We start from the raw sequence: 53,945 nt of genomic DNA on the forward strand, positions 1-53,945 counted from the left end.
GTCCCGCCCACGCGCTGCGCTCGCCGCCTGGTCATTTCGCTCGCTGCGCTTGCGACGCTGGTTCCGGTGTGGGGTCTGGCTGGCGTCTTGGGCTTTTCGGCTCGCTGCGCTCGCGACTCAGCCCCACCCACGCGCTGCGCTCACGACCCCGGCCCCGGTGTCGGGTCCGGCTCGCGTCTTGGGCGTCTCGGCTCGCTGCGCTCGCGATTCAGCCCCGCCCACGCGCTGCGCTTGCGACCTGGTCATTGCGCCTGCTGCGCTCACGACCCGCCTACCCCGCCCGCTGCGCTCGGGCCCCGGCCACCCCGCCCGCTGCGCCCGCGACCCGCGCCCCCATTGGCCCACCCCGCTTGCCAAGCCACCACCACCGCCGCCCCGGAGGTGTTCCCTACGCGCTGCCCGTGGCCAGTTGGGGGGTGCGGGGGATTCGGGCGGTGAGGGCGAGGGGTGGGGTGTTGGGGTGGGTGGGGCGTGGGGGGAGGGCGGCGAGGCCGGTGCGGTTGGGGCCGGCGGTGGCGAGTTCGGCGCGGATGCGGACTTCCATCAGGGCGCCGGCGGGTGCGGCCAGGGCCTTGGCGAGGAGTTCGCAGGCGGCTTCGGTGCGGCCCTCGGCGCGTTCGACGACGGCGAGGGCGTAGAGGGCGTAGGCGCCGACCGGGGTGAGCCCCGTGGTGCCGGTCAGCCGCAGGGCCTGCCAGGCGCCGTCGCGGGCCTCGGCGATGCGGCCCTGGGTGGTCGCGGCCATCGAGAGTGCGGCCAGGAACCAGGCGGCCAGCGTGCCCTGGCCGGTGGAGCGGGCCAGGCGCAGGCCCTCGGCGGCGTGCGTTTCGGCCTCCACGGCCCGCCCGGACAGCGCGCCGGCGACCGCGAGCGGCATCAGTGCCGCGGCCAGGGCGCCGCGCGCGCCGTGCGTGCGCAGGACCGCGGCCTCGTCGAGGAGGACCTCGTACGCGGCCTGGTCGGTGGCCGCCGCGTGCACCGCCAGCGGGGTGACCTCCCACAGTGCGATGCCCAGGCCGTACAGCCGGGCCCGGGTAGCCGGCGCCACCATCGCGGGGGAGACGCCGTCGGCGCCGAGGGCGGCCACGACGGTGCGCAGCGGGTCGTCGGCGGCCAGCGGGAGGGCGGACAGGGCGGCGCGGGCCTGGGTCGTCCGGGCCCGGTCACCCGCCTCCCAGGCGGCGCCGGTCGCGGCGAGCAGGAGCGCGGCGCGACCGTGCGCCGCCTCCAGGAGCAGCGCTCCCGCTTCCGAGCGATGCCCCTCGGCATGCCGCAGCGCGGCGCGGAGCCGGATCGCGGTGCCGGACGAGTGCGCCGAGGAGCCCTCGTCGGCGACGCCGTCCAGGTCGGTCGCGTCGGCGGTGTCCAGCAGGGTGCGCGCGCGGGCCGGGAAGCCGGCCTCCCACGCGGCGTACGCGGCGGCCACGTACCGGCGGCGGGCGACCGGGCGGTCCGAGGTCAGCCGGGCGGCCTGCTCCCAGGTCGCGGCGGCGGCACCCGCGCCGAGTTCGCGGCGGGTACGGCCGGCGCCGGCCTCCAGGGCGGCGGCGAGGTCGGCGTCCGGGCCGGTGGCGAGCGCGGCCAGGTGCCACGGTCGCCGGTAGGCCAGGGCCCCGCTCGCGGCGTAGACCAGTGCCCCGTGCAGCGAGCGGCGCTCCGCCGGGGTGAGCGAGCGGCGTACCTCTTCGCGCGCCGCCGCGTTTCGAAAGCGCACCCGATGTTCGGCGGCGTCGACCAGACCGGCCCGCAGCACCGCGAGCCGAGCACTCCGTCCGATCCCGATGCGGCGACCGGCGACGGCCAACTGGTCCAGGTCGGCGGCCGGTTCGAGCGCGGCCAAGGCGAGCAGGCGGCGAGCGTCCTCCGGCAGCGCCGCGAACGACACGTCCCCACCGGCGACCGCCGCACCGGACCCCGCCCGACGCGCCCCGGCCTCGGCGGCGGTACCGCGCCCACCGTCCCGGCCGCTGCCTTGGTCGTCGTGCCGGCTGTTGTGCGGGTTGCCGTTGCGGTTGTCGTTCCGGTCGTTGCTCCGGTCGTCGCTCGCGTCGTTGGTCCCGTTGCCGCTTTGCTCGTGGTCGCGCCCGTTGCTTTGGCCGGTCTCCGAGGACGGCGGAACCCGCCCGGCTTCGACGGGCCGGTCCGCGCCCGGGACGGGGCCGGCGCTCGCGCCGCTGCCGCTTTCCCGGCTTTCGGCACCCCAGAACACGTCGGTTCCGGCGGCCCGCCCGGGCGACATCGGCCGCTCGGCAGGCGACCCGTTCGATGTGCCCGACTCACCCGGGGCGGCGACCGACTCCGGGTCGCCCTCCCGCTCGGCGCCGTCGGGTGTGGTGCCGGCTGCGAACGTTCCCGTGTCGGACGTGTGTTCGAGTGCCGAGGGCTGGTCCGTGGTCGCGGTGCATCGCGCGTGGTTCGGGTCGAGGTCGTCCCGGTCGGGAGTCGCCTCGCTCGGCGTCGCGACGTTCGTCGCCGGCTCGTCGAGGTCGGCGGCGACGGTGTCCGCGCCGGCCGCGTCGTCGACCGACGATGCCGCGTCCGCCGTGCCCTCGCTCCCGCCCTCCGTCGGCTTCGGCGCCCCGCTCGCGCCTTCGCGGGTGGCGCGCAGGACGGCGATCGGGAGGCCCTCGGCGCGGCCGGCGATGTAGGAGACGACCGCCGCGGAGGCCGCGTCGAGCCAGTGGGTGTCGTCGACGAGGAGCAGGACGGGCTGTTCGCGGGCGGCGATCAGGATCAGTGAGCAGGCCGCCGCGGCCACCACGCCGCGGTCGGCCGCGCCCGGCGCCAGGCCGAGTGCGGTGCGCAGGGCCTGGGCCCGGGTGTGCGGGAGGCGGCCGATTCTGGGGTGCAGGCCGGCGAGGAGTTGGCGGAGCCCGGTATAGGGGAGGGCGCCGCCGCCGCGCGGGCCGGCCGTCCGCAGGACGGTCATCCCCTTCGCTTCCCACATCGCCTCGGCCAGGAGCGTCGTCTTGCCCGTCCCCGCGGCCCCGCGCAGCACGACCGCTCCGCCGTCACCGGCGCGCGTCCGCTGCAGCAGTGCCGTGACGGCGGCCAGTTCGTCGTTCCTTCCGTGAAGCACGGAAACTCTCCTCGCATCTCGCTCACACCCCCGCGGTGTGGGCGGCGGCCCCGCCGGATCCGGCCGGACCGCCGCACTATGAGCCTGAGCTTGCCCGTTCCCGGTCAACACATGTTCAACATTCACTCAACGTGTGAAGTCCGGACCAAGTAATTACGGACATGTGACACCGACATCGGGCCGACGTCACGCCCGCATCCGGCTGAATATCCGTCAGCCTTTCGGCTGAACTTCCGCCGGAGGTCGCCGCCGGTCGGCCGAAGGCGGCCTCAAGCTCTGTCCGAATGTCCGTCAGTCCTTGTACTCCGGCCGCCGCTTGTCCTTGCGGGCCCGAATGGCCTCCTCGAAGTTCTGCGTCGTCAGGCGCACGTACAACTGGGCGTGCCCCTCGTGGTCCATGTGCGAGTGCATGCTGCCGGCCTCCATGCCGGACCACAGCAACCGTTTGGTCACTTCCACCCCCACTCGACTGAACCCGATGATCCGCTCGGCGAGTTCGTACGCGTCGTCGAGCAACTTCTCGCCCGACACCACGCGCGACACCAGTCCGATCCGCTCGGCCTCGGTCGCGTCCACGTCCCGTCCGGACAACATGATCTCGAATGCCCGAGACGACCCGATCGCCCGGGGGAGCAAATAGCTGATTCCGAGCTCGCTCGCGGTGAGTCCGTTGTTGATGCCGGCTGCCCGAAAGTAGGCCGTGTCGGCGGCGATTCGGATGTCGGTGGCGGTGGCGAGACAGAAGCCGCCGCCGATCGCGGGGCCGTTGATGGCGCCGATCACCGGTTGATGCATCCGGCGCAGCCCCAGGATCACGTCGTCCAGGATCTCCATCGAGCGACGGGCGATGCTGGTTCGGGTCAACCCCTTGATGCCGGGGATCCGGCCGGAATTCTCCAGATCCGCACCGGAGCAGAAGCCCCTCCCCGCGCCGGTCAATATGACGACACGCGTATCGTTGTCGGCGCTCACGGCTTCCAGCGCCTCACGAAAGGGGACCATGACGTCGAAAGCCATGGCGTTCATGCGGTCCGGTCGATTGAGGGTGATGAGCGTGATGTGCGGGCGGGGTTTGTCGACGAGTACGAAGGACATGGGGGCGTCATCCTCGGCATGATTGAGGGGCGAAGGGCTTCGAGTCGCACGGCGTCGGACCGGGCAACCGGGGAACGAATGGGTGCAAATGCCGTTCCAGTGGCACTGATCGGGGCGAATCGCCCGATCGTCGACCGGGCGGCCGGCCGCGAGCCGGCCGACGCGAAACGTGCGGCGTCGGGCGGCCGGTTCGGGGCGCGTGCCTGGTCCGCGGTGCGCACCTGGTTCGGGACCCGTACGTGGTTCGGGACACGCAAGCCATTCTTGACCAAGTCAATGAAACCGCTCAAGGCCGACCCCCGGCTCTTCGACGCCTTCGCGGGCGACTACGACCGCTATGCGGGACTGTGCGACCCCCTCGGCGAGTGGCTGGCCGGGCTCGAATTGACCGGCGGCCGTGCGCTGGACGCCGGTTGCGGCTCCGGCCGGCACGCGTTGGCCCTGGCCGGCTCCTATGTCGAGGTGCTGGCGGCGGACGTGAGCGCGCCGCTGATCGAGGTCGCGCGGGTCCGACGTCCGCACGAGCGCGTCCGCTACCGGGTCGCCTCGCTCACCGACGTGCACGACGGCGAGGGCTTCGACCTGGTGCTGAGCATGGGCACCCTGCACCATCTCCCGGACCTGGGCGCGGCGTTGACACACCTGAAATCGCTGGTGCGACCCGGTGGCGAGATCGTCCTGGTCGACAACGTGGCCACCGTGCCGGGTGCGACACGCCGGCAGTACATCGCCGGCGCCGCGCGCGAACTGGCCCGCGACCTGCGGGGCATGCGTGCCCGGGACGCCTGGTGGTTGTACCGCTTCCGCACCGGCGCGGCCTGGCTGGACCACCTGATGTCGGATCACTATCTGACCCGCGGGCAGTACCGGGACCGCTACGGTGAGGTCTTCCCGGGCGCGGACTTCGTCGACCTGTCCTTCGCCACCGCGATGCGTTGGCGCCGCACCGACGATACGACGACCGCCTAGGAGGTCGGCGCGTGCACGAGCAGGGCATCCGGAACACGACCACGCCGTTGCGGGTCGACCTGGGCGTGGTGGCCTATCCGACGGCGCAGGTCGAGATGGACCGTTGGGTCGCCGAGCGGCAGCAGGGGTCGGCTCCCGACCGGCTGTTCCTGCTCACCCACCCGCCGGTGATCACGTACAGCGCACGCACCCCGGTCACCGACCTCCCGGATCCGGCGTCGCCGATCCCGCTGGTCGAGGTGGACCGCGGCGGCCACGCGACCTATCACGGACCCGGCCAACTGATCGGCTACCTGGTGGTGCACGTGCGGGCGCTCGGGCCCGGCGATCTGGTGCGGCGGGTGGAGAACGGCCTGCTCGCCGCGCTGGACACACTCGGCTTCCCGGCGATCCGGCGGGAGACCCCGGCGGGCGCGTCGAGCCTGGTGGGCATCTGGACTCCGGACCACCGCAAGCTCGCGTCCATCGGGATGCGGATCCGACGCGGCGTCAGCAGCCACGGCTTCGCGCTCAACATCGACCCCGACCTGAGCGCCTTCACCACGTTCACCGCGTGTGCCCTCCCGGACACCACGATGACGTCCCTGGCCGAACTCGCCGCCGAAACCGGCCGGGCGACACCGACCGAGTCGGCGGTCCGCGACGCGGTGGCCGAGGCGCTGGGCGAGGAACTCACCCGACGGTAGGAACTCGCTCGTCGGCCGCCCATCCGGTCGGGGCGGACGTGCCGCGAGGTCAGCCGGCCGGGACGCCGGTGACGTCCCACAGGTGGTGGATCGGGTCGTGGATGAAGTAGCGCGCGAAGGACTCGACGGTGAAGACCATGCCGTCGCTGCGGTTGCCGGTACGGGCCCACTGCTCCTCGGTCACCGCCGCGAACGCGTCGGCCAGCGTGGCACCGGCCGCCACCAGGTCGACCGCGACCGCCGCCGGGTCCTGCTCGGCATAGCGGGACTCGACCGCCGTCGTGTCCTGGTCCCAGTTGGCGAAGTCCGGGGCGTCCCGGGTCAACATCAGCCGCAGGCGCTCGTCGAAGAGCACGAACACGTCGCGGACATGGCACGCGTACTCGGTCGGCGACCAGGTGTCCGGATTCGGCCGGATGCGCAGTTCCTCGCCACCGGAGACGAGCAACTCGTGCCACGCGGCGGCGTTGGCACGGGTCAGGGCGGGGACCCGGGTACGCGGGACGGCCGGGGTGTCCAGGCCGCAGTCGGGACAGGCCGACTCGACGACCCACGTCCAGCTCTTGGTCTCGGGAGTGATCATGTGCCGAGAATGGCCCAACCGACCCCGCTCGAACAAGGCGGCGGCAACGGCGCCCACGCCGCGCACCCGGGCGGGATCGGGGCGTCCGCCCGGGACCGATGCGTGCCGAATGGGCACAACCCCCCCTCGGCCGGCCCCCGGCACGCCCTACGATCGGGGCATGTTCGTGATCACGTTGACCTACACCGCCCCCATCGAGGACGTCGATGCGCTCATGCCCGAACACCTGGAGTGGCTCGACCGCCACTATGCGGCCGGCGCGTTGGTGGCCTCCGGTCGTCGGGTGCCGCGGACCGGCGGAGTGATCCTGGCGCGCGCCGCGGATCGGGACGCGCTCGACGCGCTGTTGGCGGAGGATCCGTTCCGACGCGAGGGCGTGGCGGCGTACGACGTTGTCGAATTCGCGCCCACCAGGACCGCTCCCGGACTCGAAGGGCTGCTCCCGGTGGTCTGAAGTGCCGTCAATAGCCGTTCATTTCCAGCACATTTGATGGCGATTACTCACCAATTCAGACAACAAACGAGTACAGGCTTCCGCATTCACGCCTTCGGGTGATTTCGTGTTGAGGACACACCCGGTTCGAGCGATGGGGGTCCTCCACTTGCCGGGGCGCGCATTCCGCGCCGAGTCCCCCCGACCGCAGTACCCATTGCCCGCTCGGCGCCATACCCGTACACCGGATAGCACGGCACAGCTTGCGACAGGACGTGTGGGGGAGGCGCTGACCGATGCGCGTGCGAGACACCCGGTTGCCGGGGTGGCCTGCGGAATTGTTCGTCCCCGAACTGCCGGTGGCCACGGCTCGGTTGCGTCGACGCGTCGCCGATTCGGTCCGCCCCGACGGCGCGGTGCGCGGTCCGTGTCGAAGCCGGGTGCTCGAATCGGCACTGTTGTTGCGCCTTCTGGAGCGCACCGGCATAGAGGCCGATCACCATCGTCGGGTGGCCGGATTCCTCACCGATCGCCTGGAGAGTGCCGAACCCCTCGATCGATTGCTGGCAACGATTGCTTCAGGCCATGTCGGCGAGCCCTCCGAGCAGGATGCGGGCGATGTGCTCGACCGCTTTTTGCAACGCGCGCCGGCGTTTCTCAACGTGCGCAAGCGGGTCATGCTGGAGACCGTCCTGGCCCTGCTGGGCCCACCGCGCCGGGCCGCCCGACGGCCCTTCGACGCGGGAGCGTTCGACACCGGCAACCTGCACCCGTGGGCGCACGTGCAGACCGTCGCGCTCAAGGTCGCGCTGGCCGACCTCACCGGCCACGCGGACGAGATCACCCCGGCCGAACTGCGCCTGCTCCTGGACACCCAGCAGGGTTCGGGGGTCTGGGAAGGCAACCTCCTGGTGCACCTGCTGGTGCTGCACGCCCTCGCCGACCGCCCGCACCTGGACGCGCTGCTCGTCAACGGCGTGGCCAAGGCGCTGGCCCACCAACGCGTGGACGGCGGGGTGCCGTTCGTGACCGACACGGACACGTGGTGTGCGGTCACCGCGGGCATCGCGCTGGACGCCTCCGGTGCCCCGTACGAGGTCCGCCGGCGGATCGGCGACCACCTCGCGGCGGGCCAACGACCGGACGGCGGCTGGTCGTACACCGACGCGGCGGTACTCGCCGACGTGGACGACACCTCGGTGGCGATCGAGTTCCTGCACACGACGGACCCGGTGCGCTACCGGCGCACCATCGACCTCGGCCTCCGCGCCCTGTGGTCCTACCAGGGCCCGGACGGCGGATTCCCCACGTACATCACCGGCGCGCCCTCGGAGGCGTGCATGACCGCCGCCGCCGTCAACGCGCTGAGCGTACGCTCGTCGCGACACGTGCAACGGATCACCGCCGGACGCCGGTTCCTGGCCGCCGCGCAGCGCCCCGACGGCACGTTCGAGCCGGACTGGAGCCGCAGCCGCTTCCACGCGATCTTCCGCGGTTTGCTGGCCATCGACGCGTGCGGCCCGGACGCCTACCGGGCCACCGTCAAGCGGGCCCTCGGCGCCATCCGCGAGGGGCAGAACCCGGACGGCGGCTGGGGCCAACAACCCGGCGACCCCAGCGACGCGATCAGCACCGCGTACGCCCTGATCGCGCTGTGTCGGCAAAGCGACCCGCGCCCGGTGGCGCGCGGCGTCGAGCACCTGCTGGGCGCGCAACGCGGCGACGGCGGGATCGAGTCGGTGCCGGACATGCTCGGCACCAGACCGTTCCTGTACGTGATCCCGTGCCTGGCCGACCACTTCACCCTGCTGGCCCTGGGTCACCTCGGCAATCGACTGGCCCTGCGATCGCACCGCCGTCCGGGCAGCCCGTGCGGCCCGGGCCGGTCGGCAGCACACCCCACGACTCTGCGCGCCCCCGCACCCGGCACCGCCGGATCGCGCGGCGGGGGCAGGAACACTCCGACGCAGACCGGCGAAAGGAGCCCGGCGTGAGCACACCCACCGTCGTCGACCTCCCGATCAGCTTCCATCTGCCGAAGCTCGCGAACCTCCTGCCGATGACGTTCCATCCGGAAACCGACCGGCTGATGCGCGAATCCCGCTGGTGGGCACACCGCCATCTGGGCTTCGCGTATGCCGGCGACGCGGCTCGGATCGACAAGAACGTGGACGGCACGCTGCTGGTGGCGCTGTCCGTGCCACACGCCGACTACGAACTCGCCCTGACCACCGCCAAGGTGATGAACTACCTGATCGGCATCGAGAACAGCCTGGTCGACAAGGCCGGGCTGGGCGGCAGTTCGTTCGCCACCCGCAACGTCTTCGGCCGCTTCATGTCCGACCTGCTCGGCTGGGGGGACGGCTCGACCCCTCTGCGGGAGGACTTCTCCTGGCTGCGCGAGCGCATGCCGCCCGCCCGCTGGATCCGCTTCGTCTCCTACATGGAGGACTTCGCGCACGGCTTCACCACCGAGTTGGAGAGCTGGCGCGACGCCGGCATATCCGACTACGACACCTACATGGACGACCGTCGGCACAGCCTGGGCGTGCGCTGGTTGTTCGGCTTCGCCGAGGAGGGCGTCCCGGGGGTCGCACTGTCCCAGGAGGCGTTTCGCACCGCCGAGATGGTGGCCCTGCACGACACCGCGATAGACGGATACACGCTGATCAACGACCTGGTCTCGTATCGCAAGGAACTGGTCATGGACGACCGGGTGAACCTGGTCTACTACCTCGGCGAGGCCGAGGGGCTGGACCTCGAAGGCGCGATGAACAAGATCTGCGGGCTGATCGACGCCACCGAACGCAAGTTCCTCGACCTGTGCGATCGCATCATGGCCGGGCCGCACGGCGGCGAACCGGGGATGCGGGCCTACCTCGACGAGGTGGGCCACGTGATGACCTCCAACCTGTGGTGGGCCACCGTCAGCAAGCGCTACGAACCCGCCGGACTGGGCTGGGACGGCTCGACCGCCGGCACCATGACCTTCCACCGGGACCGCGCCGTGTTCGTCCCGGATCCCCAGCCGGGCGGCTGAGCGGCATCCGGCCCGAACCCCGCCCGACGTCCGCCGCCTCACCCTTCGATCCGGCCGCCGACACGCACCGGGCCCTGTCTGTCCGCCGGACCGGGCCCGGTGCGCGTCGGCGGATTTTGCCCGAACCTGACGCAACGTCAAGGGGTCTTCGGGGCCGCTTTAATCATTCGCTCATGTAGCACGTCCATGCTGCCTACATGGACTTTCCGCGTTGTGGCACCCCGCGTCCTGCGGTTCGATCCGGCTCGCACCCCGCTCGGAGGGCGCGACCGCCCGTCGCACCCGGGCGAAATCGGCGGGCCCGCGGCGAGGTGATCGCCGCTTTCGGGGCAGGCGCCTGGTGATGGCCATCTCCTTCGGCACCCACGACAAGCGGGCCCGGGACCTCCGCCCGACGATCGCTCCGGCACCGGCATCGGCACCGGCACCGGCACCGACCGACGCGCGCGGCACCGGTCGCCGGCCGCATCTGCACCGGGTCGACCTGATGCGCGACATCGCCTTCGTGTGCGTGATCGTGGTGCACGTCATCGGCGTCACCTACCCGTTCCCGGGCGAGGGCCCGGCCTTCACCCAGCTCGTCCTGCACTCGACGCGCGCGGTGTTCTTCTTCGTCAGCACGTTCGTGCTCTTCCACAGCGCCTACGGCCGCCCACTGCGGGTCGGGGCCTTTCTCGGCAAGCGGTTCAAGCTCCTGGGCGTGCCGTATCTGCTGTGGTCCACCGCCTATTGGGTGCTGGGCGACCACGTGCGGATCCGACAGGACCTGCCCGGCGCACTGGGCGATCTGCGCGGCGGCATCGTCTGGGGCGGATCCTGGTACCACCTGTACTTCCTGCTCGTGTCGCTCCAGATCGCCGTACTGCTCCCGCTCCTGGTCAAGCTCGTCCGGGCCTGCGCCGGTCGCCACGTGTTGCTCCTCGCGATCGCCGGACTCGGGCAACTCGCGGCGTTGGTGGTGCTGTTCCATCCCACGCCGCTGAGCGGGCCGCTGGAGTGGTATCGCGTCCACGGCGGCATGCTGCTGCCCACCTACGGCTTCTTCGTGCTGGCCGGCGCGCTCGCCGCGGTGCACCTGGACGCCTTCCACGCCTGGGTCCTGGGGCACACCAGGACCATCGCGGTCGGCACGCTCGCGACGCTCGCGCTGACCTACGCGTGGTACCGGCACACCGTGGCCGCGGGCCGGGACACCGCGACCGCCTCGATCGCCACCCAGCCGGCGAGCCTGCTGTGGGGGCCGGTCGCGGTGCTCGCGCTGTACGCCGTCGCCGGCCGCTGGGAACGAGCCCGGACGCCGATCCCGAGTCGGCCCGCCGCCGCGCGCGGCGCGCAACTGGCCTTCGGGGTCTACCTGGTGCACCCGATGATCCTGCGACTGCTCGAACTGAACGGATTCGCCGCCGCGTTGCCCTGGTCGCCCGCCGTCGACACCGCCGTCCTGGCGGCCGTGGTCACCGTCGCGGCCGCCGGCTTCGCCTGGCTGGTCGCGCGGACCCCGCTGAGCCCGTGGCTGATCGGCCGCGAACGGGCGCCGGGCCGGCGGTCGGCCCGATCCGCCCGATCCACCCGGGGGTCCGGGCCCGCGCCGGCGGCTCAGCAGACGGGCAGCAGGTCCTTCGCCGAGCCGGTGGTCTCCAACCACGCCTCGGGCGCGTAGCCGGTGCCCTGGCCGGTGGTCACGAGCACCCACTGATCGCTCTTGCCACCACGCCAGCCGTAGATGTTGGTGCCCTTGGCCCGGCAGGTCGCGGTCAGTTTGGTGCCCGCGCTCACCTCGGCGACGGTCTTGCCCTTGCCCGGCTTCTCCCGTATCTCCAGGCCGATCGACTGGCGCGCGATGACCGCCATCTTGGCCGTCGAGGTGGGCGTGGGCACCGAGGAGCCACTCGTGCGCGCGGACGGATTCGCCGATCCGGACGCGTTGGGCAGCGCGGTCGCGGCGGCCGACTTCTTGCCGTTGTCGCTCCCGCCGGAGGACAACAACCACCAGGCCAGGAGCACGATCGCCCCGATGATCACCGCCCCGATCACCAGACCGTTCCCGGCCTTCGGTGGGCGCGGACCACCCGCGCTCGCCGCCCTGCGGGCGAGCGTCATTCGACGCCAATCGAATCGGGACGATCCCGCAGACGGCATGGTGACTCCTTCACACGGACGTGCGGTGGTACGGGGGAGGAACTCGGTGCGCGCTACTCGGTACTCGATTCTTCCGTGTACCGACCCGCCACGGTAAAACGATCCGGAATCGCCGCGCCGTATGATTCCCGGCCACATGTCGGACCGGACCCCTATGGTCGGCGCATGAGCACTGCGTTGCCACGGATCAGCGACGACGAACGACGAGCGCGTTTGGGCATTCGGCATCGCCTGGCGCCCGGCGCGCGAGCCGCGAACGCGGAGGACGCGGCCCGGGCCGTGCTCCTGCTGCACGCCACCGACCCCGCCACGGTCTACCTGTCCCTGTGCGCGCGCCTGGCCGAGGCGTCGTCGACCGAGGTCGAACGGGCGCTCTACGACGACAAGTCGCTGGTCCGGATGCCCGGCATGCGGCGCACCGTCTACGTGGTCCCGCGCGAGATCGTGCACGTGGTCCAGCGCTCCAGCACCGACGCGGTCGCGATCACGCAGCGCCGGGTGATGCTCCAGTTCCTGGCGTCGGGTGGCTACGACCAGGCGTGGCTGGACGAGGTCGAGGAGGCCACCGTGGCCGCGCTGACCGGGCTGGGCGAGGCGACGGCGATGCAACTGGGCGAGGTGGTACCGAAGTTGCGCACCCAGATCCGGGTGGCGATCGGCAAGCCGTACGAGGCGAACCAGGGCGTGTCCACGCGGCTGTTGTTCACCCTCTCCTGCGAGGGCAGGATCGTCCGGGCCCGGCCGCAGGGGTCGTGGTTGTCCAGCCGATTCCGCTACGCCATCGCACCGTCGTTGCCGGAGATCGGGAAGACCGAGGCCAAGGCCGAACTGGTGCGCGGCTGGCTGGCCGCGTTCGGCCCCGGGACGGTGGACGACCTCAAGTGGTGGACCGGCTGGACGATGACCGACACCCGACACGCGCTCGCGGCGGTGCGCGCGGTGGAGGTCGCACTGGACGACGGAAGCGTCGGCTACGTACTGCCCGGCGACGAGGAGCCGGGGCCGACACCGGAGCCGTGGGCGGCGTTGTTGCCGGCGCTGGACGCCACGCCGATGGGTTGGAAGGCACGGGACTGGTACATCACGCCCGAGCTGCGCGAGCGCCTGTTCGACCGGATGGGCAACATCGGCCCGACCGTGTGGTGGAACGGCCGGGTCGTGGGCGGATGGGCCACCCGGGCGGACGGAGAGCTGGTCTGGCAGGCACTGGTCGCCGACCTCCCGCCGGAGGCGACCAAGGCGATCGAGGCCGAAGTCGCCCGCCACGCCGCATGGTTGGCGGGCACCTGCGTGACACCCCGCTTCCGCGTCCCGCTGGACCGCGAACTGACCGCGTAGGCGTGCCGCCGGGCCGGGTTCAGGCCCGGCCGGCCGTCGCCGCCGGCTCGATGCCGGGGCGTACCGGGCGCGGCGCGGTCGTGTAGACGATCAGCAGCAGGTCGGGGTCGCCGGGGAAGGACAGGCTCTCGTAGGCGGTGTCCAGCACGCTGCCGTCGGCGGGCCGCAGGCGCTTGCTGCCATGCGTCTTCTCGGCCACCTGGTGGGCGTCCCACAACGGCCGGAAGCGCGGGTTGCCGGCCGTCAACTCCTCGACGAGGGCGGCCATTCGCGCATCCGCGGCGTGCCGCGCGGCGTCCAGACGCAGGAACGCGACCGTATCGGCGGCGACCCGTTCCCAATCCGGATAGAAGCGCCCCGCGTCCGGCGACAGGAAGGTGTGCCGCGCCATGTTGCGCTCGTGCGGCGCCATCGCGCTCAACCCCATCACCGCGTCGGCCGCCGCGTTCCAGGCCGCCACGTCCATGCACGGCCCGAGCACGAACGCGGGCGCGTCGATGCGATCGAGGAGCACCTGTACGCCCGGCCGCACCGTCGACGGCGCGACCCGCCGCACACCCGCCCGGGTCGGCCGGGCCAGATCCCACATGTGCTCGGACTCGGTCGGATCCAACCGCAAGGCGCGTCCGATCGCGTCCAGCACGGCATCCGAGACGTGCTGCCCCCGGCCCTGCTCCAGCCGCACGTAGTAGTCCACGCTCACGCCCGCGAGCTGCGCGACCTCCTCGCGCCGCAACCCGGCCACCCGACGCTTGCGCCCGAACACCGGCAGCCCGACCGCCTCGGGCGCGACCCGGGCCCGACACGCACGCAGGAAGTCACCAAGCTGCTCGAACGACGCGTTGCTCATGCCCCAAGACCTTAGGGCGTGCGCTCGATCCCGCGCCGAGCAGCACCGCGTCCGGCGGCGCGCGTGGTCGCCCCGGCCCCGAAGGTGGTACGAGCAGACCCAGGAAAACGCGGGGTCTGGGTGCGTCTCGCGGGCACCGGCAAGGTGGGGTGAGTCGGCGGGGAACACGCCCCGCCCCGCTTCCACTGGAGCCCTCCCATGAGCCACACCACGCTTGCCGGTCGGATCGCCGTCGTCACCGGAGCCGCCAGCGGCATGGGCGCCGAGACCGCCCGGCTGCTCGCCGCCCAGGGCGCGCACGTCGCGCTGCTCGCCCGCCGCGAGGATCGGCTGAAGGACCTGGCCGCCGAGATCGACGCCGCCGGCGGCACCGCCCTCGCCGTCGTGGTCGACGTCACCGACCAGGAGTCGGTGGACGCCGGCGCGGCCCGGATCCGCGCCGAACTGGGCCGGGTCGACCTGGTCGTCAACTCGGCCGGGGTGATGCTGCCCAACCCGGTGGACGACGGCCGGATCGACGAGTGGACCCGGATGATCGACACCAACGTCACCGGCGCGCTGCGGATCATCCGCGCGTTCACCGCCGACCTGGTGGCCGCCGCGGCCGACGGGCGGCCCGCCGACCTGGTCGACATCTCCTCGATCGGCGCCCACGTGACCTTCCCGAACTACGCGGTGTACGGCGCGACCAAGGCCGCGCTCAGCCACCTGTCCGCGTCCCTGCGCAGCGAACTGGGCCCGCGCGACGTCCGGGTCACCAACATCGAGCCGGGCCTGACCGACACCGAGCTCGGCTCGCACATCGACAACGCCGAATTGGGTGAATCGGGCCAACTCGGCGCCATGTTCGACACGATCGGCAGCCTGTCCGCAACCGACGTCGCCGACCTGGTGGCCTACGTGGCGACCCGACCGCGCCACGTCAACCTGCGCCAGATCGTCATCCTCCCGACCCGCCAGGCGTGAGGCGCCCGAGCGCGGGCCCGGCGGATCATCCGGTCAGGTCGAGCCTGCGGGCCTCCCGGGACACGGTGAAGCCCTCCCGTTCGCACAGGTCGAGGATTTCGGCCACGCGGCGGGAGGCCCGGAAGTAGGTGCCACGACCGGGCCCGAAGCAGTACGTGAGCCCGGTGGCCGTGCGCAGGCCCACCAGGGGCAGCCGCAGCGTCCCGACGCTCGCGAAGACCACTTCGATGTCCGTCGGTGAACTCACCGCCAACGGCTCGCCGTTGAACGCGGTCGTCACCCACGCCGGGCGGCTTCGCAGACCGATCAGACCGGTCTCGATCCGTAGCCTGGCCAACGGCCATTTCACGCGCACGTAGCCGGTCCGGTACTTCCCGGCCATCTCCGGCACCAGCGCCCAGCCCTTGATTTCCATCGTCCGATGATGTGACTCGTCGGTGCGGAGAGGAAGTCCCGGTCGAGCCCCGACCGGGATCGCCGCAGGGGTGGCCGTGCCCGCTGATGTTGCGCCGGGCGGGGGGTGTTGACTATGACTTGTCAGGCCCGCCCGCCACCCGCACGAGGAGCCTCCCGTGGCGCTGTTTCGTCGCCAGTCCCGCAGCCCGCAGAACACCGCCTGGGGGCAGGACGTGCGCGGCGTGCTGATGAGCGCGCCACCGGATCGCATCCGCCAGGACCTGCGGCTGATCATCAGCCGACCCGGCCCGCACCTGGGGATGCAGGGCATGGTGTGGCCGCTGGGCGAGCGCGGCGAGATCGTCGCCGTGGCGTGTGTCAAGGGCCCGGACGGCGCCGCCGTCACGGTCGAGACGCCGATGGTGCAGCAGTGGGGCATGGCGGTCGAGGACGTCTGGCTCCAGGCCGCGACGAACCTGCGGATGGAGGGCTACGGCGGCACGCCGATGGAGATTTCCACCGGCAGCACGCTGCACTCGCTGCTCGGCCAGGGCTGGCCCGGCTCCGCCCAGTTGTTCCGGCTCGGCGAGGCGATCGGGGACCCGCTGCGCGCGGGTGCGCTGGTCTCGCTGCCGGTGGACAACTGCCTGCTCGCGCTGCCGCTGACCTCGCAGCGCACCGTGGGGATGGCCGGCTTCGTACTGAAGACCGCACAGGGATTGACCCGGGATCAGCAGCCGTTGTCCACCGGGATGTTCTGGTGGCACGAGGGCATCCTGGAGGAGCTGGAGGTCAACTGGCAGGGGCCGGAGCACGCCACGCTGACCGGATCCGCGCGATTCGGACAGGTGGTCCGCGCGCTGCCGCCCCAGTGAGCGATCACCCGTCCGGGTCCGCCTCACCCATCCCGAACCCAGGAGCCGCCATGGCCGCCGTGTTCTCCGAACTCGTCGTCGACGCGAACGACGTGCCCGCCCTCGCCGAATTCTGGCGCCGAGTGCTCGACTGGGACCTCACCGTGCAAGGCGAGGACATCGAACTGAACGCGCCCGACGGATCGTTGCCCACGATCCTGTTCCAGCCGGTCCCCGAGGGCAAGACGGTCAAGAACCGGCTGCACATCGACGTCAGCCCGGCGATCGGCTCGGACCAGGAGGGCGAACTGGCCCGGCTGCTCGCACTCGGTGCCAAGCCCGCCGACATCGGCCAGGGCGACAACAGCTGGCAGGTGCTGACCGACCCCGAGGGCAACGAGTTCTGCCTGCTGCGCACCCCCGTGTAGCCCGGCGACACGCGGCCCGGCGACCGCGCCGCGGATCGGCTCACGTCTCGGTGAGTCGATACCGGTAGTGCTCCCGCTCCACCGTCCAGGTCCGGCCGCCCGCGTTCGGCGCGTCGGCCGAGTCCGGGAGGCCGGGGGCCACCGGGATCGCCTCCAGCCGCAGCCGGTCGGCGTTCACCACCGGCGCGCCGGCCACGCCGTAGTACAGGTCGACCGCCGCGTCGCGGTCGCCGTAGACCAGGATCCGGTCCTGCATGAGCACCGCGAGCGCGGGCCGCTCCGGGTCGAACAGACCCCACGTCATCCCGTCGCCCGGATGCCCCAGGAACAACACCGAGCGCGGTTCGGCCAACGCGAATCCGGTCAGCCGCACGTCCACCGGACCCAGTACCGGCCCCGCGTCCACCGCACCGTGGTCGAGCAGACCCCGCAACACGTCCAACGCGGCCGGTGGCAGATCCTCGCCGATCACCGCGAGGTCGCCGGTCAGCGCGTGGGTCCGGCCCGGCCCGGCATGCGGGCCGCGCAACTGGAGGAATCCGCAGCGCGCCACCGACGTGCTCACCAACATGCCACCGGTGCCGCGCCGCCACGCGACGGCCAGCTCCAGGCCCGGCCGCAGCCACATCGGAGCGACCAGCACCCCGTCCGGCGCGAGCTGCTCCACCCAGGCCGGCGGCAGGTCCGGCACCCCCACGGTGGCCTCGATCCGGTCGAACGGCGCCCGGTCGGCGACCCCGACCCAGCCGTCCCCGGTCCGCACGTCCACCCGGGTGCCGAGCCGGGCCAGCCGCCGGGCGGCCGCGACCGCCAACTCGGCGGACACCTCGACGCTGACCACCTCCCCCTCGGGGCCGGTCAGCCGGGCCAACAGGGCCGCGTTGTAGCCGCTTCCGGTGCCGATCTCCAGCACCCGCATCCCGGGCCGGACGGCGAGCTGTTCGAGCATCAGCGCGACCATCGCCGGCTGGCTGACCGTACTGTCCGGAAGCCCGCGTTCGTCGGTGGACAACACCACGACCCGGTCCTCGTAGGCACGGGCCAGTGAGCCGGCGCCGGGGGTGAACACCTCGCGCGGCACCCACGACATCGCGTCCGCGACCGACTCGGTGCGCACGCTCCCGGTCACCCACAGCCGCTCCACCAGCGCCGCCCGCAGCCGGGCCGCCGTGTGCTCGTCGTTCATGGCCCCGGTGTACCCGCCCGGACGGGCGTCGGCACCCGGCACCGAGTCCGGGCTCACGGGTGGGCGGCGCGGGATCCGGTGCGGGCGGCGACCTCGTCCACCGACAGGTAGGCGTCGGTCTTCTCCAGGTTGCCCATCCGGCCGTCCAGGTCGGACATGAAGCCGAGCCGGACCAGGTCGTCGCCCGCGAAGGCGTGCTGGACCCAGTTGGACAACACCCGGGTGCGGGCCCGGATCGAGGGCACCGTCATCAGGTGGTAGCCGCGGGTGATCGCCTGGGCGGGCAGGCCGCGCATCTCGTGGCCCAGCGGCCGGGCCACCGCCTGGGTGCCGCCGAGGTCGACGACTAGGCCCAGGTCCTTGTGCCGGAACGGGCTCAGCGGTTGTCCGCGCAGCGAGGCGACCACGTTGGCGGCGGCGATCTTGGCCTGCCGGTGCGCGTACTGCGCGGTGGGCGGGCAGATCGCGCCGTCGCCCTTGGCCAGGTCGGGCACGGCCGCGGCGTCGCCCAGAGCGAACACGTCCGGGTTGCCGGGCACGGCGAGATCGGCGGCGACGGAGAGCCGACCGCGCACCAACTCGGTGCCCATCGTGCCCACCAGCGGGCTCGCGGTGACGCCCGCCGTCCACACCAGCGTCCGGCACGGCAACTTCTCGCCGGTGGTCAGCGTCACCGAGTCCTCGGTGATCTCCTGGACGCTGATCCCCAGCCGCACGTCCACACCGCGCTTGGCCAGCATCTGCAAGGTGGCCTTGCCCAGGTTCTCGCCGAGTTCGGGCATCAGGCGCGGGGCCACGTCCACGATCATCCAGCGCACCTGCGCCGGGTCCAGGCGCGGGAAGTGCCGCAGCGAATTGGTGGTGAGCATCTCCAGGCACGCGGCGGTCTCCACACCCGCGTAGCCGCCGCCGACCACGATGAACTGGCAGCGCGACGCGCGCTCGGCCGGGTCGGTGCTGGAGTTGGCGATCTCCAACTGGGCGATCACGTGGTCGCGCAGGTAGACCGCCTCGGCCAGGTTCTTCATGCCGTGGCCGTAGGTGGTCAGCCCGGGGATGTCGAAGGTGCGGGTCACGCTGCCCGGGGCCAGGACGAGCTTGTCGTAGTGCTCGTTGGTGATGTCGCCGGAGATCTTGCGTACGACGCAGACCTTGGCCGCCAGGTCGACGCCGATCGCGCCGCCGGGCAGGACGTGGGTGCGCTTGAGCATCCGGTGCAGCGGCACCGCCGTGGTCCGCGAGGACAACACGCCCGCCGCGACCTGGGGCAGCAGCGGCCGGTAGACCATGTAGTCCATCGGACTCACGAGCACGATCTCGGCCTCGCGCGGGCCGAGGGTTCGTTCCAGTTTGCGCACCGTCTCGAACCCGGCGAATCCTGCTCCGACGACGACCACCCGCTGCACCATGGTTGCCCCTTCCGGGAAGGCCGGGGCAGGTAACCCGCGACCATTTGGCACATTTTGTCCAAACATATGGGGCTCGTCGGCGGGCCACGACCGGGGCGGGCCATCCGAGGCGGCGCGCCGGCGGCTCGGGCGGTCAGCCCGCCGGGCGCCGGGATCGGCCCAGTGCGAAGCCGGCCGCGACGCACAGGACCGGGACGGTCAGGAAGCCGGCCACCAGGTTGAGACCGCCGTAGCCGGCCAGGCCCAGCACCGACCCGGAGACGGCGCCGCCCGCCGCGCCGGCCAGGTTCATCAGCAGGTCCGACACGCCCTGCACGCCCGTTCGCGCGTCCGCCGGCACCGATTCGCCGAGCAGCGCCGAGCCGGCGACCAGGCAACACGACCAGCCGAAGCCGAGCAGGATCAGGCCGACCATGGTGCGCCACGTGGAGTGGCCCGAGGTGCCGGCCACGAACACGGCGAGCAGCAGCACGAACTGGCCGCTCAGGATCACCGGGATGCGACCGAACCGGTCGGCGGCCCAGCCGACCACCGGCGACAGGGCGTACATGCCGGCGATATGCAGGCTGATGGTCAGCCCGACCAGGGTCAACGCGGTGCCGTGGTCCTTCATGTGCACCGGCGTCATCGCCATCACCGACACCATCACCACGTGGCCGAACGCCACCGTGGCCAGACCGAGCATGGCCTGCGGCGCCCGGCGGATCACCGCGAGCGCGCTGCGCAGGTCGCCGCGCGGCTGCTGCCGGTCGCCGAGGTCGGCCCGGGCGATCAGCAGCGGATCCGGGCGCAGCGCGACCCACAGGATGGCGCCCGCGCCGGCGAAGGACACGATCGAGAACAGGAACGGCCCGGCCAACTCGGGCAGGCCGAGGGCACGCCCGACCACGGCGCCCGGCTCGTTCAGGTTGGGGCCCAGGACCGCGCCGATGGTGGTCGACCACACCACGATCGACAGGGCCTTGGCCCGGCCGGCGTCGTCGGCGAGGTCGGTCGCGGCGAAGCGGGACTGGAGGTTGGCGGCGGTGCCCGCGCCGAACACGAGCAGCGCGGCGATCAGCAGCGGGAACCACTCCAGCACGGCCGACAGGATCACCCCGCCGGCCGCGAGCGTGGCGAGTGCCCAGCCGGTGGTGAGCGCGACCCGACGCCCGTACCGGGTCGCCGCGCGCGACATCGGGATCGCGAACAGTGCCGCGCCCAGGGTGATCGCGGTGGTCGCCAGACCCGACCAACTCTTGGATCCGGACAGGTCCTCGGCGAGCAGCCCGCCGACGGTCAGCGCCGACCCCATCCCCACGCCGCCGACCACCTGCGCGGCGATCAGGGTGCGCACGGTCCGCCGTTGAAGCGCCGATCGGTCGACCCGCTCGGGGTCGGACGACTCGGATATCGCCGGGTCCAAGGCGGTCATGCCGGGTTCACCACCAGATGTGGAAGGGACGCGTCGACGCACAGCGTGACTCACGGACTCGGCCCGCCCCGAGTCGGGGCGATGCCGACCGTCGCCGGCGGCGGGCGATTGTCGGGACGGCAAGATCATCGCACCGGCGCGGGCGGGCCGGTGGCCGGCATGATGCGGGTGTCCCGCCGGACGATCGACGGTCGTGGGGAAGCGGACATGTCGTTGTGTGCTCGTGCCCGCTCTCGGGTATGCGCAGGCGCCGCGGACCGCACGGATCGGTTGACCCATGACGTTGCTCGACGAAGACCAGGCGTGGGCGCTGCTGCGCGCCCTGGACGACCCGGAGCATCTGGCGGCCCCAGCGGACTACGACGCGGCGGCCACCGCCGAGCGCTTCGATCGGCTGGTCGAGCGGTTGGACGCGGACTTCGGGTGTCGGTGTGCGGTCGAGGGCACGGCGCGGGCGGCGAGCCGACACGGGGCGATCGTGGTGCCGGCGGCGGCGTTGGCGGGAACCGGACGAGTCACCCTGGTGGTCAGCAACTTCGGCGATCTGGTCGTCACGAGCGTCGATACGCCGGACGAGGACCCGGTCGGCGCGGCGCCCGCGTACGTGGCGCCGGCCGATCTGGAGCGGGTCGAGGCGGCGCTCGACGACCTGGGCTATCGGGTCGTGCCGGAGGATCTGCTGCGGACGACGTACGACGGGGCGAGTCGGCTGGCGGACCACTACACGGTCGAGGACGGGCCGACGTGGTGGATCCGGTTCTTCGACTACCCCTGACCCGGGCGCAACGGGTCGCCGGGGAGCGCGCGGTAGGTGTCGGCGAGGGTGGCCAGGAGCGGGTGGTCGGTGCGCAGCTCGTGCTCGCCGATGGCGCCGATCGGGCGTACGCCGATTGCCGTGTTGGTGGCGAACGCGGCCTGGATCGACGCGAGTTCGTCGATCCGGACCGGGCGGGTCGAGGCCGGGTGTCGGGCTGGAGCAGGTCGGCGGTGACGCCGCGCAGGCACGGCGCGTCGGGACGCACCAGGCGGTCGCCGACCACGAAGCCGATGTTCCAGGTGCCGCCCTCGGCGATCCGGCCGTCCGGCTCGACGAACAGCGCGTCGTCGTAGCCCGCGAGCATCGCGCGCCGGCGCTGCTGCAACTGGCCGAACAGGCCCACGTGCTTGACCTGTGGCAGGTCGCGCCGGAACACCGAGGGCGACACCCGCAGCGGCGGCAGCGCCGACGGTCCGGCCGGCCGGGTGGTGATCAGGATGTGCGGCGTGGCCGGTGCGGTCGGATCGGCCAGGCCGATCGCCGGATCGAACACGGTCACCCGCAGGACGAAGGTGTCGTGCCGGTCGTCGGTGACCCGGCGGGCGAGGGTCAGCACACGGTCCGGGTCGAGTTCGGCGTCGAACACGACCCGGCAGTCCCGGACCAGGCGGGCCAGGTGCAGGTCGAGCCCGCGCACCCGGCCGTCCGCGACGCGCATCGAGGTGAAATGCCCGATGTTCGACAGGGCCAGTGCGGCGAGGTCGTCGGGGTGGGCGGGGGCGCCGTTGATCTCCACCCGGTGAGTCTGCCGGCCCGGGCGGCGGGCCCCGACCCGGGTGTGGCCGCCGTCGATGCGCGGGCGCGTGGTGCGCGGTGGCCCGGGCGGGGCCGGCTAGGGTGTTCGTTCCATGAGGTTTCGGGTGCCGATGGGCGATACGTTGCGGGCCGCGCTGGGCCCGCCGAAGAAGGCGAAACTCCTGGACAGCAGCCCCCGTTCGCGGGTGTGGCGGGTGGAGCTGGGCGGTGAGCGGGCGATCGTCAAGCAGATCACCGACGGGGGCGACCACCGGTACGGCGCGCCGGAGCGGTTCGCCCGCGAGGTCGCGGGTCTGCGGCTGGCCGCCCGCGGCCCGGTCGGCCCCCGGGTCTTGGGCGCCGATCCCGACGGGTGCGTCATGGTCCTGGAATACCTGGACGACCTGGGGCGCACGGACGACTGGCTGCCCGGCTACGCCGAGGCGTTGGCCCGGCTGCACGCGCTGACCGGACCGGCGGATGCCGGCGCGTTGCCCGCGTGGCGACCACCGACCGGCGCCGACGCCGAGTCGTTCCTGGCCCTGGCCACGACCCTGGGTGTGGCGATCCCGCCGGGTGTGCCCGGCGAGTTGGCCGCGTTGCTCACCCGGCTGGATCCGGCCGGTCGGTACGCCCTGTTGCACGGCGATCCGTGTCCGGGCAACGACCTGCGGACCGTCGACGGGGTGCGCTTCGTCGACTTCGAACAGGCCGCCCTCGGCGACGGTCTGGTCGAACTCGCCTATCTCCGGATCGGCTTCCCGACCTGCTGGTGTGCGATGGCGGTGCCGGCCACACTGTTGGCCGAGGTCGAGGCGGTGTACGCGTCGACCCGGCGGGCGCTGACCGGGCAGGCGGCGGATCCGGGGGCGGGGATCGCCGACGCGTGCGCAGGCTGGCTGATCCGCGGCGGCGCGCTGGTCGAACGGGCGCATCGGGATCGCACCGATCAACTGGCCCGCGTACCGGTCGCCGACTTCACGTGGGGTTCGGTCTCGGCGCGCGAGCGACTCGTGCACCGGCTCGGCGTGGTCGCCGACACGGCATCCGAGCCGCTGCGGGAACTGGGCCTGCTGGCAAGGCGGTTGCGCGGGCGGATGGTCACCGCCTGGCCGGGTTTGCGGCCGTTGCCGGAGCCCGGGGCGCGGCCCTGGTGAGGGAGCCGGCGGCACGACGCGAGAAAGGGATTGCAACCACTACATGTGAAGTACTATAACTGTAGTCATTGCTGGACGTCACCCATGGAAAAGAGCCCGGATGCGAAAGCTCACGTACCTCGTCGGCACCACCCTCGACGGCTTCATCGCCGCCGAGGACGGCGGTTTCGACTTCTTCCCGGTGGGCGAGGACGTCGTCGCGCACCTGGTCGCCGAATACCCGGAGACGCTTCCGGCGCATATCGCCCCGCACGTGGGAGTCGGGCCGGACACCGAGTTCCGGCACTTCGACACGGTGGTGATGGGCCGGGCCACCTACGAACCGGGTCTGCACGCGGGATTCCCGAACCCGTACGGCCACCTGCGTACGTATGTCGTCACCGGCAGCATCACCGAGAGCCCCGACCCGGCGGTGACCCTGGTGGCCGACGACCCGGTCGCCAAGGTCCGCGAGCTGAAGGCCGAGCCGACCGGCAAGGGCATCTGGCTGGCGGGCGGCGGGCGCCTGGCGGGGACCCTGATGGGCGAGATCGACGAACTCGTGATCAAGACCTACCCGATCCTGATCGGCACCGGAATCCCGATGGTGTCCGGTGGATTCGAGGTCACCGCGTTCACCCGGACGGGTGGCACGGTGCTCGCCGGCGGCATGTCCGTCGCGACCTACCGCCGGACCTGACGCGGCGGCGGCGATCAGTCGAGGGCGAGTTCGAAGTCCCAGACCCGGTGTTCGATGCGCAGGCCGGCCAGGGGCAGGGCCTGGCGGACGGTGCCCTCGGTGTCGCCGTCGAATTCGAACACGGCGAGTTCGCGCACGTTCGGGTGGTTCCGGCGGATCGACTCCACCAGTTCCGCGACCAGGGCCGCGAGGATGTCGGCCGCGACGCCCGGAGCGGTGATCGCCTCGCCCGCGTCGAGGTACGCCCGGTCGCCTTCGACGGCGACGGTGAGTTCGGCGCCCTCGCCGATCAGGCCCACCCGGGGCGGGGGCAGCGCGCGTACCCGCACGGCGGGCAGGCCGCCCGGCGGCCACCACCCGTTCGGGTCGACCGTCCAGATCCGGGCGATCTCGCCGGTGGTGCGAGCCGCGAGCGCCCGGGCCGCCTCGCCCTCCGGGCCGGTCTCGGTGCCGCTCCAATGCAGTACCCGGGCCCCGACGGCACGGGCCTGCTCGGCGGCCCGCCGGTACATCCGCACGAACGCGTCCCGTTCCTCGGCGGTCGCGGGGACCTCCCCGGTACGGGACTCCCGGACCAGTCGGCGTGCGAGCCGATCCGCACGTTCGCCCTGTGTGGTGACCGCGGCCTCGCCGTCGCCGTGGATGCTCAGCCGGCCGAGCGATCGGCCGGCGCGGCGCGCGGTGACGGTCCCGAGACGGGTGCCGGAGGGGTCCGGGTCGGATGCGACGCCGGCCCCGGTGTCCACGGAGGCGTACACCTCCGTGGCCGGCCGTTCCTCGGTCGCCGGGTCGCCGGCCCATTCGAGGGAAATGTCGCGCTTCATGGATCCATGGTGCCCCGGTCGGGACGGCCGCACAGCTCGCGTACCGCCGTCCGGCCGGGTCGTTTCCCGGCCCGGCGCACCGGACCCGGCCGGGTGGTCGGGCCCGGCGGCGGGTGGGCTTTCGGCTACGGGTGCAGCGCGGTCACGATCGCGTCCGCGAAGCGGCCGGCGGCGCCGTCGGCGTGGCCGAGGAACAGGGACGGCTCGGTCAGTTCCAGTTCCAGCAGGGTGGGCGTGCCGTCGGCGGCCGGGATCAGGTCCACGCGGGCGTACAGCAGCGGGCCGACCGGAATCTCGGTCAGCACCCGGGCGGCGACCGCGAACTCCGCGGCGGAGGGTTCGCGTGCCTCGATCCGCTCGCTGCGGAACAGGCCGTCGACCATTTCGGCGGTGCCGTCGAGCATCGGGCCCTTGCGGACGGCGTGGCTGAAGACGCCGTCGAAGTAGACGAGTGCGGTCTCGCCGACGGTGTCGACGGCCTCCAGGTACGGCTGGACCATCACGGTCCGACCGCCCGCGAGCAGGCTGGTGGCGTGTCCGGCGGCGAGCGCGCGCTGCTCGGGTGCGGCCAGGTCGTATCGCTCGGTGTCGCGGGATCCGGCGCTGATCGCGGGCTTGACCACATGCAGGCCGGAGGTGGGCAGCGTCACGGTCGAGTCGGGCTCCAGCCACATCGTCTCCACGACGGGCAGGCCGGCCCTGGTCAGGTCGCGCAGGTAGGTCTTGTCGGTGTTCCAGGCCACGATCGACGCCGGGTTGGCCAGCCGCGGCACGCCCGCGGCCCACTCGATGAACTCCTTGCGGCGCGTCGGGTAGTCCCATACCGAGCGCAGCACCACCAGGTCGTAGGCGGCCCAGTCCACCGTCGGGTCGTTCCACACCACGGCCTCGGCGTGGATGCCGTGCGCGGCCAGCGGGGCGAAGAGCAGGCGCTCGTCCGGGTCGAGGTCCGGCAGCTCGGCGCAGGTGGCGAGGGCGACGCGAGGTTCGATCATGCGGTCAGATTATCCGGATACGCGGATGGAAGATCACCCAAGTCCGGCCGTGTCCCGACCGAACAACCCACGAGGTGGTTGGCGTGTGCTCGCTCGTCGGACGGCGGACCTCGTGGGGGCGTGCGTCGGGTGTGGCGCGGAGACCGGGGTGGAGGCGAGGGCGTGGTCGGCTCGGGCCGGCGATCGCCGTCGGTCCGCCCGCGGGCGTTTCGGTGCGGCCGGCGGGGTGAGAACCATGACAGGGAACGAGGCTTGGGGGCACCGTGGTCGGCACGTCGGACACCGCGCCCTTCGGGCCCGCCGAGATCGTCGCCGTACGCCACGGCGAGAGCATGGCCAACGCGGCCTTCGCCGCCGCTGCCGCCGCCGAAGCCGGCCCCGACCGCACCCCGGTCGACGGGGTGGCCGAAGTGGGCGACGGAGTGGGCGAGTTCGATCCGGCGACGGTGGGTCGGGACGCCGACATCGCGCTCAGCGCCCGAGGCGAGGATCAGGCCGCCGCGGTCGGGCGACGGCTGGCGCTCCGGGCCGAGACGCCGGACGTGGTGTTGGTCTCGCCGTACCGCCGGGCCCGCTCGACGATGCGCATCATCGCCCGCGAGGCGGCCCGGGCGGGACTGTTGTTGCCGCGACCTCGTCGCGACGAACGGCTGCGCGACCGCGAGATGGGCGTCCTGGAGCTGCGGACGGCCGCCGCGATCGAGCGGCTGCACCCGGACGAGGCCGAGCGTCGGCGTCGGGTCGGCGACCTGTATTACCGCCCACCCGGCGGCGAATCCCTCGCCGACGTCGCGCTGCGGTTGCGCACACTGCTCACCGACCTGCGGCACGAGGCGCCGGGCGCGCACGTGCTGATCGTCGGGCACGACGCGACCGTGCTGATGCTGCGTTACATCCTGGAGGGCCTCACCGAGACGGACGTCGACCGCCTGGTCCGGACCGATCCGGTGGGCAACGCCTCGATCTCCCGCTGGCGTGCGCGCGACGGGCGGCTGCGGGCGATCCGCTACAACGACACGCGGCATCTGCGCGGCATCGACGTGCGCTGAGCGGGCGGGGATCGGGTCGGCGGCCGGGGATCGCCCGGCTGCGGCGCGGTGTTCGCGGCGGCCGACGGTCGGGCACGGGGGAGTGGGCCCGACCGTCGGCGCCTTGATACCCGCGGGGTGGGGGTGCGCCGTCGCGCAGTGGGGGTGTCAGGTCCCCTCCCCTCCCGTTCGGTGCCCTCTGGTTTCCCCGCTGCGAGGCCGGAAAACCGCCTCCGAACGAAGAGGTCGAACCCGGCCGGACCCGGCTTCCAACCGATCGCGGAGACGTCCATTCGAAGGCGATAGCGCCATTACCGAACAGAAATATGACGCTGCGTCAGTAACCGGAAGGGGAGCCTTCCCGCCCTATTTCGTCGCTGATCAGCCGCTTGATCACCGATCCGGCGCTCTGCTCGCAACCGACCGGATCGCCCCATGATCGTCCGCCCGACAACCGTTCGGTCGCCGGGCGGACGATCGCGGCGCCAGCGGATCGCTCCGGCGCCGTGGTCACCCCCGGTCCGACAACCGCTCCAGCGCGCCGATCAGGTCCGGATACCGTCGGGTGCGGGCGCCGCCGTCGACGCCGTAGACGCTGCCGGAGACGAACGAGGCCTCGTCGGAGGCCAGGAACAGGACCACGGCCGCCACCTCCTCGGGTTCCGCGAACCGGCCCAGCGGGGCGTTCTCGACGTATTCGTCGACCACGCCCGGGACATGCCACATGCCGGCGGTGGCCCGGGTGCGAATCAGGCCCGGGGCCACCGCGTTCACCCGGATGCCCGACGGCCCCAGTTCGAGGGCGGCCACCTCGGTCAGGGCGACCACGCCGGCCTTGGCCGCGCAGTACGCGCCCATGCCTCGGCCGGGCTGGACCGCGTTGAGCGAGGCCAGGTTGACGATCGAACCGGCTCGGCCGTCCTGGGCGCGCATCACCCGGCCCGCGTGCTTGACGGTCAGGAACGCGCCGTTGAGGCACAGGTCGACGACGCGACGCCAGGCGGCGTACTCGTGGTCGGCCAGTTCGGCCGCCGTGCCGCCGCCCGCGTTGGCCACCGCGATGTCCAGGCCGCCGAACTCGTCCACGGCGGCTTGGACCAGCGCAGCCACGTCGTCCTCGACGGTCACGTCGCACAACCGGGTGGCGCACCGCTCCGGGCCCAACTCGTCGGCGAGCGTCGTGAGTCCGGCCGCGTCGATGTCGCCCGCCAGCACGTACGCGCCCTCGGCCGCCAGGCGGTGTGCCACGGCCCGCCCGATGCCCGCCGCCGCCCCGGTCACCAGGGCGACCTTGCCCGCGACGCGTCCCGGGCCGGCGCCGCCCTCGATCCGCGTGCTCACGCCGTGCTTCCCTTCGTGTTCTCGTAGTCCTTCACGGCCCCGCCGACAGCGTGCGCGGTCTGGTCGCGCCAGGTCTGGGACAGGCCCACCTGCCAGTCCTGGGACGCGAGCGGGCCGTGCGCGGCACCGGTGAAGTACGGGATCACCTCGCGCGCGATCAGTTCGTAGGAACGCTTCGTCGCCTCCGGGTCGGCGAAGTCGGCGCCCATGAACAGGTAGGTGCCGAAACCGCCGGACTTCTGCCACAACCGCTCGATCTGACGGATCGCCATCTCCGGCGTGCCACAGATGAACGAGCCGGTCGCGTTGCCGTGGTCGATGCGGTCCGCCAGCGGAGTGGACGTGTCCAGCGGGATCGGCAGCACCTTGGCCTGGTAGTTCTGGATGCCCTCCAGGCCGTACGCCACCTCGCGGCGGGCCTGCTCCTCGGTCTCGGCGATGTGCATCATGCCCATCAGCCGCCACTTGGACCGGTCCATGGTCTGCCCGTGCCGACCGGCGACCTCGTTCGCGATGCCCCAGTGCGTGCCCAGCGCGTCGAAGCCGCCCTCCTGGCTCGCCGCGATCGAGAGCATGCCCGCGCCGAACCGCCCGGCGGTACGCGGACCGGCCGGCGAGAAGGTCGCGGCGACGGCGAGCTCCAGCGACGGGTGGGTGTACGGCCGCAACTGCAACCGGGCATCGCGCAGCGTGAACCAGTCGCTCTCCCGGGTCACCGGTTCGCGACCGGCCAGCAGCGCGACGATCGCCTCCAGCGATTCCTCCATCATCGCCCGCTGACGTGCGGTGTCGATGCCCAACATGTGCGCGTCGGAAGCGAGTTGGCCGGGCCCCACGCCGAGCATGACCCGGCCGCGGGTGAGGTGGTCGAGCAGGACCAGCCGATCCGCGACGTGCAGCGGGTGGTGGTAGGGCAGCGAGACGACGCCGGTGCCGAAGCGGATGTGCCGGGTACGGGCCGCGGCGCTCGCGATGAACAACTCGGGCGAAGCGACGATCTCCCAGCCACCGGAATGGTGCTCGCCGATCCACGCCTCGGCGTAACCGAGCCGGTCCAGGTGCTCGACCAGGGCCAGGTCCTGTTCCAGCATCAGGGTCGGGTTGCGCCCCGCTTGATGGAAGGGGGCCAGGAAGACCCCGAACTCGAGCGGACGGCGCTCGCCTAGGGCGACCTGCCGGGCGATCTGCTGCGGTTCCGTGTGTGCCACCGCGACTCCTTGGAATACCCGAAAACTGATGAGCCGTCACCGTTCCAGGTTGCGATGCGCGAATCAATAGTTGCACTATGCGAAAGGTGGTCGGGTCGGCGGTTCGAGCGGCCCGCAGGCCGGCGCCGCTCGCGCCGGTGCGTTCCGTGACGTGCCCGAGGCGCGCTACCGTGCGGGGGAGCCCGAAATGCGTTGGCCCGGTCGGCGTGGAACGGGTAGGAAGGGTTGTCATCCTCGGAACGACCCGTCGAGGACCACCTCGGATCCCCCGACCGCAGGACGAAGGACGCGCGCAGGCCATGGGCTACATCGATGTCAACACCGTCGGCTTCACCCTTCCCGACGGGCGTGTTCTGTTGGACGAGGTCTCCTTTCGGGTCGGTGACGGCACCACCGTGGCGCTCATCGGGGCGAACGGCGCCGGCAAGACCACGCTGCTCCGGATCATCACGGGGGAGCTGAAACCCGACACCGGCGCGGTCGCCCGAACGGGTGGACTCGGCATCATGCCGCAGTTCGTCGGCCGGATCCGGGACGCCTCCACGGTGCGTGATCTGCTCGTCTCGCTCGCCCCGCCGCGGATTCGGGACGCGATGCGCGCGGTCGACGACGCCGAGCTGGCGCTGATGGAGAACGACGACGAGAAGCACCAGATGCGCTACGCCACGGCGCTCGCCGAGTTCGGTGACGCGGGCGGCTACGACATCGAGCCGGCCTGGGACCAGTGTTGTCAGGCGGCGCTGGGCACCACCTACGACGGCGCCAAGTGGCGCGAGGTGCGCACGCTCTCCGGCGGCGAGCAGAAGCGGCTCGCCCTGGAGGCGCTGTTGCGCGGCCCGGACCAGGTGTTGATCCTCGACGAACCGGACAACTATCTCGACGTCCCGGGCAAGCGTTGGCTCGAACAGTCCCTGCGCGAGTCCCAGAAGTCGGTGCTGCTGGTCTCGCACGACCGCGAACTGCTCGCCCAGGCCGCCGACCGGATCGTCACCATCGAACTCGGCGCGGCGGGCAACACCGTCTGGATCCACGGTGGTTCGTTCGGCACCTATCACGAGGCCCGGCGGGCCCGGTTCGAGCGCTTCGAGGAGTTGGGCCGGCGCTGGGACGAGGAGCACGCCAAGCTCAAGGCGCTGGTCCTGATGTACAAGACCAAGGCGGCGTACAACGACGGTCTGGCCTCCCGGCTGCAGGCCGCCCGGACCCGACTGCGCAAGTTCGAGGAGGCCGGGCCGCCGCAGAACATCCCGCGTGAGCAGGACGTCAAGATGCGGCTGCGCGGCTCGCGCACCGGAAAGCGCGCGGTGATCGCCGAGGCGCTGGAACTTACCGGTCTGATGCGGCCGTTCGACACCGAGGTCTGGTACGGCGACCGGGTCGCGGTGCTCGGCTCGAACGGCTCGGGCAAGTCGCACTTCCTGCGGCTGCTCGCGGCCGGCGGCACCGATCCCGAGGTCGAGCACGAACCGGTCGGCGAGACGGTGATCGCACCGGTGGCGCACACCGGTCGGGCCCGGCTCGGGGCACGGGTACGGCCCGGTTGGTTCGCGCAGACGCACGATCATCCCGAGTTCGTCGGCAAGACGCTGGTCGACATCCTCGGTCGGGGCGACGAACACCGCAGCGGGCTGGGCCGCGAAGGCGCCGCGAAGGTGCTCGACCGGTACGAACTGGCCTACGGCGCCGAGCAGCCCTTCGACACCCTCTCCGGCGGCCAACAGGCCCGATTCCAGGTGCTGTTGCTCGAACTCTCCGGCGCCAACCTGCTGTTGCTCGACGAGCCGACCGACAACCTCGACCTGGTCTCGGCCGAGGCGCTCCAGGAGGCCCTGGAAGCCTTCGACGGCACCGTGCTGGCGGTCACCCACGACCGGTGGTTCGCGTCCTCCTTCGACCGCTTCCTGGTCTTCGGCCAGGACGGTCGGGTGCGCGAGACGGACGGCCCGGTGTGGGACGAGGGGCGCGTCGAGCGCGTCCGGGGCTGACCCGAAACCCCCGGGTGGGCGCGGGAGTCGCGCGCCCACCCGGGGGTTCGTCGTGTCGGTGGTGGGGCGGCCCCTTCGCGGACCGGTGGGCCGGTGGGGCCGGTACCGGGAACCGGAATGACGTCGACGGGCCCTCTGCCCTACGGTTCGGCGGATGCATCCTCACTTCGACGCGGCGAACGAATCGAACGAGCCGACCGGATCGACCGACCCGAACGACGTGATCATCCGGTGCAACGACAATCCGGCCATCCGGATCCGCCTCCGCGACGCGGTCAACCCCGACGACGAGGTCGCCGTGCGCTACACGGCCTCGCGGCTGGTGCACTACACCGTCGAGATCCACGCGCCCGAAATGGCCGCGCAGCTCGATCGGGTGGTCGGCTGGGTCGGCGAGACGAGGGAGATAGACGGCTTTCTGACCGATCTCGCCCGGGACTTCGGCGGCTGGGACGGCGAACGCCGCTGGCACACCGACGATCGTGATCTCACCGTCACGGCGGCCTTCCGCTCCGGCGGGCGGGTCGAACTGACCTGGGAGCTGCGACCGAGACGGCTGGGCGGCTGCGGTTGGGCCGCCTCGGTGACGCTGGTGGTGGAGACGGGCGAGCAACTGGCCGCGCTCGCGGGGGACGTGCGCCGGTTTCTCTCGCGCGCGGACGGGTGACCGCCCTCGGCTCGATCCTGCGGCGACGCGGGGGCGCCCGCCGCCGCCCGCCGCGGCCCGCCGGAACCGGCCCGGCGCGAGCGCGCTACGAGCGATCGACCGGCGGTGCCGGCGCGGGAATCGGGCGACCGGGCGGCGCCGGGCGCCGGCCTCGGGTTCACCCGTGCTCGGCGAAGGCCGCGACGAGGGCGCCTCGGTCGGCGCCCGAGGCGATCAGCAGGCGTAGCAACACCCGGGCCTTGTAGGGGTCGAGCAGGCCGGCGTCGAGCAGACCGCGGCGTTGCAGGTCGGTTTCCGAGCCGGCCCCGCCGTAGGTGTGCCGCAGCACGGAACCGGCGCCGGTGCGCGAGGTCAGCACGACCGGGATGCGCGCGGCCAGTTCGCCGAGCACCGGCGCGAGGGCCGCCGGCACGTGGCCGACGCCGAATCCGGCGACCACCAGGCCCCGTTGGTCGGTCGGGTAGTCGGCGAGCAGCGCGCCGTCGTCGTCGAGGGCGACCGTATACAGCGCCACCCGGGCCGAGGCGAGCGCGGCCGGCTCCGGGATCGGCAGCGGCCGGTGCGGCGGCGGGGTGGCCAGGATCCGTACCCGGCCCTCGACGACGACCCCCAGCGGTCCGGTGTCCGGCGAGCGGAAGGTGGCGGTACTCGTACTGTGCGTCTTGCGCACCCGGCGCGCCGCGTGGATCTCGTCCGCGAACACCACCGACGCGCCCAGCCCACGGGCCGATTCGGCCGCCGCGACCCGGGCGGCGGCGAGCAGGTTCGCGGGGCCGTCGGGCCCGGCCAGCGTCGGGTTGCGCATCGCTCCGGTGAGCACGAACGGCTCCGGATGCGGCCAGACCAGGTCGACGAGGTAGGCGGTCTCCTCCAGTGTGTCGGTGCCCTGGGCCACCACGACACCGGTCGCTCCCGCGGCGACCGCGCGCGACGCGGCGGCGACCACGTCGAGGACCTGGGTGAAGGTCAGGTTCCCGCTGGACACGGCCCGTACGTCCTGCACGTCGAGCGTGATGCCCGACTCGGCGAGGCCCGGTACGGCGGCGGTCAACTGCGCGCCGGTCAGCCGGGCGACCACCGTTCCGGCGTCGGCGCCGACCGCCCCGGCCATCGCGATCGTGCCCCCGAGTGTGAACAACGCGACGCTCATCGGCAGAGCCTCTCCATCGATTGCTTCGGCGAACGCCGCCAAGGTAGCCGCCCGGGCGGTGCGCGCGGCGGCGCGGTGCCGCGGTGGACCGGGGTCGGGCACCGGGCCCGGACGTGCAGCGACCCCGAGGGACTGAGGTCCACTCGGGGTCGCCGGGGGGTTTCGGTGTTGCGTTCGGCCGTCGACATCGTCCGGTCGGTCCGGACCGCGTGTCGGGGGTCACCGCCGCGGTCACCGGGTGAGCAGCTGCAGGTTCCGACGCATGCGTACCGATTCGATCGCGGCGGCGCTCTGCACCACCGCCTCGTGGGTCGCGCGCTCGGCGCGCCGGGCCTTGGCGGCGGCCCGCCGGGTGCGCAGCGCCGCCATGACCAGACGGTCGCGGTCGGCACCGGCGAGAAGCTCCTGCTGACGGCTCTTGTAAAGCTCGTACTCGATCACTGTGTCCACCTTCTGTTACTTCGACCCGGTCTCCCCGGCTCGTGGTAACAGCTTCGCGTGCCAGTGGGGGGCCGGGCATGAGGCGGATGCCGCATCTATGCCCACCCCCGACCACCACCCGATACCTAAGCCGCGCCGAGGAGCCCTAAGGCGACCTAAGGCGGGGTAAGGCGGCCTAAGGCATTCCCCGAGGCACCCCCCTGTGCCCCCTGACGCACCGCTTTGCGACTCCGGCGGCGGCCCGGCCGCAGTGTGGGTGAGCTTCGCCGGTCGGGCGGTCGGGCGGTCGGGCCCGGCGTCGTCGATGTTGAACACGGCCACGGTGCTCCCGTGTTCGTGTCGACCAACTCCAGCCGCAGACCCGGGACTCGGCCGAAGGTGCCGGCGTCGGTCGAGGCCGCCAGGATCACCGCGTCGAGATCGGCCGGCGCGCGGTGAGGTCGATGGCGACCACGTACCCGGGTGGTCCGCCCCGGTGGGTCACCGCGCCCGAGGGGTGGTTCGGCTGGTTGTGGAAGACCGGATCCGCGTCGCCGCCCGCCCGACGGTCGCCGTTCACCAGCAGTGCGGACACATCCACGTCCGGCACGCCGGGACCCGGTCGCCAACCCAGGGTGGCGTGCAACGTCGGCGTCGACAGCGGGGTGTTCGCCCCCTTGGCGAGCCTTGTCATTCGCCCACCGTGCCACAGGACCCGGTCTGCGGTGCGGGGACGGACCGATCGAGCCTGCTTCGGCAACCGCTGCCAGGATGGCGGCATGGCGTCAACCCTGCTCGCATCGCTGACCGTGCCCTGGATCCCCACCGCGCACCGGCTGGACGTACTGCGCTGTGCCGACCTGCCCGAGGGCCACACCGTCACCACCGCCTTCGTGCTCGCGCTGGACGGCCTCGGGCGCACCCTGCTGACCCGGGTGGACCGGCCCGGACGCGGCTGGGAGGTGCCGGGCGGACACCTGGAGCCGGGGGAGACGCCGGCCCGGGCGGCGGCGCGCGAGTTGGCGGAGGAGGCGGGGCTGCGGGTGGCCGCCGAGCGGCTCACCCTGTTCGGTGGCCAGCGGATCACCCTGCTGGGCACGCCGCCGGCCGGCTACCGCTATCCGACCCGGGCGTTCCAGGCGTTCTACACGGTGCGGCTGCCGGGGCCGGGCGCGCCGACCCGGCCCGACGCCGGGTCCGAGTGCGACGCGGCCGAGTGGGTCGAGGCGGACCGGGTGGCCACACGGTGCCCCGACGCGGCCTGGTCGGCGCTGCACGCCGCGCTGCTCGGCTGAGGTCCGAGGGCGGCGCCGCCGATCGCGGGCCGGCCGACCCTCGCCGGCTCACCCCCCGGCTTCGCGCCGCCCCGAAACGGGCTAATCTGCACCGATGATCACCGTCTCCACCGCCAACGTGAACGGCCTGCGCGCCGCCGCCGGCAAGGGCTTCACCGCATGGCTGAACGCGACCGAGGCCGACGTGGTGTGCCTGCAAGAGGTACGGGCCACGCCCGAGCAGCTCACCGACGAGGTACGCGACCCCGAGGGCTGGCACGCCTACTACGCCCCGGCGACGGCCAAGGGTCGGGCCGGCGTGGCCGTGTACAGCAGGGTCGAGCCGAGCGCGGTGCGGATCGGATTCGGCTCGGCCGAGTTCGACGCGGCCGGCCGGTGGATCGAGGTGGACCTGCCCAAGGTGACCGTGGCCAGCCTCTACCTGCCCACCGGGGAGGCGGAGACGCCCAAGCAGGACGAGAAGAACCGGTTCATGGCCGACCTGGTCGCGCACCTCAAGGTGATGCGCGCGACGGCGGCGATCGGCGGGCGCGAGTCGCTGGTGTGCGGGGACTGGAACATCGCGCATACCGAGCACGACATCAAGAACTGGAGGGGCAACGTCAAGAAGTCCGGCTTCCTGCCCCAGGAGCGGGCCTGGCTCGACGAGTTGTTCGGCGCGGCCGACTGGCACGACGTGGTCCGCCGGATCCACCCCGACGGCCCCGGCCCCTACTCGTGGTGGTCCTACCGCGGCAAGGCGTTCGACACCGACGCGGGCTGGCGGATCGACTACCACGTGGCGACCCCGAAGCTGGCGAACGCGGCCGTCACCGCCGTGGTCGAACGCGCCGACACCTACGCGGAGCGCTGGTCCGACCACGCGCCGGTGACCGTGGCCTACGAGATCTGAGCCCCCCGCGACACCCGCGGCGAGCCGGGCCGGTCCGCGAGCGACGCCAGGGCGCGGGCGAGTCCGGCCGACCAGGTCGCCGCGCCGTCCCGGGCCGCCGGGTGCTCCGCGCGGAACCGCTCCCAGTCGGGCACCGGCCAGGCGCCGATCTCGGGTGCGGTGATCGGCGCGCCGCCCACCACCCGGTCCAGCAGCCCCGGGGGCAGCCGCAGATGCGGGGATTCGGCGAGCAGGACCGCGTCGTACAGGTCCTTGGCGAAGACACCGCCTCGCGCCGCGTCCCGGCGCAACCAGCGCAGCTTCCAGGCCAGGGACAACGCCCGGCTCGCCGCCGGCACCACCACCGGCGGCCCGCCGCCCGTGCGTGGGATCGCCATCCACCGGGCCGGCTCCGGCATCGGCTCGTCGAAGGCGTAGTCGACCCGGATCGTGCCTTCGGGCAGCCCGTGCGCACGCCAGGGGACGATCAGCCGCACGCCACCCTCGCCGCCTTGGTACCCGCCCCCTTCCGCGTGCGCCCAACCGCCGTCCAGGACCACGCCGGCACCCGCGTCGGGGCACTCGCGCAGGGCCTCGACGAGTTCGTGATGCGGCGACTCGCCCGCGTCGTCCCCCTCCTCGCCGTCGTCGGACGGCCCGTCGTCCTCGTCGTCGCCCCAGCTCTCCACCCGCACCCACGCGGTCCCCTCGGGCGGTGGGCAGGCCCGGATGCCTCCGGTGTCGAACTCCTCGTCGCACCACAACTCGGCCGCACCCGCGCCGGCGAACACCTCGGGCCACTCCTGGACCGCCGCGCGGTGCGCGACGTACGGGTGCGGGTCGAGCAGTCCGACAGGGCGCACCGGGGAACGGGCCACCACCCAGTCCAGGTCGCCCGGCTCCCGCGCCGCCGCCCCCAGCCACACGGTCAGCGGCATGCTGCCGCGCAACACCAGCGCACTGCCCGAGGGCCCCTCCGCGGCCAACCGCAGCGCGTGCTCCAGCGCCCGACGCCGGGCGGCCCACCAGCGCCGCCGCTGGGCCGGGTCGGCGAACACGGGTACCTCGATGCCGCCGCCGCGATCGGAGGTCGCGCCGGTCGGGACGGTCGCGGTCACCCGGACAGCCGGGCGGGCGGGAGCGCGCAGGCGGGTTCGTCGGGTCGATCCGGCGGCACGCCGAGGGCCGAAGTGGGTTGGGTCCAGCGGGACTTCCGCCGGCACGCGGCGCAACACCAGTGCGTGGTGGTCATCGCCATCAGCTCGGCCAGGCGCCCGCGCGTGACGTCGTCGGCCGGCGTGTACACCAGCATCCGGGTCTCCGGCACGCTCAACAGCAGTCGGGTGCCCGCGAATTCCATCCGGCCCAGCACGTTGTGCACGATCCGCTTGACGTGCCGATTGCCCGAGCCGACCTCGCGACGGGCCCACAGCCGGGCGAACTTCGGGCTGCAACTCGCCAGGCGTCGCACGAACGACTCCCACTCCGGCTCGCCCACGTGCCGGGCGAACGCGGCCTGCAACTCGGCGACCATGCGCGGCTCCTCGAAATCCCGGTCGAGGAACGGATTGCACGGGTCGGGCGACATGAACGTGGCCCAGATCACGTTGCGTTCGTCCGGCGCCTGCTCGACCAGGCCGGGAAACATCTTGTGGTACGCCTCGTTCCAGGCCAGCACGTCGTACCGGGCGTTGTACACGGCGGCCGGATTCGGGACCAGGCCGTCCAGGATCTGCTGGATCTCCACCGGCAACGTCGTGCCCGACTGCGTCTCGATCTCCCAGGGCACCTGCGCGAGTCGGTACAGGTGGGTGCGCTCGGCCGGGTCGAGCCCCAGCGTGCGCGCGACCGCGTCCAGCACCTGCACGCTCGCGTTGATCGGGCGACCCTGCTCCAACCACGTGTACCAGGTCACCCCCACGCCGGCGAGCATCGCGACCTCCTCGCGACGCAACCCGGGGGTACGCCGGCGCAGGCCCGGCGGCAGGCCGACGTCCTCCGGGGTCCGGCGTTCGCGCCGGCTGCGCAGGAACGCGCCCAGTTCGGTGCGTCGGCTCGCGGTGTTGGTACCCATCCGGCCATCCTCGCCTCTGTTCCGATCCGCTGCCAGGTGCTCCGGGTACCAGGATCGACAGACTCTCGGCAACAGGATCGCGCGGCCCGCACGCTCCTGGCATGACCACCACGACCGCGGCGCCGGACACGGCGCGACGCGCCCATCCGCTGCTGCTGACCGCATTGCTGACCGCTCAGTTCATGGCGTTGTTGGACACCTCCGTCGTCAACGTCGCCGGCCCCACGATCCGTACCGACCTGGACACCAGCGGTGCGGGACTGCAACTGGTCATCTCCGGCTACACCATCGTCTACGCGATGCTCATCGTCACCGGCTCGCGGCTCGGCGGCCGGCACGGCTTCCGGCGGGTGTTCGGTGTCGGCCTGATCGTCTTCACCGCCGCATCGCTGCTGTGCGGCCTGGCCTGGGACGAAACCTCGCTGATCGCGGCCCGCGCGGTCCAGGGCGGCGGCGCCGCGCTGATGGTGCCCCAGGTGCTCAACCTGATCCAGGCCACCTACACCGGCGCCGACCGGGCCCGGGCGATGGGTCGGTACGCGGCGACCATCGCGGGCGGCATGGTCGCCGGCCAGGTATTGGGCGGACTCCTGGTCAGCGCCGACCTGTTCGGGCTGTCCTGGCGGCCGGTGTTCCTGATCAACATCCCGGTCGGGATCGTGCTGTACCTGCTCGCCCGCCGGGTGTTGCCGGCCGGTGGGACCCCCGCGGCGCGCGGTCTGGACGTCCCGGGCCTGGCGCTGCTCGCCCCCGCGTTGCTCGCGCTGGTCGTGCCGTTGGTGATGGGGCACGAATTGCACTGGCCGACCTGGGGCTGGGTCGGCCTGGGGGCCTGCGCGGTGTTGTTCGTGCTGTTCGCGCTCGTCGAACGACGTGTGTCGGCGCCGCTGATCCCGGTCGAACTGCTGCGGATGCCGGGCGTGGTGGCGGGGGCGGTCACGCTGTTGTTGGTGATGACGGCGTTCGGCGGGCTGATGTTCATCACCGCGCTGTACGTGCAGAGCGGTCTGGGCTACAGCGCGTTGGAGGCGGGGCTGACCTTCATCCCGTCCTCGGCCGTGTTCGCGACGGTGTCGCTGCGCTGGCAGCGGTTGCCCGCGGCGTGGCATCGGTGGTTGCCGACGATCGGGATGCCGATCGGCGCGCTCGGGTTCGCGGCCACCGGGTGGGCGTTCGGCAGCGGGCAACCGTTGGCGATCCTGCTCGCCACGATGATCGTGAGCAGCTTCGGGCTGGGCGTCGCGTACAGCCCGGTGATGATGCTCGCGCTGGGCCGGGTCCCGTTGCCCAGGGCGGCGGACGCGTCGGGGCTGATGGTGACGATGATCCAGCTCGGGCAGGTGCTCGGGGTGGCCGCCTTCGGCACGCTCTACCTGTCCGTGGGTGCCGACTTCCACCACGCCGGCGAACTGACGGCCTGGGCGATCGCCGCGACGGCGCTGGTCACCACGGCGCCGGCGGCCCGATTGGGCCGGTGATCGCCCGCCGGCTCAGCCGGTGTCCGCCGCGGTGTCCGCCGCGTCCTGGGCGGCCAGGACGCGGTGGCCGTGTTCGAGCGACCAGGCGCCGAGTGCGTGGAACGGGACCAGGAGGCTCTCGCCCAGGTCGGTCAGCGCGTAGTCGACGCGCGGTGGAGCCTCGGCGTAGGCCCGGCGGCACACCAGGCCGTGGTACTCCAGCCTGCGCAACGTCTCGTTGAGCACCTTGGCGCTGATTCCGCCGATCCGCGCGGCCAGGGCGCCGGGCCGCATCGGGCCGTCGGCCAGGGCGAAGACCACCACGCTGTTCCAGCGATTGGTGAGCAGGTCGAAGCCCATCCGGGCGCGGCAGTCGGCGACGTACTCGCCCTCGTGCGTGGTCATCGGCCCATTGTGGCCCGGTCGATGGACACCGAATGGTGCGGATCGGGCCGCCTAGCTTCGAGGAATCGGAGACGGCCCGGCCAAACGAGCGGAGCAGCGGCTGTGCGAATCGGAATTCTGGGTGCGGGCAACATGGCGGGCGCGTTGGGCGCGAAGTGGGTCGAGGCCGGGCACGACGTGCTGATCGGGGCACGTTCGGCGCCGCGCGCGGAGGAGTTGGCGAAGCGGATCGGGGCGCGGGCGGGCGGTTTCGCCGAGGCGGCCGAGCACGGCGACGCGGTGTTGGCCGCGGTCGGGCACGCGGCGACCGCCGAGGTGGTCGTGCCGGTGGCCGGTCTGCTGGTCGGGAAGGCGCTGTTGGACTGCTCGAACCCGATCGTGCCCGGGCCGGACGGGCTGATGTTGACCACCGACGGCGGGCCGTCGGCGGCCCGCACGCTCGCGGACGCGGCGCCGGGGGCGCATGTGGTCAAGGCGTTCCACCTGGGCGCGGCCGAGTTGTGGGCGGGGCCGCATCGGCGGGGGGTCGCGGTGCCGTTGTGCGGGGACGACCCGGCCGCGCTGGCCGTGGCGCACACGTTGGTCGCGGCGGTGGGCGCGGTGCCGCTGTCGGTCGGCGGGCTGGACCGGGCGGGTTACCTGGAGGCGACGGCGGCGATCGTGATCGGGATGTGGTTCGCCGGCCAGGATCCGCGGACGATGTTGCCGGCGGCCGAACACGCGCACGGTTAGGGTCGCGCGGCGCGCTCGGCGGATCGGGGCGGGCCTGCGACTCCCCACGGGTGGGGCGCAGTTGCGGCGTGGTCGGGGACACGGGCTACGAGCCCTCGCCCAGGTATTCGACCAGGACCGGGGCGTGGCTGTGGTCCGGGTCGCGGACGGCGGTGAGCAGGGTGAGGCGGCCGTCGCCCGCCCGGGTGAGCAGCGCGGCGCGGGCCGCGTGCGCCGGCGCGCTGTCGAGTTCGTCGCGGTAGCGGGCGCGGAACACCTCCTCGGCCAGGCCGCCTGTGTGCCAGGCCCGGCGCAGCTCGGTGGAGGGGGTCAACTCCTTGGGCCACTCGTCCAACCGCGCGTCCGCCTTGGCGATCCCGCGCGGCCACAGCCGGTCGATCAGGACACGCAGACCGTCGTCCGGATCGACCGGCTCGTATACCCGGCGCACGGTGATGGTGGGTCCGCCGGTGGTGCCGCGTCGAGCCATCGTGCCTCCCGCTCGTGTGTGGTGATCGATGGCCTGTACCCGACTCGTGGCGATCCCACCGGCGGGCGATCGGGCGGCTCGGCCGGGTGCCTCGGCGATTCAGTACGCGATGCCCAGCGGTCGGCGGTAGGTCGCCGGGTCGTCCAGGATCGCGAGCATGGCGTGCGCGAGGTCGGCCCGGGCGATGGTGCTGCCGCGCGGGACGCTGCCGCCGATCTGCGTGCGGTAGGTGCCGGTGCCGCGGCCCTTGGTGAGCATCGGCGGCCGCATCGCGGTCCAGTCGGCGTCGCTGCGCGCCAACTCGGCCTCCATCGCCGCCAGGTCGGCGTACACCGTCCTGAGCGACGCGCGCAGCATCGGGATCAGCGCGCCGCGCACGAACACCGAGTCCTCGCGCGGCGTCGGGCCCACCGGCGCCGCGCTGATCGTCACCAGCCGGCGCACGCCGGTGTCGGCCATCGCGGTCAGGATCGCGGCGGTCGCCGCCGCGGCGATCCCGGTGCTCTTGCGGCCGCGCGGTCCGATCCCGGACAACACCGCGTCGTGGCCCTCGATCGCCTCGTGCAGCTCGGCCGGATCGGTCACGTCGGCCCGCAGCAGCTCGATGTTCGGGTGTTCGAAGGCGGGGCGGGACGGCGCCCGGACCACGGCGGTGATCTTGTGTCCGGCGGCTGCGGCATGGCGCAGGACGTGCTCGCCGGTGGCACCGCTCGCCCCGAAAACGGTGAGTCTCATCTTCTGCCTCCCGAGGTGGGTGAGTGAAGGTGGGTGAATACTCACTCACCCGCACATGGTGAATACTTGCTCACCACCACGTCAAGTCCGCGAGACGGATCGCCCCGAACCCATCGGAGGCACCCGAAGCCCCCGGATCACCCCACCCACGACGAACGGACGACCGCCGCGATGCCGAACCCACCCCGCCCCGAAGGCCGGCAGCGGGAGCCGCATTCGGCGCCGCGACCCGTCGTGCCCACCCGGCAGCGGATCCTGGACGCCGCCGAGCACCTGATGCGCACCCTCGGCCTCGCGCGGACCACGACCAAGGAGATCGCGCGCGCCGCCGGTTGCTCGGAGGCCGCGCTGTACAAGCACTTCACCGGCAAGGAGGAACTGTTCGTCGCGGTCCTCCAGGAGCGGCTGCCACCGTTGGGCCCGCTGCTCGCCGAACTCGCCCGACTCGCCGACGAGCCCGACGAGCCCGACGGGGCCGACGGGGCCGAAGCACTCGACGGGGCCGACGAACTCGACGGCTCCGACGGCTCCGACGGATCCCACGACTCCGAGGGATCCGAGGCGGCCGACCGGGTCGAGCGCCGGCTGGCCGCGATCGCGAGCCGGGCCGCCGAGTTCTACGAACAGAGCATGCCGATCGCCTCGTCGCTGTTCGCCGAACCCGCGCTGTTGCAACGCCACCGCGAGGCGCTGCGCGGCATCGGCGCGGGCCCGCACGTCCCGCTGCGCCTGCTCGCCGCCTACCTCACGGTCGAACGCGACCGGGGCCGGATCGACCCGGACGCCGACCCGGAGGCCGCCGCCGCGATGTTGCTCGGCGCGTGCTACCAGCGGGCCTTCCTACGGCACTTCATGGGCATCGAGGACGGGCCGACGGTGGCCGAGTTCGCCGCGAGCACCGCTCGTACCCTGATCCGAGGCATCGTCCGCTCCTGACCGCGGTGCCGCGGGACCCGTCGGGGCCGTCGGTGTGGGCCGCGGCAGCGTCCGTGAGCCGCGACACTCCGGCGGAAAGGAAGCGGGATTGTCACACCGGCCTCCTATCGTGCGGGTATGGAATTGAAGCAAGAGATGATCACGATCGACTGCGCCGAGCCCGGCCCGCTGGCCGCCTGGTGGGCGAACGCCCTGGGCGTGGAGATCGCCCAGGACTTCGGCGAGTTCGTGATGGTCGCGGCCCAGCCCCTGGTGCTGGGTTTCCAGCGCGTGCCGGAGGAGCGGGCCGGCAAGAACCGGGTGCACGTGGACTTCTCCACGGCGGACCGCACGGCCGCGGTCGAGCGATTGGTGGCGCTGGGCGCGAAGGTGGTGGCCGAACGCGACGTACCGGGGCTGAACTGGACCACGATGCAGGACCCGGAGGGCAACGAGTTCTGCGTTTCGGGGTGATCGCCGGGTGGCCGCGCCCGAGCGGTGTCGTCCGGCGACTCAGTGCCGGGTGCGCAGGTAGCGGCCACGCGGGAGTTCGGTGACCAGGACCGGTCGACCCTGTACGGGCACGGTGGTGCGGCGCTCCTCGGTCATGCCCAGTTTGTCCATCACCTTGGCGGACGCGGTGTTGTCCACGTGGCAGATGGAGACCAGCCGCGGCAGTCGGGCGTACTCGAACGCGAAGCGCAGCACCTCGACGGCGGCCTCGGTGGCGATGCCGTGGCCCCAGTACGGGCGGGCCAGCCGCCAGCCGATCTCCACCGCGGGCAGCACCTCGGGCAGGAACTCCGGCACGGCCAGGCCCACCCAGCCCGCGAACGCGCCGACCGGGCCCGGTTCGGCGGTACGCAGTTCGACCGCGAACAGGCCGAAGCCGCGGTTCTCCCAAGCGAGTTCGTACGCGGCCAGGGCGGCGGCGCTCTGCTCGGCGGTACGCGGCAGACCGTCGCCCACGTAGCGCATCACCTCGGGGTCGGCGTTCAGCGCGGTGAGCGCGGGCAGGTCGTCGGCACGCCAGCGGCGGAGCAGGAGACGCTCGGTTTCGATCATCGGACCATCCTGCCCGAACGCGGGCTCGCCGGCTCGGCCCGCATCGGGCCCAACGCGATGTCCGATTCCCGCCGGACGATGGGCCCGCGAGCGCGCACAGTGGAATCCGGAAGCACCTGTGACCAGTGCACACGGTGTCCGACCACTGCCCGCGACAGCCGTCGCGGCCTCGACGAAGGAAGCGCTCATGACCGTCCACACCACCCTCGACAGCCCCCTCGGCGAGTTGTTGCTGATCGGCGACGAACGTCCCGACGGCACCCTCGCGCTGGCCTCGCTGTCCGTCCCGGGGCAAAAGGGCGGGGCCGCCGTGCCCGCCGATTCACGCCCGGACCCGGCCGCCTTCGCCGAGGCGGTCCGCCAACTCACCGCCTACTTCGCGGGCGAGTTGCACGACTTCGACCTGCCGACGGCACCGCGCGGCTCGGCCTTCCAGGAACGCGTCTGGGCCGCGATCGACGAGATCCCCTACGGCACCACCACCACGTACGGTGCGATCGCCGAGCGGGCGGGCACCTCGCGGGCGGGCGTGCGCGCGGTCGGTACCGCGATCGGCGCCAACCCGCTGCTCCTGGTCCGGCCCTGCCACCGGGTGATCGGCGCGGACGGCGCGCTGCGCGGGTACGCCGGCGGCCTGGACCGCAAGGAGTACCTGCTCGTGCACGAAGGCGCGCTCGCGGCGCGGGTGCGGTGATCGTGGTGGACACGCTCTTCGCGGCCGAGCCGGCGACCACCTCGGAACTCGCCGCGCACGTGGACGAACACGGCCACGCGTTGACCCACCGGATCCTGGACCCGGACACCTGCCGAGAGATCGCCGAACTGTACGACCGCCCGGAACTCTTCCGGGCCACCATCGACATGGCCAGGCATCGGTTCGGCTCCGGCCGGTACCGCTACTTCGCCGCGCCCGTGCCCGAGCCGATCGCGACGCTGCGCGCGTCCTGCTACCCGCACCTGTTGCCGATCGCCCGGGCCTGGGCCGCCCGCCTGGGTCGGCCCGCGCCCTGGCCGGACACCCTGGACGAGTGGCTGACGATGTGTCACGCAGCGGGCCAGACCCGGCCGACCCCGATCCTGCTGCGCTACGGACCGGGCGACTGGAACGCGTTGCACCGGGACCTGTACGGCGACCTGGTCTTCCCGCTCCAGGTGGTGATCGGCCTGGACGAACCCGGAGTCGACTACACCGGCGGCGAGTTCCTGATGGCCGAGCAGCGGTTCCGGGCCCAGTCGCGCGGCACCGCGATCAGCCTGCCGCAGGGGCACGGGCTGATCTTCACCACCCGGGACCGGCCGATCCGCTCGGCCCGAGGCTGGTCCGCGGCGCCCATGCGGCACGGCGTCAGCACCGTGCACACCGGGCTGCGCCGCACCCTCGGCCTGGTCTTCCACGATGCGGCGTGACGTGCGGTACACGCTGATCGGGCCGGACGGGCGGCCCTACCGCAGCGCGACGCCCGGCACGCTGGGCGGCACCACGAACGGTCGGCTGTACGGGCGGTTGCACTGTCGCAGCGCGCTGCGGGCGATCGCGCGCGGCGGCTATGTCGCGAGTCGGGTGTTCTTCGCCGACGAGGCCACCGCGATCGCGGCCGGGTTCCGGCCCTGCGCGGTGTGTCTGCCGGAGCCCTACGCGCGCTGGAAGGGTCGCCTGCCGGCGCCGCACACCGACGCCGAACTGGCCGAGTTGCTGGGTCGGTTGGCCGGCTGCCGGACGCTGGCGATCGGGCACGGGCGAGACCGCGCCTCGACCGCCGCGGCGCACGCGCTCGCGGCGGCCTGGCCGGGCGAGGTGCCGGCCGTCGTCTCCTGGCCCGAGCAGGCGGCCTCGTGGTTGCGCCCGGCGTTGCGGCTGACCGCGCAGGCTCCGGACGCGTGGGTGGTGGCGGGTACCGCGCCGGGCTGGGCGGGCATGCGTGATCGGCTGTTGCGCAGTACCGACTGGGACCCGCGACGCACGTACGCCTTCGCCTCGTTGGCGGACGCGATCACCGATGCCGATCGGGACGAGGGGCCCTGGTGGGCGGCGGCCCGGCCGGGGTGATCGCGGCCGGGCCGGTGCCGGCTACCGTTTCGCGTAGCGCACGTGCTCGAACGGCCAGTGCTCGGCCAGCCACGCACTGACCTCGCGGTACACCGGCTCGTCGAGTTCGGCCCGATCGGCCCGGACCCAGGAACGCACCGAGGTGACGGTGGGGTCGTCGTGGTCGGGATAGATGTAGACGCAGCCGATCACGTCGTAGTCGCCGGCGTTGCCACCGTTGTCGAGCACGGTGTAGGTGAAGCCGGTGCGTTTGTCGAAGTCGTCGGCGTGCCGGACCAGGTCGCGCAGATTGTCGTCCGCGCTCAGCCCGTCCAGGGGTGGCCAGTGGCGATCGGCGTAGCCGGGGGTGGCCCGGATGTGCTCGATGCTGGAGGACCACGCGGCCAGATCGGCCCGGTTGTGCCGGGCGGCCAGCGGCTCCAACCGGAAGGACGCGGTGCTCGGCGGTGCGGGCACGACGAACTCCGCCGGGACGAAGGTGGGTTCAACCATGCCGGGGAGCCTACGCGGGCCGAGCCGGCGGGGCGACTGCGGGCTATCCGAATTCGGACGTCAGGGCCGCCAGTTCGCGCCACTGCGCGAGCGGCATTCGGCCCTGGTCGGAGGTCAGGACCTGGAGGCAGACGTGGTCGGCGCCCGCGTCCAGGTGGGCCCGGACGCGCTCGGCGATCGACGAGGTGTCGCCGAGGGCGCACAGTGCCTCGACCAGGCGGGTGCCCTCGCCGTCGAGTTCGGCCTCGGTGAAGCCCAGCCGACGCAGGTTGTTCGCCTGGTGCCGGGCGACCCGGTAGCCGGCCGTGAAGCCGCGGGCGACCTCGACGGCCCGGGCGCGGTCGGTGTCCGGGACCGCGGTGAGCGCGACGGACAGGTACGGGTCCGGGCCCATCGCCGCGCGGGCCGCCGCGGTGTGCTCCACCGGCACCAGGTAGGTGTGCGCGCCCCAGGTCCGGGCCCCGGCCAGGGCCAGCATTTTCGGGCCGAGCGCGGCGAGCACCCGGCGGCCGGGGCGGTCGGGCGCGGGGGCGACCAGGACGGCGGCGTCCATCTCGTCCAGGTAGGCGCCGACGGTGGCGACGGCGGGGGCGGTGTTCGCCTTGGGCATGCCGGCCAGGTCCGCCTGGCCCGCGGCGCGGTGGCCGCCCAGGCCCAGCACGAAGCGGTCCGGGTACGCCTCGTTGAGGGTGCGCTCGGCGGCGGCCATCAGCCGCGGGGTGCGTTCGGACATGATCGCGATGCCGGTGGCGACCGGGAGCGTCCGGGTCGCGGCCAGCAGGAGTTGGGCGTGGGTGGTGGCCTCGCGGCCGATGCCCTCGCCGACCCACAGGCCGCCGTAGCCGAGTTCCTCGATCTCGGCCGCCGCCTCGCGTACCGCGCCGGCGGGCTGCCCGTCGAACGCGAAGGTCCACAGGCCGAGCCGGCCGAGGGCGGTCTTGTCGTGCGTCATCGGGTGTCCTTTCCCGGTTATTCGGAGGCTGCCTCCGATTTGCCTGTCTCACCATATGGAGGCAGGCTCCGTTTGACAACGTCCGAGAGGGAACGCCGATGACCCGACCGATGCGCGCCGATGCCCGCCGCAACTACGAGCGCCTGCTCGCCGAGGCCCGGCTGTTGTTCGCCGAGCACGGCGTGGACGCGTCGTTGGAGGACCTCGCCCGCCGGGCCGGGGTCGGCATCGGCACGCTGTATCGGCACTTCCCCACCCGCGACGCGCTGGTCGAGGCGGTGGTGCGGGACCGGTTCGACAAACTCGCCGCGCGGGCACGGGCGTTGCGCGACGGCCCGGCGGCGCGCGACGCGCTGGCCACGTGGTTGCGGCTGCTGATCGAGGGCGCGGGCACGTTCCGGGGGATGAGCGCGACGTTGTTGAACACGCTCGCCGACGAGAACTCGGAGCTGTACGCCTCCTGTCACGCGATGCGCGCCGCCGGCGCCGAGCTGCTCACCCGTGCCCAGGCGGCCGGGGAGGTGCGCCCGGACGTCGACACGGACGAGCTGTTCACCCTCGCGCACGGCATCGCCTGGGCCCACGAGCAGCGCTACGGCGACGATCCCGAGCGTTTGCCCAAGCTGGTCGACGTGGTCGTCCTGGGCCTGGTGACGCGCCCCTGAATCGAGGCGACGGCGGCCGGGGCGGGACCCCGTTCGGGCGGTGGGGCGGAGGCTGGGTCAGACTTCGTGGTCATGGACACCCATGCGGACAGCCTGGTGGAGAGCGGTGCGGCGGGTGGGTTGACCGCCGCCGCCGGGGCGTTGTTCTTCGACGGCGAGGGGCGGGTGTTGCTCGTCGAGCCGGACTACAAGCCGGGGTTGGAGTTTCCCGGCGGGATCCTCGAACCGGGGGAGTCGCCCTGGGCGGGCTGTGTCCGCGAGGTGCGGGAGGAGCTGGGGATCGTGCTGGAGGGGCCGCCGAACCTGCTCGTGGCGCAGTGGGTGGCACCGGTGGACGGGCACCGCGGGGGGATGCGCTGGTTGTTCGACGGCGGCGTGTTGGGCCCGGACCGGCTTGCCGAAATCCGGCTCCAGACCGACGAGTTGCGGGCCTGGCATCTACTGACGCCGGATCGGGGCGCGGCGGCGATGCCGGCGGAGCGGGCCCAGCGGTTGTGGGCCGCGCTGCGGGCGCGCGGCAGCGGCGGGGGGATGTACGCGGAGGCCGTGCGCTGATCCGGCCGCCGGGCGGCGGGCGGCCGTCGGTGTCGAGCGCGACCGCGGGGAGGCCGGCTCGGGTGCTTCGCCGGCCGCGCCGGTCAGGGCCGCGGCGCGGCGTTCGCCACCGCCGTGGCGAGGACGTCGACCAGCGGGATCGGCGCGGCGTCGGCCGCCGGCGGATGCACCAGCAGCGTGCCGTCGGCCGCGACACCGAAACAGCCGCCGGCGCGGTCGGTGCGTGCGGCCTCGTCGGCATCGAACACGATCGGCGGCCCCGCGCGCAGGATCAGGGTGTCCGGGGTCAGGCCGGCGCGGAGGACGGCCGCGCGCAGCGCGTGGGCCCGACCGGGGTGCGAGGTGCGCAGCCAGATCTCCTCGGCCGGTACGGCGCCACGTTCCAGGAACGGCCGACCCGAGCCGTCGAGCGAGAACAGGTCCAGGACCGGTCGCCGCCGGTCGACGACGGTCGGCCGGCGGCGCAGGAGCCGGGCCGGCCCCCGCGTCGCCGGCCGACCGAAGACCGGCAACATCGCGACCTCCCGGCCGTGCAACTCCGCCGCCGTCGCGACCAGGAGCACCTCGACACGTTCGATGATCCGCGCCCAGTCCGCAGGCCGGCGCCCGGCCGGCGTCGCGCCGGCGTCCGGGTCCGCACCGGCCGCCGGGTCCGCCGGTCGCCGCCGCTCCGCCTCGATACGCGCGTCGAAGTCGCTCATGGCGGCAACCTACCCGCGACCACCCGACCGCGGGCGGGACACGACCGACACCGACGCCTCGGCGCTCCGGCCGCGTCGCCGTGCCGGTCCGACTCCACCCCGCCCGGACGGACCCGGACGGCCTGCCCCACCGTCAGTCCGGCCGTCCCCGACCCTGGCCGAACGGCAAGCCGCTTTCCTTGTGAACAACGGTGCCGAGATGAAAATTGACGCCCCATCAGCCTTGTCGATTGGCAGAGGTCGACGTATGTTCATGCCCAACAGGAAGGGGGACCCGTGGCGATCCCGGCACCCGAGGACACCTATGACAAGGTGCTCCAGGCGGCAGAGGAACTGTTCGGTGAACAGGGCTTCGCCGGCACCTCGTTGCAGGCCATCGCCGATCGGGTCGGGGTGACCAAGGCCGCCCTCTACTACCACTTCCGCACCAAGGACGAACTGCTCGACGCCCTCCTGCGCCCGGCCCTGAACGATCTGGACCGAGTGTTGGAGGTCGCCGAGAGCAGACGCGGCACCACCGCTCGCCAGCGCCTGCTTTTCGAGGGCTACGTCGACTTCCTCATCCGGTATCGCACCCTCGCCGTCATCCTCGATCGCGACGTCTCGATCGGACGCCACCCCGCCATTCAGCCCCGACTCGCCTCGATCACCGCGCGGGTGCGCGAAGTCCTCGACGACGTCGACGACTCGATCGAGTACCGCGTGTCCACGGCCGTGGCGATGGGCGGCATCTACTCCGCCGTCGCCGCCTTCGCGGAACTGCCCGACGACGAACTCGGCCGCATCCTGCGCGGCGTGGTCCGCAAGCTCCTGGGCCCCCGCCGCAGAGCACCGGGCCCGGTCGCCGGGGCCTGACCGGCAGCACACCACCGGCCCACCACCGGTACCAGTACGCAGCACCGCGCCACCGCACCACCGCGCTTTCCGGCACCCGTCCCCGGCCGGTTCCCGCGGCGACCTCGCACACCCTCCGGCAACGGGAGTTCCACCATGACGTGTCCGGTCCTCGACCACGGCTTCGACCCCACCGACCCCGACCTGTACACCACGCGCATCCCGCTCGACGAGTTCGCCGAGTTGCGCAAGACCTCGCCGGTGGTGTGGGTCCCGCAGACGCCCGAGGTGTCCAACTTCGGCGACGACGGCTACTGGCTGGTCACCCGGCACGCGGACGTCAAGGAGGTCTCCACCAAGCCGGAGATCTACTCGACGAACAAGAACACGGCGATCATCCGGTTCGCCGAGGGCATGGACATGTCCAACATCGATGCGCAGAAGCTCATCATGATCAACATCGACCCGCCGGAGCACACCCGGCTGCGCAGCATCGTCCAGCGCGGCTTCACCCCCCGGGCGATCAACGCGCTCCAGGCCGCGCTGACCGAGCGGGCCGCGCAGATCGTGCGCGACGCCAAGCTCAAGGGCTCGGGCGACTTCGTCACCGAGGTGGCCTGCGAGCTGCCGTTGCAGGCGATCGCGGAGCTGATCGGCGTACCGCAGGAGGACCGCAAGAAGATCTTCGAGTGGTCCAACAAGATGCTCGGCTACGACGACCCGGAGTACGCGGAGTCCACCGAGGTGGGCGCGCAGGCCGCCGCCGAGCTGATGTTGTACTCGATGGGCATGGCCGAGGAACGCAAGGCGTGCCCGGCGCAGGACATCGTCACCCGGCTGATCACCGCCGAGTCCGACGGCAGCCTGTCCTCGGACGAATTCGGCTTCTTCGTCCTGTTGTTGGCCGTCGCGGGCAACGAGACCACGCGCAACGCGATCACGCACGGCATGCTCGCCTTCTTCGACAACCCCGACCAGTGGGAGCTGTACAAGGCGGAGCGCCCGGAGACCACGGCGGACGAGATCGTGCGCTATTCGTCGCCGGTGATGTCCTTCCAGCGCACCGCGACCCAGGACACCGTCCTGGGCGGCCAGGAGATCAAGGCGGGGCAGCGAGTCGGCATCTTCTACAGCTCGGCCAACTACGACGCCGACGTGTTCGAGAACCCGACGAAGTTCGACATCACCCGCAACCCGAACCCGCACCTGGGCTTCGGCGGCGGCGGCCCGCACTTCTGCCTGGGCGCCTCGCTGGCCCGGATGGAGATCAACCTGATGTTCAACGCGATCGCCGACGCGATGCCGGACATCACCAAGGCCGCCGATCCCCGGCGACTGCGCCACGCGTGGATCAACGGGATCAAGGAACTCCAGGTGAACTACACGGGCGAGTAGCCCCGTTCAGCCTCGGCCGGATCCGTGGGAACCACCCTCCGACCTGGCCGAACATGACAGGCGCCGTCCGTCTACGGGAGCAGCGGACGGCGCCTTGCTCTGCCAGGAGGCGGGGATTGGGGCACGGATGGGGCACGGACCCGTCAGCCCACGCTGCGTGACGCCTCGGCTGTGGGACCTGCTCGCCGCACTGCTGCCTGCGACCGGTTCGCCCGGCGCCGCGGCGCTCACGACTCGCCCTGCTCCGCGGCCTGCCGGGCCCGGTGCGGCCCAACGACAGCCTCGCGCTCAGCTGCTGCCACTCCTTGCTCCAGGCGGCTCGTACGTGATCCCAGGTGGCCCGCTCGGGAGTACCGGCGGCGGGGAGTTCGCCGTGCGGGAGCAAGGGGCCGGCGTGTGTTTTGACTGCGACGTCGGCTGCTTCCCGGCAGGCGGTGGCCTGGGCGATGTGCTCGTCGTGCATCGCGGCGCTGTACGAGGCGGGTCCGACAACGCCGTGCGGCTCAGCGAATGCCGACGACCGTCCGTGACGCACCGTTCCTCGATGACGAACGTGGCGGTCCCCTCCACGCAGAACGCGTACTCGCGGGTGTTCTTCGCCCGGCGGTCCGCGTAGCCCACGCTGTACGGGTCGCACTGCAATCGGTGGACCATGTCCCAGTACGCCGTCACCGCGTGCGCGGGCGCGGACCGCAGCCACGCTTGGGGCTGGCACAGCGACTCGACCTTGTACGACGCCATGTCCTACTCCTGTCGCTCCGGGGGGATGACGGGGACGGTCTCGACGGGCAGCCCGGCGTTGATGCGGTCGATGGCCTCTTGCATCTCCGGCCAGCGCGGGTCCTGCCGGTTGCGCATGGTCACGCCCCACTCGGGGAGCATTTCGGCCAGCGGCAGGAGGTTGCCGTTGATGCGGGCCTCGGCGAGGGCGGCGAGGTATTCCTGTTCGAAGTCGTCGCGGAGATCTTCGGGGAGTCCTGTGCGGAGCTCGGCGGGGGTGGGGTGCCAGGGCCCGCCGAAGCCGATGGTGTGCCGGGGCACGCGGGGGTCGGTGGTCTGCTCGTCCATGCGGTCAGGGTGACACCGCGGTGGTGGCGATCGGTAGCCGGCGCACACGGGTGGGGTATGCGCCCACGGATGCGCCCTGCGCTGCCGGACTGTCGATTGCCCCGCCCGTCTCCTAGCCTGACCCGCATGATCAAGAGCGTCGTCTTCGATGTCGGTGAAACCCTGACCAGCGACGTCCGATTCTGGGGCCGCTGGGCGAGGTGGCTCGACGTCCCGCCCCACACGATGTCCGCACTGGTCGGCGCGGTGACCGCGCTCGGCATGGACAATGCCGAGGCTTTGCGCCTCATCCGGCCGGGATTGGACCTGGAGGCGGAGCGCGCGGCGAGCGAGGCGGCCGGCGTCGGCGAGATGCTCGTCGAGTCCGATCTGTATCCGGATGTGCGCCCGGCTCTGTCCGCGCTGCGCGCCGCCGGGGTGTGGGTCGGCGTGGCCGGCAACCAGACCCGGCGGGCCGGGGAGTTGCTGCGCGGTCTGGCGCTGCCGGTGGACGACCTCGTCGTCTCGGCGGAGTGGGGTGTGGCGAAGCCCGATGTCGCGTTCTTCGAGCGCGTGATCGAGTGGGCGCCGGGCGAGCCCGACGAGATCCTGTACGTGGGCGACCATCCCGCGAACGACCACGTCCCTGCGCGCGCGGCCGGCCTGAGAACCGCGCTTGTGCGTCGCGGACCCTGGGGCTACCTGTGGGCGGGCAATGCCGACGTGAACCGCGCAGAGTGGACGGTCGACAGCCTCACCGATCTCGTGCGTCTGATCGAGGGATAGCCGGGCGAACCGGTCCCGGGCCGCGGTGTGTCCGGGTACCGTGCGCTCATGGCCACCCCATTGCGCACGGGCCTGGGCGCCCGGGTCGCCTCCGCCCGCGGCGCGAGTCGCATGACGCAGCTCGAACTCGCCAACGCGGCAGGCATGTCGCTGAGCATGCTCCGCAAGGTGGAGCAGGGCGCGCGCAATCCGTCGGACGACAACCTGACCTCGATCGCCGACGCCCTGGGCATCGACATCAACCGCCTGCTGGGGATCGGCGGAATGACGGACAGCCGCATCGCGGCGGAACTCCCGGCGATGCGCGCGGCGATCGACGCCTACGACATACCGGCCGACGGCCCGGTTCGCACGCTGTCCGAACTGCGGAAGGCGGTGGACACGGCCGTGGACCGGCGCCTCGCGTCGCAGTACCTCCTGCTCGCGCAAACCCTGCCCGATCTGCTGACGGAACTCGCCCGGGCGGTGTGTGTACTGCCCGAGCCGGGGCGGAGCGAGGCGGCAGGGTTGCTCGCGTCCGCGTATCGGGCGGCGGACGCTGTGGCATACAAGCACGGCCACTTCGACCTTTCCGGGCGCCTG

58 protein-coding genes and 1 pseudogene (1 of these 59 running past the window's edge) are annotated in these 53,945 nt (G+C 72.5%); 31 read left to right on the forward strand and 28 right to left on the reverse strand.

Going from position 1 to position 53,945, the window contains the following annotated elements; translation table 11 throughout:
• Nucleotides 1-388 precede the first annotated feature (388 nt).
• Nucleotides 389-3,079: an AAA family ATPase gene (locus ACFXMF_RS22030; protein ID WP_380017773.1), complete on the reverse strand. Its 2,691-nt coding sequence runs from the start codon at nt 3,077-3,079 to the stop codon at nt 389-391.
• A 291-nt stretch (nt 3,080-3,370) separates the two neighbouring features.
• Nucleotides 3,371-4,174 carry an enoyl-CoA hydratase gene (locus tag ACFXMF_RS22035; protein ID WP_360311615.1) on the reverse strand — a complete coding sequence of 268 codons (804 nt, stop codon included), beginning with the start codon at nt 4,172-4,174 and terminating at the stop codon, nt 3,371-3,373.
• Nucleotides 4,175-4,438: 264 nt separating this feature from the next.
• Here ACFXMF_RS22035 and ACFXMF_RS22040 point away from each other — a divergent pair, with 264 nt between their 5' ends.
• Both ACFXMF_RS22040 and lipB read left to right on the forward strand, forming a co-directional pair.
• Entirely contained in the window at nt 4,439-5,143 is a 705-nt protein-coding gene (locus ACFXMF_RS22040; RefSeq protein ID WP_360311617.1) for a class I SAM-dependent methyltransferase, read from the forward strand.
• Between the two features lie 11 nt (nt 5,144-5,154).
• Nucleotides 5,155-5,829, forward strand: coding sequence for a lipoyl(octanoyl) transferase LipB (gene lipB, locus ACFXMF_RS22045; protein ID WP_379992142.1), 675 nt, complete (start codon nt 5,155-5,157; stop codon nt 5,827-5,829).
• Between the two features lie 49 nt (nt 5,830-5,878).
• Here lipB and ACFXMF_RS22050 read toward each other — a convergent pair whose 3' ends face one another.
• Nucleotides 5,879-6,412 carry a DinB family protein gene (locus ACFXMF_RS22050; RefSeq protein WP_379992143.1) on the reverse strand — a complete coding sequence of 178 codons (534 nt, stop codon included), beginning with the start codon at nt 6,410-6,412 and terminating at the stop codon, nt 5,879-5,881.
• A gap of 160 nt (nt 6,413-6,572) precedes the next feature.
• Here ACFXMF_RS22050 and ACFXMF_RS22055 point away from each other — a divergent pair, with 160 nt between their 5' ends.
• The 4 genes from ACFXMF_RS22055 (at nt 6,573) to ACFXMF_RS22070 (ending at nt 11,545) form a co-directional block, all read left to right on the forward strand.
• Nucleotides 6,573-6,866, forward strand: a complete 294-nt coding sequence (locus ACFXMF_RS22055) for a YciI family protein (RefSeq protein WP_360311623.1) — start codon at nt 6,573-6,575, stop codon at nt 6,864-6,866.
• A gap of 275 nt (nt 6,867-7,141) precedes the next feature.
• Nucleotides 7,142-8,839: a prenyltransferase/squalene oxidase repeat-containing protein gene (locus tag ACFXMF_RS22060; protein ID WP_379992144.1), complete on the forward strand. Its 1,698-nt coding sequence runs from the start codon at nt 7,142-7,144 to the stop codon at nt 8,837-8,839.
• Nucleotides 8,836-9,885, forward strand: coding sequence for a hypothetical protein (locus tag ACFXMF_RS22065; RefSeq protein ID WP_360311627.1), 1,050 nt, complete (start codon nt 8,836-8,838; stop codon nt 9,883-9,885). The genes ACFXMF_RS22060 and ACFXMF_RS22065 overlap by 4 nt, the downstream gene beginning before the upstream one ends.
• A gap of 343 nt (nt 9,886-10,228) precedes the next feature.
• Complete coding sequence (locus ACFXMF_RS22070) at nt 10,229-11,545, forward strand: acyltransferase (RefSeq protein ID WP_360311629.1); 1,317 nt, start codon at nt 10,229-10,231, stop codon at nt 11,543-11,545.
• On the opposite strand, the gene ACFXMF_RS22075 is transcribed toward ACFXMF_RS22070, so the two are convergent.
• The gene (locus ACFXMF_RS22075; protein WP_360311631.1) at nt 11,482-12,024 is read right to left on the reverse strand and encodes a hypothetical protein; all 543 of its coding nucleotides are present in this window, start codon (nt 12,022-12,024) and stop codon (nt 11,482-11,484) included. The genes ACFXMF_RS22070 and ACFXMF_RS22075 overlap by 64 nt on opposite strands.
• A gap of 165 nt (nt 12,025-12,189) precedes the next feature.
• Here ACFXMF_RS22075 and ACFXMF_RS22080 point away from each other — a divergent pair, with 165 nt between their 5' ends.
• Nucleotides 12,190-13,362 (forward strand): winged helix DNA-binding domain-containing protein, encoded by a 1,173-nt coding sequence (locus ACFXMF_RS22080; protein ID WP_360311633.1) that lies wholly within the window; start codon nt 12,190-12,192, stop codon nt 13,360-13,362.
• A gap of 19 nt (nt 13,363-13,381) precedes the next feature.
• Here ACFXMF_RS22080 and ACFXMF_RS22085 read toward each other — a convergent pair whose 3' ends face one another.
• Entirely contained in the window at nt 13,382-14,212 is an 831-nt protein-coding gene (locus ACFXMF_RS22085) for a helix-turn-helix transcriptional regulator (RefSeq protein ID WP_379990306.1), read from the reverse strand.
• A gap of 198 nt (nt 14,213-14,410) precedes the next feature.
• Here ACFXMF_RS22085 and ACFXMF_RS22090 point away from each other — a divergent pair, with 198 nt between their 5' ends.
• Nucleotides 14,411-15,178, forward strand: a complete 768-nt coding sequence (locus tag ACFXMF_RS22090) for an SDR family oxidoreductase (protein ID WP_360311637.1) — start codon at nt 14,411-14,413, stop codon at nt 15,176-15,178.
• Nucleotides 15,179-15,203: 25 nt separating this feature from the next.
• Here ACFXMF_RS22090 and ACFXMF_RS22095 read toward each other — a convergent pair whose 3' ends face one another.
• On the reverse strand, nt 15,204-15,593 hold the full coding sequence (locus tag ACFXMF_RS22095; RefSeq protein WP_379990305.1) for a hypothetical protein: 390 nt from the start codon (nt 15,591-15,593) through the stop codon (nt 15,204-15,206).
• Between the two features lie 157 nt (nt 15,594-15,750).
• Between ACFXMF_RS22095 and ACFXMF_RS22100 the strand changes: the two genes are divergently transcribed.
• Together ACFXMF_RS22100 and ACFXMF_RS22105 are read left to right on the forward strand one after the other, a co-directional pair.
• Nucleotides 15,751-16,449: a hypothetical protein gene (locus tag ACFXMF_RS22100; protein ID WP_360311641.1), complete on the forward strand. Its 699-nt coding sequence runs from the start codon at nt 15,751-15,753 to the stop codon at nt 16,447-16,449.
• A gap of 50 nt (nt 16,450-16,499) precedes the next feature.
• Nucleotides 16,500-16,856 (forward strand): VOC family protein, encoded by a 357-nt coding sequence (locus tag ACFXMF_RS22105; RefSeq protein WP_360311643.1) that lies wholly within the window; start codon nt 16,500-16,502, stop codon nt 16,854-16,856.
• Between the two features lie 40 nt (nt 16,857-16,896).
• On the opposite strand, the gene ACFXMF_RS22110 is transcribed toward ACFXMF_RS22105, so the two are convergent.
• From ACFXMF_RS22110 to ACFXMF_RS22120, 3 genes are all read right to left on the reverse strand, one after another.
• On the reverse strand, nt 16,897-18,042 hold the full coding sequence (locus tag ACFXMF_RS22110) for a methyltransferase domain-containing protein (RefSeq protein WP_379990304.1): 1,146 nt from the start codon (nt 18,040-18,042) through the stop codon (nt 16,897-16,899).
• Between the two features lie 53 nt (nt 18,043-18,095).
• Nucleotides 18,096-19,451 (reverse strand): NAD(P)/FAD-dependent oxidoreductase, encoded by a 1,356-nt coding sequence (locus ACFXMF_RS22115; protein ID WP_360311647.1) that lies wholly within the window; start codon nt 19,449-19,451, stop codon nt 18,096-18,098.
• 133 nt (nt 19,452-19,584) lie between these two features.
• Entirely contained in the window at nt 19,585-20,865 is a 1,281-nt protein-coding gene (locus tag ACFXMF_RS22120; protein WP_379990303.1) for an MFS transporter, read from the reverse strand.
• 277 nt (nt 20,866-21,142) lie between these two features.
• Here ACFXMF_RS22120 and ACFXMF_RS22125 point away from each other — a divergent pair, with 277 nt between their 5' ends.
• Nucleotides 21,143-21,640, forward strand: coding sequence for a hypothetical protein (locus ACFXMF_RS22125; RefSeq protein WP_379990308.1), 498 nt, complete (start codon nt 21,143-21,145; stop codon nt 21,638-21,640).
• Here ACFXMF_RS22125 and ACFXMF_RS22130 read toward each other — a convergent pair.
• Both ACFXMF_RS22130 and ACFXMF_RS22135 read right to left on the reverse strand, forming a co-directional pair.
• Complete coding sequence (locus ACFXMF_RS22130) at nt 21,631-21,870, reverse strand: hypothetical protein (protein WP_379990307.1); 240 nt, start codon at nt 21,868-21,870, stop codon at nt 21,631-21,633. The genes ACFXMF_RS22125 and ACFXMF_RS22130 overlap by 10 nt on opposite strands.
• A gap of 14 nt (nt 21,871-21,884) precedes the next feature.
• Nucleotides 21,885-22,418, reverse strand: a pseudogene (locus tag ACFXMF_RS22135) (aminotransferase class IV); the annotation flags it as partial.
• Between the two features lie 112 nt (nt 22,419-22,530).
• On the opposite strand from ACFXMF_RS22135, the gene ACFXMF_RS22140 reads away from it, so the two are divergent.
• Together ACFXMF_RS22140 and ACFXMF_RS22145 are read left to right on the forward strand one after the other, a co-directional pair.
• Nucleotides 22,531-23,574 carry a phosphotransferase gene (locus tag ACFXMF_RS22140; RefSeq protein ID WP_379990302.1) on the forward strand — a complete coding sequence of 348 codons (1,044 nt, stop codon included), beginning with the start codon at nt 22,531-22,533 and terminating at the stop codon, nt 23,572-23,574.
• Nucleotides 23,575-23,674: 100 nt separating this feature from the next.
• A complete protein-coding gene (locus ACFXMF_RS22145; RefSeq protein WP_379990301.1) occupies nt 23,675-24,253 on the forward strand; it encodes a dihydrofolate reductase family protein in 579 nt (192 codons plus the stop codon).
• A gap of 14 nt (nt 24,254-24,267) precedes the next feature.
• On the opposite strand, the gene ACFXMF_RS22150 is transcribed toward ACFXMF_RS22145, so the two are convergent.
• Together ACFXMF_RS22150 and ACFXMF_RS22155 are read right to left on the reverse strand one after the other, a co-directional pair.
• On the reverse strand, nt 24,268-25,077 hold the full coding sequence (locus tag ACFXMF_RS22150; RefSeq protein ID WP_379990300.1) for a hypothetical protein: 810 nt from the start codon (nt 25,075-25,077) through the stop codon (nt 24,268-24,270).
• Between the two features lie 125 nt (nt 25,078-25,202).
• On the reverse strand, nt 25,203-26,072 hold the full coding sequence (locus tag ACFXMF_RS22155; protein WP_360311661.1) for a hypothetical protein: 870 nt from the start codon (nt 26,070-26,072) through the stop codon (nt 25,203-25,205).
• A 263-nt stretch (nt 26,073-26,335) separates the two neighbouring features.
• Between ACFXMF_RS22155 and ACFXMF_RS22160 the strand changes: the two genes are divergently transcribed.
• Nucleotides 26,336-27,121, forward strand: a complete 786-nt coding sequence (locus tag ACFXMF_RS22160) for a histidine phosphatase family protein (RefSeq protein WP_360311663.1) — start codon at nt 26,336-26,338, stop codon at nt 27,119-27,121.
• Nucleotides 27,122-27,610: 489 nt separating this feature from the next.
• Here the strand turns inward: ACFXMF_RS22160 and ACFXMF_RS22165 are convergent, their stop codons facing one another.
• A complete protein-coding gene (locus tag ACFXMF_RS22165; protein WP_360311665.1) occupies nt 27,611-28,441 on the reverse strand; it encodes an SDR family NAD(P)-dependent oxidoreductase in 831 nt (276 codons plus the stop codon).
• Complete coding sequence (locus ACFXMF_RS22170) at nt 28,438-29,649, reverse strand: LLM class flavin-dependent oxidoreductase (protein ID WP_360311667.1); 1,212 nt, start codon at nt 29,647-29,649, stop codon at nt 28,438-28,440. Before ACFXMF_RS22170 ends, ACFXMF_RS22165 begins: the two co-directional genes overlap by 4 nt.
• A 299-nt stretch (nt 29,650-29,948) precedes the next feature.
• On the opposite strand from ACFXMF_RS22170, the gene ACFXMF_RS22175 reads away from it, so the two are divergent.
• Together ACFXMF_RS22175 and ACFXMF_RS22180 are read left to right on the forward strand one after the other, a co-directional pair.
• Nucleotides 29,949-31,634, forward strand: a complete 1,686-nt coding sequence (locus tag ACFXMF_RS22175) for an ABC-F family ATP-binding cassette domain-containing protein (RefSeq protein WP_379990299.1) — start codon at nt 29,949-29,951, stop codon at nt 31,632-31,634.
• A 154-nt stretch (nt 31,635-31,788) separates the two neighbouring features.
• Nucleotides 31,789-32,301, forward strand: a complete 513-nt coding sequence (locus ACFXMF_RS22180) for a DUF6228 family protein (RefSeq protein ID WP_380020737.1) — start codon at nt 31,789-31,791, stop codon at nt 32,299-32,301.
• Between the two features lie 157 nt (nt 32,302-32,458).
• On the opposite strand, the gene ACFXMF_RS22185 is transcribed toward ACFXMF_RS22180, so the two are convergent.
• From ACFXMF_RS22185 to ACFXMF_RS22195, 3 genes are all read right to left on the reverse strand, one after another.
• The gene (locus ACFXMF_RS22185) at nt 32,459-33,451 is read right to left on the reverse strand and encodes an asparaginase (protein ID WP_360311673.1); all 993 of its coding nucleotides are present in this window, start codon (nt 33,449-33,451) and stop codon (nt 32,459-32,461) included.
• A 231-nt stretch (nt 33,452-33,682) separates the two neighbouring features.
• Nucleotides 33,683-33,892, reverse strand: a complete 210-nt coding sequence (locus ACFXMF_RS22190; protein WP_360311675.1) for a hypothetical protein — start codon at nt 33,890-33,892, stop codon at nt 33,683-33,685.
• A gap of 406 nt (nt 33,893-34,298) precedes the next feature.
• The gene (locus ACFXMF_RS22195) at nt 34,299-34,565 is read right to left on the reverse strand and encodes a TerD family protein (protein WP_379991095.1); all 267 of its coding nucleotides are present in this window, start codon (nt 34,563-34,565) and stop codon (nt 34,299-34,301) included.
• A gap of 85 nt (nt 34,566-34,650) precedes the next feature.
• Here ACFXMF_RS22195 and ACFXMF_RS22200 point away from each other — a divergent pair, with 85 nt between their 5' ends.
• Together ACFXMF_RS22200 and ACFXMF_RS22205 are read left to right on the forward strand one after the other, a co-directional pair.
• On the forward strand, nt 34,651-35,166 hold the full coding sequence (locus ACFXMF_RS22200; RefSeq protein ID WP_379991096.1) for an NUDIX hydrolase: 516 nt from the start codon (nt 34,651-34,653) through the stop codon (nt 35,164-35,166).
• 94 nt (nt 35,167-35,260) lie between these two features.
• Nucleotides 35,261-36,058, forward strand: a complete 798-nt coding sequence (locus tag ACFXMF_RS22205; RefSeq protein WP_360311681.1) for an exodeoxyribonuclease III — start codon at nt 35,261-35,263, stop codon at nt 36,056-36,058.
• Here the strand turns inward: ACFXMF_RS22205 and ACFXMF_RS22210 are convergent.
• Together ACFXMF_RS22210 and ACFXMF_RS22215 are read right to left on the reverse strand one after the other, a co-directional pair.
• A complete protein-coding gene (locus ACFXMF_RS22210; RefSeq protein WP_360311683.1) occupies nt 36,046-37,155 on the reverse strand; it encodes a nucleotidyl transferase AbiEii/AbiGii toxin family protein in 1,110 nt (369 codons plus the stop codon). The two genes, ACFXMF_RS22205 and ACFXMF_RS22210, sit on opposite strands and share 13 nt — an antisense overlap.
• Nucleotides 37,152-38,111, reverse strand: coding sequence for a helix-turn-helix transcriptional regulator (locus ACFXMF_RS22215; protein ID WP_360311685.1), 960 nt, complete (start codon nt 38,109-38,111; stop codon nt 37,152-37,154). The genes ACFXMF_RS22210 and ACFXMF_RS22215 overlap by 4 nt, the downstream gene beginning before the upstream one ends.
• Nucleotides 38,112-38,212: 101 nt before the next feature.
• Between ACFXMF_RS22215 and ACFXMF_RS22220 the strand changes: the two genes are divergently transcribed.
• The gene (locus ACFXMF_RS22220; protein WP_379991097.1) at nt 38,213-39,589 is read left to right on the forward strand and encodes an MFS transporter; all 1,377 of its coding nucleotides are present in this window, start codon (nt 38,213-38,215) and stop codon (nt 39,587-39,589) included.
• Between the two features lie 12 nt (nt 39,590-39,601).
• On the opposite strand, the gene ACFXMF_RS22225 is transcribed toward ACFXMF_RS22220, so the two are convergent.
• Nucleotides 39,602-39,973, reverse strand: coding sequence for a winged helix-turn-helix transcriptional regulator (locus ACFXMF_RS22225; RefSeq protein WP_379991099.1), 372 nt, complete (start codon nt 39,971-39,973; stop codon nt 39,602-39,604).
• Nucleotides 39,974-40,075: 102 nt separating this feature from the next.
• Here ACFXMF_RS22225 and ACFXMF_RS22230 point away from each other — a divergent pair, with 102 nt between their 5' ends.
• Nucleotides 40,076-40,705 (forward strand): NADPH-dependent F420 reductase, encoded by a 630-nt coding sequence (locus ACFXMF_RS22230; RefSeq protein WP_379991100.1) that lies wholly within the window; start codon nt 40,076-40,078, stop codon nt 40,703-40,705.
• A gap of 85 nt (nt 40,706-40,790) precedes the next feature.
• Here ACFXMF_RS22230 and ACFXMF_RS22235 read toward each other — a convergent pair whose 3' ends face one another.
• Nucleotides 40,791-41,174: a DUF488 family protein gene (locus tag ACFXMF_RS22235; protein WP_360311693.1), complete on the reverse strand. Its 384-nt coding sequence runs from the start codon at nt 41,172-41,174 to the stop codon at nt 40,791-40,793.
• Nucleotides 41,175-41,273: 99 nt separating this feature from the next.
• Nucleotides 41,274-41,909 (reverse strand): NAD(P)-binding oxidoreductase, encoded by a 636-nt coding sequence (locus ACFXMF_RS22240; RefSeq protein ID WP_360311695.1) that lies wholly within the window; start codon nt 41,907-41,909, stop codon nt 41,274-41,276.
• Between the two features lie 171 nt (nt 41,910-42,080).
• On the opposite strand from ACFXMF_RS22240, the gene ACFXMF_RS22245 reads away from it, so the two are divergent.
• Together ACFXMF_RS22245 and ACFXMF_RS22250 are read left to right on the forward strand one after the other, a co-directional pair.
• Nucleotides 42,081-42,845, forward strand: coding sequence for a TetR/AcrR family transcriptional regulator (locus tag ACFXMF_RS22245; RefSeq protein WP_379991101.1), 765 nt, complete (start codon nt 42,081-42,083; stop codon nt 42,843-42,845).
• 117 nt (nt 42,846-42,962) lie between these two features.
• Complete coding sequence (locus ACFXMF_RS22250) at nt 42,963-43,298, forward strand: VOC family protein (RefSeq protein ID WP_360311699.1); 336 nt, start codon at nt 42,963-42,965, stop codon at nt 43,296-43,298.
• 39 nt (nt 43,299-43,337) lie between these two features.
• Here ACFXMF_RS22250 and ACFXMF_RS22255 read toward each other — a convergent pair whose 3' ends face one another.
• Nucleotides 43,338-43,889 carry a GNAT family N-acetyltransferase gene (locus tag ACFXMF_RS22255; RefSeq protein WP_379991102.1) on the reverse strand — a complete coding sequence of 184 codons (552 nt, stop codon included), beginning with the start codon at nt 43,887-43,889 and terminating at the stop codon, nt 43,338-43,340.
• 187 nt (nt 43,890-44,076) lie between these two features.
• Between ACFXMF_RS22255 and ACFXMF_RS22260 the strand changes: the two genes are divergently transcribed.
• From ACFXMF_RS22260 to ACFXMF_RS22270, 3 genes are read left to right on the forward strand one after another with little or no spacing between them, the layout of a single operon-like run.
• On the forward strand, nt 44,077-44,583 hold the full coding sequence (locus tag ACFXMF_RS22260) for a methylated-DNA--[protein]-cysteine S-methyltransferase (RefSeq protein WP_360311703.1): 507 nt from the start codon (nt 44,077-44,079) through the stop codon (nt 44,581-44,583).
• Nucleotides 44,580-45,296 (forward strand): 2OG-Fe(II) oxygenase, encoded by a 717-nt coding sequence (locus ACFXMF_RS22265; RefSeq protein ID WP_379991103.1) that lies wholly within the window; start codon nt 44,580-44,582, stop codon nt 45,294-45,296. The genes ACFXMF_RS22260 and ACFXMF_RS22265 overlap by 4 nt, the downstream gene beginning before the upstream one ends.
• Nucleotides 45,286-45,936 (forward strand): hypothetical protein, encoded by a 651-nt coding sequence (locus ACFXMF_RS22270; RefSeq protein WP_360311707.1) that lies wholly within the window; start codon nt 45,286-45,288, stop codon nt 45,934-45,936. The genes ACFXMF_RS22265 and ACFXMF_RS22270 overlap by 11 nt, the downstream gene beginning before the upstream one ends.
• 21 nt (nt 45,937-45,957) lie before the next feature.
• Here ACFXMF_RS22270 and ACFXMF_RS22275 read toward each other — a convergent pair whose 3' ends face one another.
• Entirely contained in the window at nt 45,958-46,428 is a 471-nt protein-coding gene (locus ACFXMF_RS22275) for an N-acetyltransferase (protein ID WP_360311709.1), read from the reverse strand.
• Nucleotides 46,429-46,471: 43 nt separating this feature from the next.
• Nucleotides 46,472-47,380 carry a TIGR03620 family F420-dependent LLM class oxidoreductase gene (locus ACFXMF_RS22280; protein ID WP_379991104.1) on the reverse strand — a complete coding sequence of 303 codons (909 nt, stop codon included), beginning with the start codon at nt 47,378-47,380 and terminating at the stop codon, nt 46,472-46,474.
• A 98-nt stretch (nt 47,381-47,478) separates the two neighbouring features.
• On the opposite strand from ACFXMF_RS22280, the gene ACFXMF_RS22285 reads away from it, so the two are divergent.
• Nucleotides 47,479-48,045, forward strand: a complete 567-nt coding sequence (locus ACFXMF_RS22285) for a TetR/AcrR family transcriptional regulator (protein WP_379991105.1) — start codon at nt 47,479-47,481, stop codon at nt 48,043-48,045.
• Nucleotides 48,046-48,117: 72 nt separating this feature from the next.
• On the forward strand, nt 48,118-48,600 hold the full coding sequence (locus tag ACFXMF_RS22290; RefSeq protein WP_360311715.1) for an NUDIX hydrolase: 483 nt from the start codon (nt 48,118-48,120) through the stop codon (nt 48,598-48,600).
• Between the two features lie 83 nt (nt 48,601-48,683).
• On the opposite strand, the gene ACFXMF_RS22295 is transcribed toward ACFXMF_RS22290, so the two are convergent.
• Entirely contained in the window at nt 48,684-49,301 is a 618-nt protein-coding gene (locus ACFXMF_RS22295; protein ID WP_380020739.1) for a hypothetical protein, read from the reverse strand.
• 276 nt (nt 49,302-49,577) lie between these two features.
• Here ACFXMF_RS22295 and ACFXMF_RS22300 point away from each other — a divergent pair, with 276 nt between their 5' ends.
• On the forward strand, nt 49,578-50,156 hold the full coding sequence (locus ACFXMF_RS22300) for a helix-turn-helix domain-containing protein (protein WP_360311719.1): 579 nt from the start codon (nt 49,578-49,580) through the stop codon (nt 50,154-50,156).
• Between the two features lie 135 nt (nt 50,157-50,291).
• Nucleotides 50,292-51,530: a cytochrome P450 gene (locus tag ACFXMF_RS22305; protein ID WP_379989686.1), complete on the forward strand. Its 1,239-nt coding sequence runs from the start codon at nt 50,292-50,294 to the stop codon at nt 51,528-51,530.
• A gap of 744 nt (nt 51,531-52,274) precedes the next feature.
• Here the strand turns inward: ACFXMF_RS22305 and ACFXMF_RS22310 are convergent.
• A complete protein-coding gene (locus tag ACFXMF_RS22310; RefSeq protein ID WP_379989687.1) occupies nt 52,275-52,598 on the reverse strand; it encodes a DUF6247 family protein in 324 nt (107 codons plus the stop codon).
• A gap of 126 nt (nt 52,599-52,724) precedes the next feature.
• Between ACFXMF_RS22310 and ACFXMF_RS22315 the strand changes: the two genes are divergently transcribed.
• Both ACFXMF_RS22315 and ACFXMF_RS22320 read left to right on the forward strand, forming a co-directional pair.
• Entirely contained in the window at nt 52,725-53,363 is a 639-nt protein-coding gene (locus tag ACFXMF_RS22315; protein ID WP_379989688.1) for an HAD family hydrolase, read from the forward strand.
• A 48-nt stretch (nt 53,364-53,411) separates the two neighbouring features.
• Nucleotides 53,412-53,945, forward strand: part of the annotated coding region (locus ACFXMF_RS22320) for a helix-turn-helix domain-containing protein (RefSeq protein WP_380020740.1) (this coding region is incomplete at its 3' end). Its footprint extends 193 nt past the window's final position; 534 of its 727 annotated nt are in view.

It is taken from the genome of Embleya sp. NPDC059213, assembly GCF_042754445.1.
In the GTDB taxonomy this organism is placed as follows: domain Bacteria; phylum Actinomycetota; class Actinomycetes; order Streptomycetales; family Streptomycetaceae; genus Embleya.

Coding starts and splice junctions, on each gene's coding strand:
- ACFXMF_RS22035 (WP_360311615.1), bottom strand. CDS start 4,174: ATGTCCTTCGTACTCGTCGACAAACCCCGCCCGCACATCACGCTCATC.
- ACFXMF_RS22050 (WP_379992143.1), bottom strand. CDS start 6,412: ATGATCACTCCCGAGACCAAGAGCTGGACGTGGGTCGTCGAGTCGGCC.
- ACFXMF_RS22055 (WP_360311623.1), top strand. CDS start 6,573: ATGTTCGTGATCACGTTGACCTACACCGCCCCCATCGAGGACGTCGAT.
- ACFXMF_RS22060 (WP_379992144.1), top strand. CDS start 7,142: ATGCGCGTGCGAGACACCCGGTTGCCGGGGTGGCCTGCGGAATTGTTC.
- ACFXMF_RS22070 (WP_360311629.1), top strand. CDS start 10,229: ATGGCCATCTCCTTCGGCACCCACGACAAGCGGGCCCGGGACCTCCGC.
- ACFXMF_RS22075 (WP_360311631.1), bottom strand. CDS start 12,024: ATGCCGTCTGCGGGATCGTCCCGATTCGATTGGCGTCGAATGACGCTC.
- ACFXMF_RS22080 (WP_360311633.1), top strand. CDS start 12,190: ATGAGCACTGCGTTGCCACGGATCAGCGACGACGAACGACGAGCGCGT.
- ACFXMF_RS22085 (WP_379990306.1), bottom strand. CDS start 14,212: ATGAGCAACGCGTCGTTCGAGCAGCTTGGTGACTTCCTGCGTGCGTGT.
- ACFXMF_RS22090 (WP_360311637.1), top strand. CDS start 14,411: ATGAGCCACACCACGCTTGCCGGTCGGATCGCCGTCGTCACCGGAGCC.
- ACFXMF_RS22095 (WP_379990305.1), bottom strand. CDS start 15,593: ATGGAAATCAAGGGCTGGGCGCTGGTGCCGGAGATGGCCGGGAAGTAC.
- ACFXMF_RS22105 (WP_360311643.1), top strand. CDS start 16,500: ATGGCCGCCGTGTTCTCCGAACTCGTCGTCGACGCGAACGACGTGCCC.
- ACFXMF_RS22110 (WP_379990304.1), bottom strand. CDS start 18,042: ATGAACGACGAGCACACGGCGGCCCGGCTGCGGGCGGCGCTGGTGGAG.
- ACFXMF_RS22115 (WP_360311647.1), bottom strand. CDS start 19,451: ATGGTGCAGCGGGTGGTCGTCGTCGGAGCAGGATTCGCCGGGTTCGAG.
- ACFXMF_RS22120 (WP_379990303.1), bottom strand. CDS start 20,865: ATGACCGCCTTGGACCCGGCGATATCCGAGTCGTCCGACCCCGAGCGG.
- ACFXMF_RS22125 (WP_379990308.1), top strand. CDS start 21,143: ATGACGTTGCTCGACGAAGACCAGGCGTGGGCGCTGCTGCGCGCCCTG.
- ACFXMF_RS22140 (WP_379990302.1), top strand. CDS start 22,531: ATGAGGTTTCGGGTGCCGATGGGCGATACGTTGCGGGCCGCGCTGGGC.
- ACFXMF_RS22145 (WP_379990301.1), top strand. CDS start 23,675: ATGCGAAAGCTCACGTACCTCGTCGGCACCACCCTCGACGGCTTCATC.
- ACFXMF_RS22150 (WP_379990300.1), bottom strand. CDS start 25,077: ATGAAGCGCGACATTTCCCTCGAATGGGCCGGCGACCCGGCGACCGAG.
- ACFXMF_RS22155 (WP_360311661.1), bottom strand. CDS start 26,072: ATGATCGAACCTCGCGTCGCCCTCGCCACCTGCGCCGAGCTGCCGGAC.
- ACFXMF_RS22175 (WP_379990299.1), top strand. CDS start 29,949: ATGGGCTACATCGATGTCAACACCGTCGGCTTCACCCTTCCCGACGGG.
- ACFXMF_RS22180 (WP_380020737.1), top strand. CDS start 31,789: ATGCATCCTCACTTCGACGCGGCGAACGAATCGAACGAGCCGACCGGA.
- ACFXMF_RS22185 (WP_360311673.1), bottom strand. CDS start 33,451: ATGAGCGTCGCGTTGTTCACACTCGGGGGCACGATCGCGATGGCCGGG.
- ACFXMF_RS22195 (WP_379991095.1), bottom strand. CDS start 34,565: ATGACAAGGCTCGCCAAGGGGGCGAACACCCCGCTGTCGACGCCGACG.
- ACFXMF_RS22200 (WP_379991096.1), top strand. CDS start 34,651: ATGGCGTCAACCCTGCTCGCATCGCTGACCGTGCCCTGGATCCCCACC.
- ACFXMF_RS22205 (WP_360311681.1), top strand. CDS start 35,261: ATGATCACCGTCTCCACCGCCAACGTGAACGGCCTGCGCGCCGCCGCC.
- ACFXMF_RS22215 (WP_360311685.1), bottom strand. CDS start 38,111: ATGGGTACCAACACCGCGAGCCGACGCACCGAACTGGGCGCGTTCCTG.
- ACFXMF_RS22220 (WP_379991097.1), top strand. CDS start 38,213: ATGACCACCACGACCGCGGCGCCGGACACGGCGCGACGCGCCCATCCG.
- ACFXMF_RS22225 (WP_379991099.1), bottom strand. CDS start 39,973: ATGACCACGCACGAGGGCGAGTACGTCGCCGACTGCCGCGCCCGGATG.
- ACFXMF_RS22235 (WP_360311693.1), bottom strand. CDS start 41,174: ATGGCTCGACGCGGCACCACCGGCGGACCCACCATCACCGTGCGCCGG.
- ACFXMF_RS22240 (WP_360311695.1), bottom strand. CDS start 41,909: ATGAGACTCACCGTTTTCGGGGCGAGCGGTGCCACCGGCGAGCACGTC.
- ACFXMF_RS22245 (WP_379991101.1), top strand. CDS start 42,081: ATGCCGAACCCACCCCGCCCCGAAGGCCGGCAGCGGGAGCCGCATTCG.
- ACFXMF_RS22250 (WP_360311699.1), top strand. CDS start 42,963: ATGGAATTGAAGCAAGAGATGATCACGATCGACTGCGCCGAGCCCGGC.
- ACFXMF_RS22255 (WP_379991102.1), bottom strand. CDS start 43,889: ATGATCGAAACCGAGCGTCTCCTGCTCCGCCGCTGGCGTGCCGACGAC.
- ACFXMF_RS22260 (WP_360311703.1), top strand. CDS start 44,077: ATGACCGTCCACACCACCCTCGACAGCCCCCTCGGCGAGTTGTTGCTG.
- ACFXMF_RS22270 (WP_360311707.1), top strand. CDS start 45,286: ATGCGGCGTGACGTGCGGTACACGCTGATCGGGCCGGACGGGCGGCCC.
- ACFXMF_RS22275 (WP_360311709.1), bottom strand. CDS start 46,428: ATGGTTGAACCCACCTTCGTCCCGGCGGAGTTCGTCGTGCCCGCACCG.
- ACFXMF_RS22280 (WP_379991104.1), bottom strand. CDS start 47,380: ATGACGCACGACAAGACCGCCCTCGGCCGGCTCGGCCTGTGGACCTTC.
- ACFXMF_RS22285 (WP_379991105.1), top strand. CDS start 47,479: ATGACCCGACCGATGCGCGCCGATGCCCGCCGCAACTACGAGCGCCTG.
- ACFXMF_RS22290 (WP_360311715.1), top strand. CDS start 48,118: ATGGACACCCATGCGGACAGCCTGGTGGAGAGCGGTGCGGCGGGTGGG.
- ACFXMF_RS22295 (WP_380020739.1), bottom strand. CDS start 49,301: ATGAGCGACTTCGACGCGCGTATCGAGGCGGAGCGGCGGCGACCGGCG.
- ACFXMF_RS22305 (WP_379989686.1), top strand. CDS start 50,292: ATGACGTGTCCGGTCCTCGACCACGGCTTCGACCCCACCGACCCCGAC.
- ACFXMF_RS22310 (WP_379989687.1), bottom strand. CDS start 52,598: ATGGACGAGCAGACCACCGACCCCCGCGTGCCCCGGCACACCATCGGC.
- ACFXMF_RS22315 (WP_379989688.1), top strand. CDS start 52,725: ATGATCAAGAGCGTCGTCTTCGATGTCGGTGAAACCCTGACCAGCGAC.